This window comes from Sulfitobacter sp. GN1-4 (assembly GCF_055693825.1).
The window spans coordinates 3,805,567-3,863,237 of record NZ_JBVFUQ010000003.1 but is presented as its reverse complement, the minus strand read 5'-3'; the positions used below and the strand labels follow the sequence as shown (position 1 = coordinate 3,863,237).

42 protein-coding genes, 1 tRNA gene and 8 pseudogenes (2 of these 51 only partly in view) are annotated in these 57,671 nt (G+C 60.8%); 27 read left to right on the top strand and 24 right to left on the bottom strand.

Annotated features, from left to right (window positions below):
* From ACZ1HM_RS19860 to ACZ1HM_RS19850, 3 genes are all read right to left on the bottom strand, one after another.
* On the bottom strand, positions 1-349 hold the 5' portion of the coding sequence (locus ACZ1HM_RS19860) for a hypothetical protein (RefSeq protein ID WP_472744323.1). It extends 8 nt beyond the left edge of the window; only the first 349 of its 357 coding nucleotides appear in the window; the start codon lies at positions 347-349; its stop codon lies off the left edge, out of view.
* Positions 350-537: 188 nt separating this feature from the next.
* Positions 538-1,443 (bottom strand): LysR family transcriptional regulator, encoded by a 906-nt coding sequence (locus ACZ1HM_RS19855; RefSeq protein ID WP_472744322.1) that lies wholly within the window; start codon positions 1,441-1,443, stop codon positions 538-540.
* Between the two features lie 221 nt (positions 1,444-1,664).
* Positions 1,665-3,692 (bottom strand): 2,4-dienoyl-CoA reductase FMN-binding domain-containing protein, encoded by a 2,028-nt coding sequence (locus ACZ1HM_RS19850; protein WP_472744321.1) that lies wholly within the window; start codon positions 3,690-3,692, stop codon positions 1,665-1,667.
* A gap of 196 nt (positions 3,693-3,888) precedes the next feature.
* Between ACZ1HM_RS19850 and ACZ1HM_RS19845 the strand changes: the two genes are divergently transcribed.
* A complete protein-coding gene (locus tag ACZ1HM_RS19845) occupies positions 3,889-4,371 on the top strand; it encodes an RNA pyrophosphohydrolase (RefSeq protein ID WP_472744320.1) in 483 nt (160 codons plus the stop codon).
* A complete protein-coding gene (locus ACZ1HM_RS19840; RefSeq protein WP_472744319.1) occupies positions 4,371-4,847 on the top strand; it encodes a hypothetical protein in 477 nt (158 codons plus the stop codon). The genes ACZ1HM_RS19845 and ACZ1HM_RS19840 overlap by 1 nt, the downstream gene beginning before the upstream one ends.
* Here the strand turns inward: ACZ1HM_RS19840 and ACZ1HM_RS19835 are convergent.
* Genes ACZ1HM_RS19835 through nth form a run of 3 tightly spaced genes read right to left on the bottom strand, consistent with a single transcriptional unit; the run spans position 4,844 to position 7,096 of the window.
* Positions 4,844-5,434, bottom strand: coding sequence for a GNAT family N-acetyltransferase (locus ACZ1HM_RS19835; protein WP_472744318.1), 591 nt, complete (start codon positions 5,432-5,434; stop codon positions 4,844-4,846). The two genes, ACZ1HM_RS19840 and ACZ1HM_RS19835, sit on opposite strands and share 4 nt — an antisense overlap.
* Positions 5,435-5,437: 3 nt before the next feature.
* Positions 5,438-6,430 (bottom strand): adenosine kinase, encoded by a 993-nt coding sequence (locus ACZ1HM_RS19830; protein WP_472744317.1) that lies wholly within the window; start codon positions 6,428-6,430, stop codon positions 5,438-5,440.
* An 18-nt stretch (positions 6,431-6,448) separates the two neighbouring features.
* Complete coding sequence (gene nth / locus ACZ1HM_RS19825) at positions 6,449-7,096, bottom strand: endonuclease III (RefSeq protein WP_472744316.1); 648 nt, start codon at positions 7,094-7,096, stop codon at positions 6,449-6,451.
* 90 nt (positions 7,097-7,186) lie between these two features.
* Here nth and ACZ1HM_RS19820 point away from each other — a divergent pair, with 90 nt between their 5' ends.
* The 4 genes from ACZ1HM_RS19820 to ACZ1HM_RS19805 all read left to right on the top strand — a co-directional run bounded on the left by ACZ1HM_RS19820 (position 7,187) and on the right by ACZ1HM_RS19805 (position 10,414).
* Complete coding sequence (locus ACZ1HM_RS19820; protein WP_472744315.1) at positions 7,187-8,050, top strand: methylated-DNA--[protein]-cysteine S-methyltransferase; 864 nt, start codon at positions 7,187-7,189, stop codon at positions 8,048-8,050.
* 120 nt (positions 8,051-8,170) lie between these two features.
* Positions 8,171-8,842 carry a YiaD family glycine zipper/OmpA-like lipoprotein gene (locus ACZ1HM_RS19815; RefSeq protein ID WP_472744669.1) on the top strand — a complete coding sequence of 224 codons (672 nt, stop codon included), beginning with the start codon at positions 8,171-8,173 and terminating at the stop codon, positions 8,840-8,842.
* 115 nt (positions 8,843-8,957) lie between these two features.
* Entirely contained in the window at positions 8,958-9,494 is a 537-nt protein-coding gene (locus ACZ1HM_RS19810; protein ID WP_472744314.1) for an NADPH-dependent FMN reductase, read from the top strand.
* Positions 9,495-9,616: 122 nt separating this feature from the next.
* Positions 9,617-10,414 (top strand): HTD2 family dehydratase, encoded by a 798-nt coding sequence (locus tag ACZ1HM_RS19805; RefSeq protein ID WP_472744313.1) that lies wholly within the window; start codon positions 9,617-9,619, stop codon positions 10,412-10,414.
* Positions 10,415-10,420: 6 nt separating this feature from the next.
* Here ACZ1HM_RS19805 and ACZ1HM_RS19800 read toward each other — a convergent pair whose 3' ends face one another.
* Positions 10,421-11,455 (bottom strand): NAD(P)/FAD-dependent oxidoreductase, encoded by a 1,035-nt coding sequence (locus ACZ1HM_RS19800; RefSeq protein ID WP_472744312.1) that lies wholly within the window; start codon positions 11,453-11,455, stop codon positions 10,421-10,423.
* Between the two features lie 51 nt (positions 11,456-11,506).
* On the opposite strand from ACZ1HM_RS19800, the gene mnmC2 reads away from it, so the two are divergent.
* The gene (gene mnmC2, locus ACZ1HM_RS19795) at positions 11,507-12,181 is read left to right on the top strand and encodes a tRNA (5-methylaminomethyl-2-thiouridine)(34)-methyltransferase MnmC2 (RefSeq protein WP_472744311.1); all 675 of its coding nucleotides are present in this window, start codon (positions 11,507-11,509) and stop codon (positions 12,179-12,181) included.
* Positions 12,178-13,056 carry a DMT family transporter gene (locus tag ACZ1HM_RS19790; protein WP_472744310.1) on the top strand — a complete coding sequence of 293 codons (879 nt, stop codon included), beginning with the start codon at positions 12,178-12,180 and terminating at the stop codon, positions 13,054-13,056. The genes mnmC2 and ACZ1HM_RS19790 overlap by 4 nt, the downstream gene beginning before the upstream one ends.
* Here ACZ1HM_RS19790 and ACZ1HM_RS19785 read toward each other — a convergent pair.
* Complete coding sequence (locus ACZ1HM_RS19785) at positions 13,012-14,976, bottom strand: lytic transglycosylase domain-containing protein (RefSeq protein ID WP_472744309.1); 1,965 nt, start codon at positions 14,974-14,976, stop codon at positions 13,012-13,014. The genes ACZ1HM_RS19790 and ACZ1HM_RS19785 overlap by 45 nt on opposite strands.
* Before the next feature lie 135 nt (positions 14,977-15,111).
* Between ACZ1HM_RS19785 and dapA the strand changes: the two are divergent.
* Positions 15,112-15,986 (top strand): annotated as a pseudogene (gene dapA / locus ACZ1HM_RS19780) (4-hydroxy-tetrahydrodipicolinate synthase).
* Positions 15,987-16,061: 75 nt separating this feature from the next.
* Positions 16,062-17,231: a M20 aminoacylase family protein gene (locus tag ACZ1HM_RS19775; RefSeq protein ID WP_472744308.1), complete on the top strand. Its 1,170-nt coding sequence runs from the start codon at positions 16,062-16,064 to the stop codon at positions 17,229-17,231.
* On the opposite strand, the gene ACZ1HM_RS19770 is transcribed toward ACZ1HM_RS19775, so the two are convergent.
* From ACZ1HM_RS19770 to pdxR, 7 genes and pseudogenes are all read right to left on the bottom strand, one after another.
* Positions 17,232-17,696, bottom strand: coding sequence for a GNAT family N-acetyltransferase (locus tag ACZ1HM_RS19770; RefSeq protein ID WP_472744307.1), 465 nt, complete (start codon positions 17,694-17,696; stop codon positions 17,232-17,234).
* Complete coding sequence (locus ACZ1HM_RS19765) at positions 17,697-18,569, bottom strand: dimethyl sulfoxide reductase anchor subunit family protein (RefSeq protein WP_472744306.1); 873 nt, start codon at positions 18,567-18,569, stop codon at positions 17,697-17,699.
* Positions 18,569-19,313, bottom strand: a pseudogene (locus tag ACZ1HM_RS19760) (4Fe-4S dicluster domain-containing protein). Before ACZ1HM_RS19760 ends, ACZ1HM_RS19765 begins: the two are co-directional and overlap by 1 nt.
* A gap of 76 nt (positions 19,314-19,389) precedes the next feature.
* Positions 19,390-22,209, bottom strand: coding sequence for a molybdopterin oxidoreductase family protein (locus ACZ1HM_RS19755; RefSeq protein WP_472744305.1), 2,820 nt, complete (start codon positions 22,207-22,209; stop codon positions 19,390-19,392).
* A 215-nt stretch (positions 22,210-22,424) separates the two neighbouring features.
* Positions 22,425-23,423, bottom strand: a complete 999-nt coding sequence (gene pta, locus ACZ1HM_RS19750) for a phosphate acetyltransferase (RefSeq protein ID WP_472744304.1) — start codon at positions 23,421-23,423, stop codon at positions 22,425-22,427.
* A 31-nt stretch (positions 23,424-23,454) separates the two neighbouring features.
* Positions 23,455-25,236, bottom strand: a complete 1,782-nt coding sequence (xsc, locus tag ACZ1HM_RS19745; protein WP_472744303.1) for a sulfoacetaldehyde acetyltransferase — start codon at positions 25,234-25,236, stop codon at positions 23,455-23,457.
* A gap of 104 nt (positions 25,237-25,340) precedes the next feature.
* On the bottom strand, positions 25,341-26,804 hold the full coding sequence (gene pdxR, locus ACZ1HM_RS19740) for a MocR-like pyridoxine biosynthesis transcription factor PdxR (protein WP_472744302.1): 1,464 nt from the start codon (positions 26,802-26,804) through the stop codon (positions 25,341-25,343).
* 403 nt (positions 26,805-27,207) lie between these two features.
* Here pdxR and ACZ1HM_RS19735 point away from each other — a divergent pair, with 403 nt between their 5' ends.
* Entirely contained in the window at positions 27,208-27,534 is a 327-nt protein-coding gene (locus ACZ1HM_RS19735; RefSeq protein WP_472744301.1) for a hypothetical protein, read from the top strand.
* A 401-nt stretch (positions 27,535-27,935) separates the two neighbouring features.
* Here the strand turns inward: ACZ1HM_RS19735 and ACZ1HM_RS19730 are convergent, their stop codons facing one another.
* A complete protein-coding gene (locus ACZ1HM_RS19730; protein ID WP_472744300.1) occupies positions 27,936-29,327 on the bottom strand; it encodes an aminotransferase family protein in 1,392 nt (463 codons plus the stop codon).
* A gap of 286 nt (positions 29,328-29,613) precedes the next feature.
* Between ACZ1HM_RS19730 and ACZ1HM_RS19725 the strand changes: the two genes are divergently transcribed.
* From ACZ1HM_RS19725 to ACZ1HM_RS19700, 6 genes are all read left to right on the top strand, one after another.
* On the top strand, positions 29,614-31,371 hold the full coding sequence (locus ACZ1HM_RS19725) for a DUF4214 domain-containing protein (protein WP_472744299.1): 1,758 nt from the start codon (positions 29,614-29,616) through the stop codon (positions 31,369-31,371).
* Positions 31,372-31,474: 103 nt separating this feature from the next.
* Complete coding sequence (locus ACZ1HM_RS19720) at positions 31,475-32,455, top strand: NAD(P)/FAD-dependent oxidoreductase (RefSeq protein WP_472744298.1); 981 nt, start codon at positions 31,475-31,477, stop codon at positions 32,453-32,455.
* Positions 32,401-32,769 (top strand): FAD-dependent oxidoreductase, encoded by a 369-nt coding sequence (locus tag ACZ1HM_RS19715; RefSeq protein ID WP_472744297.1) that lies wholly within the window; start codon positions 32,401-32,403, stop codon positions 32,767-32,769. Before ACZ1HM_RS19720 ends, ACZ1HM_RS19715 begins: the two co-directional genes overlap by 55 nt.
* A gap of 301 nt (positions 32,770-33,070) precedes the next feature.
* Complete coding sequence (locus ACZ1HM_RS19710) at positions 33,071-34,072, top strand: taurine ABC transporter substrate-binding protein (protein ID WP_472744296.1); 1,002 nt, start codon at positions 33,071-33,073, stop codon at positions 34,070-34,072.
* A gap of 109 nt (positions 34,073-34,181) precedes the next feature.
* Positions 34,182-34,988 carry a taurine ABC transporter ATP-binding protein gene (locus tag ACZ1HM_RS19705; protein ID WP_472744295.1) on the top strand — a complete coding sequence of 269 codons (807 nt, stop codon included), beginning with the start codon at positions 34,182-34,184 and terminating at the stop codon, positions 34,986-34,988.
* Positions 34,985-36,256 carry an ABC transporter permease gene (locus ACZ1HM_RS19700; protein ID WP_472744294.1) on the top strand — a complete coding sequence of 424 codons (1,272 nt, stop codon included), beginning with the start codon at positions 34,985-34,987 and terminating at the stop codon, positions 36,254-36,256. Before ACZ1HM_RS19705 ends, ACZ1HM_RS19700 begins: the two co-directional genes overlap by 4 nt.
* Before the next feature lie 129 nt (positions 36,257-36,385).
* Here the strand turns inward: ACZ1HM_RS19700 and ACZ1HM_RS19695 are convergent.
* A pseudogene (locus ACZ1HM_RS19695) lies at positions 36,386-38,319 on the bottom strand (DEAD/DEAH box helicase).
* Between the two features lie 198 nt (positions 38,320-38,517).
* Here ACZ1HM_RS19695 and ACZ1HM_RS19690 point away from each other — a divergent pair.
* The 4 genes and pseudogenes from ACZ1HM_RS19690 to selD all read left to right on the top strand — a co-directional run bounded on the left by ACZ1HM_RS19690 (position 38,518) and on the right by selD (position 46,491).
* The gene (locus tag ACZ1HM_RS19690; protein WP_472744293.1) at positions 38,518-39,237 is read left to right on the top strand and encodes an ImuA family protein; all 720 of its coding nucleotides are present in this window, start codon (positions 38,518-38,520) and stop codon (positions 39,235-39,237) included.
* Entirely contained in the window at positions 39,131-40,675 is a 1,545-nt protein-coding gene (locus tag ACZ1HM_RS19685; RefSeq protein WP_472744292.1) for a Y-family DNA polymerase, read from the top strand. The genes ACZ1HM_RS19690 and ACZ1HM_RS19685 overlap by 107 nt, the downstream gene beginning before the upstream one ends.
* A gap of 178 nt (positions 40,676-40,853) precedes the next feature.
* Positions 40,854-44,164: pseudogene (locus ACZ1HM_RS19680) on the top strand (error-prone DNA polymerase).
* A gap of 165 nt (positions 44,165-44,329) precedes the next feature.
* Positions 44,330-46,491 (top strand): annotated as a pseudogene (gene selD / locus ACZ1HM_RS19675) (selenide, water dikinase SelD).
* Between the two features lie 25 nt (positions 46,492-46,516).
* Here the strand turns inward: selD and mnmH are convergent.
* The 3 genes and pseudogenes from mnmH to ACZ1HM_RS19660 form a co-directional block, all read right to left on the bottom strand.
* Positions 46,517-47,565 (bottom strand): annotated as a pseudogene (gene mnmH / locus ACZ1HM_RS19670) (tRNA 2-selenouridine(34) synthase MnmH).
* Positions 47,566-47,666: 101 nt separating this feature from the next.
* Positions 47,667-47,742: transfer RNA gene (locus ACZ1HM_RS19665), tRNA-Ala, on the bottom strand.
* A gap of 86 nt (positions 47,743-47,828) precedes the next feature.
* A complete protein-coding gene (locus ACZ1HM_RS19660) occupies positions 47,829-48,158 on the bottom strand; it encodes a TIGR02300 family protein (protein ID WP_472744291.1) in 330 nt (109 codons plus the stop codon).
* 123 nt (positions 48,159-48,281) lie between these two features.
* On the opposite strand from ACZ1HM_RS19660, the pseudogene ACZ1HM_RS19655 reads away from it, so the two are divergent.
* Positions 48,282-48,969: pseudogene (locus tag ACZ1HM_RS19655) on the top strand (M48 family metallopeptidase).
* 54 nt (positions 48,970-49,023) lie between these two features.
* Positions 49,024-49,676: pseudogene (locus tag ACZ1HM_RS19650) on the top strand (GntR family transcriptional regulator).
* Positions 49,677-49,697: 21 nt separating this feature from the next.
* On the opposite strand, the gene ACZ1HM_RS19645 reads toward ACZ1HM_RS19650, so the two are convergent.
* Positions 49,698-50,660, bottom strand: coding sequence for an acetyl-CoA carboxylase carboxyltransferase subunit alpha (locus ACZ1HM_RS19645; protein ID WP_472744290.1), 963 nt, complete (start codon positions 50,658-50,660; stop codon positions 49,698-49,700).
* 154 nt (positions 50,661-50,814) lie between these two features.
* Complete coding sequence (locus tag ACZ1HM_RS19640) at positions 50,815-51,771, bottom strand: L-malyl-CoA/beta-methylmalyl-CoA lyase (protein WP_472744289.1); 957 nt, start codon at positions 51,769-51,771, stop codon at positions 50,815-50,817.
* A 362-nt stretch (positions 51,772-52,133) separates the two neighbouring features.
* On the opposite strand from ACZ1HM_RS19640, the gene dgcN reads away from it, so the two are divergent.
* Genes dgcN through ACZ1HM_RS19625 form a run of 3 tightly spaced genes read left to right on the top strand, consistent with a single transcriptional unit; the run spans position 52,134 to position 55,044 of the window.
* Positions 52,134-53,135 carry an N-acetyltransferase DgcN gene (gene dgcN / locus ACZ1HM_RS19635; RefSeq protein ID WP_472744288.1) on the top strand — a complete coding sequence of 334 codons (1,002 nt, stop codon included), beginning with the start codon at positions 52,134-52,136 and terminating at the stop codon, positions 53,133-53,135.
* Positions 53,136-53,193: 58 nt separating this feature from the next.
* Positions 53,194-54,159, top strand: a complete 966-nt coding sequence (gene dgcA / locus ACZ1HM_RS19630; protein WP_472744287.1) for an N-acetyl-D-Glu racemase DgcA — start codon at positions 53,194-53,196, stop codon at positions 54,157-54,159.
* A gap of 24 nt (positions 54,160-54,183) precedes the next feature.
* Positions 54,184-55,044, top strand: a complete 861-nt coding sequence (locus ACZ1HM_RS19625) for a D-amino-acid transaminase (protein ID WP_472744286.1) — start codon at positions 54,184-54,186, stop codon at positions 55,042-55,044.
* A gap of 52 nt (positions 55,045-55,096) precedes the next feature.
* Here the strand turns inward: ACZ1HM_RS19625 and ACZ1HM_RS19620 are convergent, their stop codons facing one another.
* Both ACZ1HM_RS19620 and ACZ1HM_RS19615 read right to left on the bottom strand, forming a co-directional pair.
* Positions 55,097-55,969, bottom strand: a complete 873-nt coding sequence (locus ACZ1HM_RS19620; protein ID WP_472744285.1) for a calcium-binding protein — start codon at positions 55,967-55,969, stop codon at positions 55,097-55,099.
* A gap of 104 nt (positions 55,970-56,073) precedes the next feature.
* Positions 56,074-56,385, bottom strand: a complete 312-nt coding sequence (locus ACZ1HM_RS19615; protein WP_472744284.1) for a DUF1244 domain-containing protein — start codon at positions 56,383-56,385, stop codon at positions 56,074-56,076.
* Positions 56,386-56,607: 222 nt separating this feature from the next.
* On the opposite strand from ACZ1HM_RS19615, the gene pyk reads away from it, so the two are divergent.
* Positions 56,608-57,671 carry the 5' portion of a pyruvate kinase gene (gene pyk / locus ACZ1HM_RS19610; RefSeq protein ID WP_472744283.1) on the top strand. It continues 385 nt past the right edge of the window, so 1,064 of the gene's 1,449 nt are visible here — the first part of the coding sequence; it begins with the start codon at positions 56,608-56,610; its stop codon lies beyond the right edge, outside the window.

The window sequence follows — 57,671 nt, the reverse complement described above, 5'->3', positions numbered from 1 at the left end:
ACGAAACCGTCGATCTGGCGGAATGCGCGCCAGATGCCTGAAGCGGTTGCGGGGCCGGGTTTGGCATGACGCTTTCCAGGCCCGCCCGTTCCGCTTCAATGCCGGCCAGACGGGCGGCAAAGTCATCTTCGCTGATTTCGTTGGCGGCAAAGGCGGAAGAGAGGTGGAACACCTCATTGTCCAGCTGCGCCAATCGCATGTCGTGCAAATCCTGCTCAACATTCGGGGCGACAATCTGATACTGGCCCGTGTCCTGACGGGTCACATCATCTGCTAGAAAGGTTGAATGCGCACAGGCCGACAACGTCACCGCTGTCAGCGAAAGTGTGATGGTCCGTGGTTTAATCATTTTCTGCCTGCCTCTGCTCTGTTTGAGCGATTGTTTCCCAAAGAGATACACAGCGTTTGAGGCAAATTTTGGGCAAGAATGCGCATTTTCTTGTCTTATTTCACGGCCCCTTCGCCAGACAAAAAAATCCCCGATGTCTTTTGGGGACACCGGGGAAGCAAGTTTCACCGAGGGGAAGCGGTGTTTCGTTACCAGTCGCTGGGGCCTTTTTCGGCAAAGGCCTGGACCAGAAAATCAATGAATGCGCGCACCTTGGGCTGCGTGAAACGGCCCGGAGGGTAGACGGCATAGATGCCTTGGGTTTCGGTTGGCAGCTCTGGGATCGCGTCCTCAACCAGACCCTGCTCCATCGCTTCGGCGTAAAGGAAGCTGGGCAGATAGGCGATGCCAAGACCCGAGATCGCGGCGTTCAGCAGGCTTTGACCATCGTTCACTGACAGCCAACCCGCGGTGCGCACCTGGCGCTTTTCACCCGAGGGGGCGGTCAGTTTCCAGACGTTGCCGCTGGATTGGTTAGAATAGTGCAGCAGCTTGTGATCGTTCAGATCGTCGATCTTCATGGGCCGGCCATATTCCTGGAAATACTTCGGGCTGGCGATCATCCGCTTGGTTGTTTCCGTTAGTTTACGGGCACGTAGCGTGCTGTCTTCCAATTCGCCGATGCGGACGGCCATGTCGAAACCTTCGGAAATCAGCTCAACATAGCGGTTGTTAAGAACCATGTTCACCGTGATATCGGGAAAGTCTGACAGGAAATCAGACAGCACCGGGGACAGGTGGTTCACGCCAAAATCGGTCGCCACGGAAATCCGCAACATGCCGGATGGCGCGGATTGCATGGATGTCACCAACGCATCGGCTTCGCCTGCATCGTTCAACACGCGGCGGGCACGGTCGTAATAGGCCAGGCCGATCTCAGTGGGTGAAACACGGCGGGTGGTCCGGTTCAAAAGCCGCGCACCAAGGCGGGCTTCCAAAGAAGAGACATGTTTTGAGACAGCGGATTTTGAAATCCCCATCTTCTTTGCAGCGTCCGTGAAGCCCCCTTGGTCCACCACAGTGGCGAATGCTTCCATTTCTGTCAGGCGGTCCATAGCCGTTCCTTCACATGAGTTTGTCTGCTGAAGGGTATGCCTGGAAAATGGGGCAGGAACGGGGCGCGTCTGAGACCGCGCGAAGGTAATTGCGTGGTCGTTAACGATTTGGAAACAACTTAGATTACCAGGCTCTTAACCCGGTTGGCCGCAGGCTGGGCAGGGAATCGGGGTGCGGCAGCCGGTCTTTCGGCATGCCGCAATCCGGTGTTTTTGCGGTCTTACAGGGTCGCGGCCAGGCGTGTGCCCTGATCGATCGCGCGTTTGGCATCCAACTCGGCGGCCAGATCGGCGCCGCCGATCACGTGGCAGGATTTCCCCTTTGCCTCCAACGCATCCGCCAGTGAACGATCAGACAGCTGGCCTGCACACAGAACAATCGTGTCCGCCTCAACCACGGTCGGGTTTTCGCGCGCTTCGCCAAAGCTGATGTGCAGCCCGGCATCATCAATCTTTTCGTAATTCACACCGGCGACCATGGACACGTCCTTCATCTGCAGTGCGGCGCGGTGGATCCAGCCGGTGGTCTTGCCAAGACCTTTGCCAAGCTTGCTGGCCTTGCGTTGCAGCAGCGTGACCTGGCGGGCGGGCTTGTGTGGCTTGGGCCCCTCCGGTGCCAGGCCAGAGCGATGCTCAGACGTGTCGGCAACGCCCCATTCCTTCATCCATTCCGGCAGGTTCAGTGTGGGGCTTTCGCCCGCGTGCACAAGGAATTCGGATACATCAAAACCAATGCCACCCGCACCGATCACGGCAACGCGGTCCCCAACCTTTGCCGTCCCGTCGAGCACGTTGATATAGCTGACCACGTTGTCCCTGTCTTGACCGGGGATTTGCGGATCGCGGGGGATGACACCCGTGGCGATGATCACCTCGTCAAATCCATCAAGATCGTCTGCTGACACTTCGGTGTTCAACTTCACCGTTACACCCTGTTCGGCAACCATGGTGCGATACCAATCCACAAAGCCCCAGAATTCTTCTTTGCCCGCAACCTGCTTGGCGAGATTAAGCTGCCCGCCAATTTCAGACGCGCGGTCAAAGACGGTGACGTGATGCCCACGCTCAGCCGCCGCCAGCGCCGTGGACAGACCAGCGGGGCCTGCGCCCACCACCGCGATGGTCTTGGCCTGCGCTGCAGGTGCCAACACCAGCTCCGTTTCATAACAGGCGCGTGGGTTCACAAGGCAGCTGGAAATCTTGCCGCTAAAGGTGTGATCCAGGCAGGCTTGGTTGCAGCCAATGCAGGGCGCGATTGTCGCTGATTTGTCTGCCATCGCTTTGGCGACGAAATCAGGGTCCGCCAGCATGGGGCGTGCCAGGCTCACCATATCTGCGCAGCCATCTGCAAGCACTTCTTCTGCCACATCGGGCGTGTTGATCCGGTTGGACGTGATCAGCGGGATGGAAACTTGGCCCATCAGCTTTTTCGTCACCCAGGAAAACGCAGCGCGCGGCACAGAGGTGGCGATGGTTGGAATGCGGGCCTCATGCCAGCCGATGCCGGTGTTGATGATGGTGGCCCCGGCTTTTTCGATCTCTTTGGCCAGTTGAGCGACCTCATCATAGGTTGATCCATTGGGGACCAGATCAATCATCGACAAACGGTAGATGATGATAAAATTCGGCCCGACGCGTTCGCGTACCCGGCGGACAACCTCAATCGGCAGACGCATCCGGTTTTCATAGGACCCGCCCCATCTGTCTGTGCGTTTGTTGGTGTGCGTGACCAGGAACTGGTTCAGAAAATACCCTTCTGATCCCATCACCTCCACACCATCATAGCCTGCATCCTGTGCGCGTCCCGCGCAGGCGACAATGTCAGAGATTTGTTTTTCAATGCCGTCTTCATCCAGCTCAGTTGGCGGGAAAGGAGAGATGGGCGATTTGATCGCTGAGGGTGCGACACAGGCGGGGCCATACGCATAGCGGCCTGCGTGCAGGATCTGCATGGCAATCTTGCCGCCCGCCTCATGCACCCGCTGGGTGACGACCGAATGGTTTGCCACGTCTTCGTCACTAACCATCATCGCGGCCCCAGGCAGAACCGACCCTTCCAGGTTCGGGCCAATGCCGCCGGTGACCATCAGGCCAACCTGGCCCCGCGCTCGTGCGGCATAGAATTCGGCGACCCTATTCCAATCCTTGGTCTCTTCCAGACCGGTGTGCATGGAGCCCATGAGCACGCGGTTGTTCAATGTCGTAAAACCCAGATCAAGTGGGGCAAGCATGTGCGGATAGCTGGACACGGATAATTCCTTTCTGGCAGCGCTGCTGTGAAAGGTAGAACACCGGAAAATAGGGCAAGAGTCACGGCCAACGCGGCGTCAATGTGCAAACGAAGGGTTGTCGCCGCAGCTGGTGCGCAGCGGGGCAGGGTGCTTTTGCGCGGCACGTTTGCATGGTAGTCAGCCTGCGAAGGCGAAAAACAGAAAGCAGGCGCATATGACACCCGAAGAGATTGCAAAGCTCCCTTACCGGCCCTGTGCGGGCGTGATGCTGATCAATGCGCAAGGCGATGTTTTTGTGGGTCAACGCAAAGACCGCTACACAGAGGCCTGGCAGATGCCACAGGGTGGGATCGAAAAGGGCGAAGAACCACAGGCAGCAGCGCTGCGCGAGTTGGAAGAAGAAACCGGTGTCGCCCGCGCCTCTGTGACTGTGATCGCTGAGACCGAAGGCTGGGTGCCTTATGAGTTGCCGCACGAGCTGGTGCCGCAGCTTTGGAAAGGCAAATACCGCGGCCAGCAGCAAAAGTGGTTTCTGATGCGCTTTGAGGGGACCGATGATGAGGTCAACATTGAGACAGAGCATCAAGAATTTTCCGCCTGGAAATGGATGCCGGTGGCACATCTGATCGACAGCATCGTGCCGTTCAAACGATCCGTGTATGAGGCTGTGCTGGCCGAGTTTGCGGAGCATCTGTGATGCGGCTCCTGGCCATTGTCGCGGCTTTGGCTTTGCCGCTGCCCGCGTTGGCGTTGTCGTGTATCGCGGCAGATGTTGAAACAAGCTTTGCGCGCTATGATGCCGCAGATGAGACCTATGTCGTTGTGCACGGGCGGCTCACGTTTGAGCAAAGCGCGCTGCCAAAGGGCATGTTGCCTGACAAAAAACCACCCAAGATGACGCAGGTGCCCGCGCATCTGCGGGGATCATCGCTGGCCAAGGGTGGTTTTGTGCTGCCCTTTGATCAGGACGTGACGCTTGAGGTTGGCTGCCTTGGTCCCTGGTGCGGTGCTGCGGGCAATGGCCGGTCGGTGCTGGCGTTTGTGCGCAAAGACGCAGACGGCTTCGCAGTTGAGCTTTCGCCCTGCGGCGGTGCCCTTTTTGAAGAGCCAAAGCCCGCCATGCTCAAAGCCGTCAAAGGCTGTTTTACCGATCGGACCTGTCAGCCAAACTAGCGAAAGATAGGGATCTGCGGCGCTGCTGCCTCGGGCAGGGTGCCTTGCAGACGGGGATCATCGCCCACCTCAACCTCTTGGCGCAGGGGCGTAAAACCGCTGCGCTGGTAGAACCCCAACGCTTGGGGGCTGTCAAAGGTGCAGGTGTGCACGTGAAACCGTGTGATCGGTTTGGCCCAGGCTTTTGTGATGGCGTTCTGCATCAAATACCGCCCCGCGCCCGTGCCAATCAGGTTTGAGGTCAGCCCGAAAAACGCAAGCTCGCATGCGCCTGGGTGGCGAAAGTCCAGCTCAAGCAGAGCCTCGTCCACGCCGTCTTTGACCAGAGTAAAAATCTCAATGCCCGGATCGGTGATGATGCCTGCCAATGTTGCATCATCCATCGCGCGGCGTGAGGCCCAGAGCCAGGGCAAACCAACCCGTTCAAAGATATCCCTGTACCAGGCGACATCCCCCGCCCGCCTTTCCAGACGCAGGCCCTGCGGCGGCGCCATATCTGTGATCTCGGGCTTTGCTGTCATCTCCAGATAGGTCACCACCGTGGCAACCTTGCCCGGGGGCACCTTGTGAAACCCGTCCGCAATCATGGATCAGAGCAAGCCTTCGGATTTGAACACAGCCAGCATGTCTTGCTCAGGGCGTGGCCCGATATGGCTGATCACCTCGCCTGCGCAGAGGTTGCCCATGCGCCCGCAAGTTTCCAGATCAAGCCCCCGTGCCATGCCGAAAAGAAAACCCGCAGCGAATTGATCGCCCGCGCCGGTCGCATCCACCGGGGTCACAGAAGTGACAGGCACATCCACCCGTTCGCCGTCGCGGATGAGGGTCACACCGTCGCCTGAGCGTGTGCAGACGACAATGGGGCAAATCGCTGTGGTTTTGCCAAGCGCTGCTTCCAGATCATCGGTTTCAAACAGGGATTTGATCTCAGCCTCGTTGCCGATGACATAGTCCAGATCATGTTCGATCAGCGCTAGGAAATCGGCGCGGTGCCGTTCCACGCAGAAGGGATCAGAAATGGCGATACCGGCTATGCCGCCGCCGGCCTTTGTTGCACGTGCCGCTTCGCGAAAGGCGGTTTTGCCGGCGTCTTGGTCAAAAAGATACCCCTCAAGGAACATCATCTTGGCGTTGCCTGCCACATCCGGGGAGACGTCCGCTGACGACAGCCCGGTTGAAATGCCCAAATAGGTGTTCATCGACCGTTCGCCATCTGGCGTGACAAAGATCATGCTGCGTGAAGTTGGCACATCCTCACCGGTCACGGGGGCGTTCACAAAGTCGATCCCGTGATCGTTCATCGCGTCGGCGTAAAAATGGCCCAGGGCATCGTCCAGTACCCGGCCAATGAACCCGGTTTGCAAACCCAATGCGCCTGCCCCAGCAATTGTATTGGCAACTGAGCCGCCCGGCGTCTGCACCCGCGCGTTCATCGCGGCATAAAGAACCTCGGCCCGATCACGTTCGATCAGCTGCATGATGCCCTTTTCGATCCCCATGTGCCCCAGAAAGCTGTCATCGGTCTGGGAAATTACATCAACAACCGCGTTGCCAATCCCGACAAGGTCATAGGTCTTGCTCATCGTAGTTCCTTTGTGTGCTTAGTGCTGGGTTTTGTCCTCAAACGGACAAAGATCTTTGATAATGCAGGTTGGGCACATCGGTTTGCGCGCCTTGCAGTGATAGCGGCCATGCAGGATCAGCCAGTGATGCGCATGCAACTGGAAATCTGCTGGAATGTTGTCTTCTATCGCGCGCTCAACGGCATCCACCGTCTTGCCCGGGGCAATGCCGGTGCGGTTGCCGACGCGGAAAATATGGGTGTCGACGGCTTGGGCAGGCTGCTGCCACCACATGTTCAACACCACATTCGCGGTCTTGCGTCCAACCCCCGGCAGCGATTGCAACGCCGCACGTGAGTTTGGGACAACGCCGTCGTATTCATCTACCAAAATCTGGCTCAACTTCATGACGTTCTTCGCCTTTTGGCGAAACAATCCAATGGTCTTGATGTGCTCGGTTAGCCCTTCAAGCCCCAGATCCAGCATCTTTTGTGGCGTGTCGGCGATTTTGAAAAGCGCCCGTGTCGCTTTGTTCACCCCGGCATCCGTTGCTTGTGCCGACAGGGCCACTGCAACCACAAGGGTGTAGACATTGACATGCTCCAGCTCCCCTTTGGGTTCTGCGTCGGCGGCCTGAAACCTGTCAAAGATTGCGCGGATGGTATGATAATCGAGCTGTTTTGCCATGCACCGTCTATGCGCGATGCGGCCCTTGGGGGCAAGCAGATGCGCATGTTTCGGGTCGCGTGGCTGGCATTCCACGCCTAAATTGAGGGCATGAACCAAAACACACAAATCCCCGCCCAAGATGATGGCTATCACTACCAGGTGATGCGCCGCGCCATTGATCTGTTGGATGCCGCCGAAGAAACGCTGACGTTGGATGAGATTGCCAAGGCCATGGATATGTCGCCTGCGCATTTCCAGCGGGTGTTTTCCAGGTGGGTTGGTGTCTCTCCCAAACGGTATCAGCAGTATCTGATGCTGGGGCAGGCCAAGGCGATGCTGCGCGATCACGCCACCACGCTTCAAGCCGCGCATCAGGTGGGGCTGTCGGGCACGGGCCGCTTGCATGATCTTTTCCTGCGGTGGGAGGCCATGAGCCCCGGTGATTTTGCCCGCCAGGGCGCAGGACTGACCATCTACTGGGGCTGGTTTGACAGCCCCTTTGGTCTGGCGCTTGTGATGGGCACGGATAAGGGCATCTGCGGTTTGGCACTGGCCGCTGAAATGGGCGAAGAGGCGGCGATGGCCGATCTGACCACGCGCTGGCCAAAAGCGGAGTTCGTAGAAGATCCGATGATGCTGCGCGATTGGGTGCTGACCGCCTTTGGCGCAGAGGGCGCCGCCTTGGATAAGGCACCTCTCTATCTTATTGGGGCACCCTTTCAGATCAAGGTGTGGGAGGCGCTCTTGCAGGTGCCCACCGGGCAGGTGACCACCTATTCCGACATCGCCTCTGCCATCGGCAGCCCCAAAGCGGTGCGCGCGGTGGGCACTGCCGTGGGGCGCAACCCGGTGTCCTGGCTGATCCCCTGCCACCGGGCGTTGCGGAAATCGGGCGAACTGGGTGGGTATCACTGGGGCCTGCCCGTCAAACGCGCGATGCTGGCGTTTGAGGCAGCAAGGGCCGAGGCATAATCATGCGCAAGATGCCGCCGATGTGATTTTCCCCGTGATTCACTTGGGACGCATCCCCATATATACTGCACATAGCAAGACGCCCTGCCCGAACGGGGCCTGAACATGAAGGCAGTAGATATGATTTCTTCCAAATTGACCCTGGCCACCCTCGTTGCAGGGGCGCTGACACTCAGCGCCTGTACCGATCCCGGCAGTCTGGTGGCCCAGCCCGGGGATCCGAACCAGAAAACCAAAAACGGCGCACTGATTGGTGCGGCCTCCGGCGCGCTGATCGGGGCGCTGTCCAAAGGTGACGGCAACCGGGGTGATGGTGCTCTTGTTGGTGCCGTGGTGGGTGGCGCGATTGGTGCGGGCATCGGCTATTCGCTTGATAAACAAGAGGCCGAGCTGCGCCAGCAGATGGGCGGCGATGTTCAGATCACCAACACGGGCGACCGCCTGATCGTGACCCTGCCCAACAACCTGCTATTTGCGACAGACAGCACGGCGTTGACGCCGACGTTGCGCAATGACCTGCGCGCGCTGGCGCAAAACGTACAGCTTTATGCCAATTCCACCCTGCAAGTTGTGGGTCACACCGACAGCGATGGTGATGCCACTTACAACCAAACCCTGTCTGAGGGGCGTGCGCGCTCCGTGGCCAACACATTGATTGCCGAAGGTGTGCCGCCCCAGCGGATCCAGACCTTTGGCCGCGGCGAAAGCCAGCCTGTGGCCTCAAACCTGACGCCAGAAGGCAAGGCACAAAACCGCCGGGTGGAAATCGTCATTCTGCCGAACCCGGCCTAAGGCCTGGGCCACCCCGTACCGTTTCAGAAGCCCTCGCATTTTGCCGAGGGCTTCTTGCTTTTTGCACGCAAAGCACAAGGTATAGGTCAGACGACGGCACTGAAAGGAACATGCGATGGCCTCTCCGAAACTCCTTGGGATCTCTGGTTCACTGCGGCAAGCGGCCACCAACACCCTGCTGGTCAAAGAAGCCGCGCGGCTTTTTGGCGACCATGACTTTACTTTGGCGGATCTGAACCTGCCGCTTTATGATGGCGATGCGGAAGAGGCCTCTGGCGTGCCTGCGGCGGTGCAAACCCTGTCAGATCAGATCGCGGCGGCAGATGCGGTCATCATCTCAACCCCGGAATACAACAAAGGCCCATCCGGGGTTTTGAAAAACGCCCTCGATTGGGTCAGCCGCACCCAAGGCAGCCCTTGGAAAGGCAAACCCGTCGCCGTGATGTCCGCCGCTGCGGGCCGTGCGGGCGGGGAACGCGCGCAGATGATCCTGCGCAGTTTCATGGTGCCCTTCCGGCCCGTGATCCTGCAGGGGCCGGAAATTCATCTGGCGTCCAGCGCGCAAGAATTTGATGAAAACGGGCACCTCAAAAGCGAACGCTACGCCGCTGATCTGACCGATCTGATGGCACAGCTGCGTGCGCTGATCTGATCCTGCGCCAGCGCAGACATGCGTCAACCCGCCTCCAGTTATCCCGCCTGAAATCTACGATTTCAACGGGCGCGTCATAGGCTATGTTGCAGGGCAAACGCATTTCGCCTCAGGCCCGAGCCATGCCCTCAGACAACCGCACCACCGAACGCCAAACTGACGCGATGGACAGTGCGCGGGCCAATGCCTTTCTGGCCGCACTTGGCGATCCAGAGCGGTTGGGCCCCGGTGATCCCTTGCCCACGTTCTTTCACCAGCTCTATTTCTGGAACGCGAAACCCCCGGATGAGCTGGGGCGCGATGGCCACCCGAAGGTCGGCGGGCTGATCCCCGATATGGGTTTGCCGCGCCGGATGTGGGCCGGAGGACGTCTGGAATTTGCCAAGCCCCTGCTGGCGGACCTACCCGCTGAGCGCATCACGCAGGTTGAAAAAAGCGCGCGCAAGATTGGCCGTTCCGGCCCCTTGGGCTTTGTCACCTTGCGCCATGATATCGTCCAGAACGGCACCTGTTGTCTGTCGGAATGGCAAGACCTGGTTTACCGCGAAGACCCCGCACCAGATGCGGTAAAACCCACCGCACCAACTGCGCGCAGGGATGAAGACGTGGCGGTTGAGGTAGCGTTTGATGCCACGTTGCTCTTTCGGTACTCCGCGCTCACCTTCAATGGGCACCGCATTCACTATGACGTTGAATATGCCCGCCAGGTTGAGGGGTACGGCGGGCTTGTGGTCCATGGCCCGCTGCTGGCGCAGCTGTTGATGCGGTTGGGCGAAACCCATCTGGGGCCGCTCAGCACGTTTTCGTTTCGGGCCACATCACCGTTGATGGATTATGAAACCGCGACCCTGTGCCTGAAAGGCCGCGATCTTTGGGTGCGGGGGCCGGATGGGCGGCAGTGCATGCAGGCGCGGGCGTAGGCTGCGCTAAAGGTTGTCCTCTACGCGGAACCCTTCGGGGATCGTATCGGTGCCGTCCAGGATCAAATCCACCATGACCTCAGCCACCTTGGGGGCCATGCCAAAGCCGATCTTAAAGCCGCCGTTGGCCACATAATGCCCTGGCCTGTCCGGCCAGGCCCCCAACATCGGCGCGCGGCTGCGCGATCTGGGGCGGACGCCTGCCCAGCGGTCAATAACCTTGGCCTGCGCCAAGGCAGGCACCGCCGCGCGCGCGGCGGCGATCACGTCATCCAATTGCCCGTCGGTTGTTGTTGCGCTGTCAAACGCACGTTCTGAAGTTGAGCCCACCGCCACAGTCCCATCCAAATGCGGAATTATATGCACACCCCCGGCAAAGAGCTGTGGCAAGCCAGCGGCGTCATACTCTAACAGGGCTGCTTGCCCCTTCACACCGCCGCCCATGCTGCGGTGGTGCGCTTGGGTAAGCGTATTCAATCCGGCAACGCCGGTGGCCCACAGCTCTGGTGCTGTTGCTGTCGTCTCTGTTTGAACGGCGACCCCCTGCGCGGCCAGGGCCCGGACCAGCGCGTGGCAGGCTTTGCGCGGGTGAACCAAGGCGCTTAGCGTATCGTGGATCAACTGGCCGCTGGGGCTGTTCGGGGCCCAGCCTTTGTCGCCGTTGACCACCTCCCAAGTGGCATGCGCACCCCAAAGCGGTTGCGATGAAACCCTGCGCTGCTCAGCCAGCGCCAGCGCGTGGGCATCGGCAATGGGTTGCAGCCGCCCGGTGCGGGCATACCCCGGATCGCCGCCACCGGCCCCCGCCACCGCGCGCCAGAACCCCTCTGCCAGCAAAAGGCTCTCAAGTTGAAAGGCTTTCTTGGCGTTCCAGTTTTCTGGCACATGCGGGGCCAAGGCCCCCACCACACCGCCACTGCTGCCAGCGGCCGGGCCATACGGGTCCACCACCTGCACGTTCGCCCCCCGGCGTACCGCCACCCAGGCAATCGACAGTCCGAATATCCCGGCCCCCCGAACGATAAGATCGACGCTTGCCAAGGCGTGCTCCTTCCCGCATTGCTGATCTGGTCCTCCTTACGTGGTGTTGGCATGCAGAACCAGTCCGATCCGATCCACTGGCGCGCCGGTGATGTGCCGGTCTCTTCACGGTTCGATGATCCTTTCTTTAGCCTTGAGAACGGCGTGGCCGAAACCGCGCATGTGTTTTTGGACGGGAACGATTTGCCGCAGCGGTTTGTGCCGGGGTTTCATGTGGCTGAGCTGGGCTTTGGCACGGGGCTGAACCTGTTGATGGTCTGGGATGCCTGGGTGCGGTCAGGCCAGGACGGTCCACTGCGCTTCACCAGCTTTGAGGCTTTTCCAATGGCACCCACGGATATGAAACGCGCGCATCAGGCGTTTCCCGAGTTTGACGGGCGGCGCGATATGTTGGGCCAGGCCTGGACCGGGGCGGGCGGGCAGATCGGCTTGCCGCAGCTTGAGCTTAACGTCGTGGTGGGGGACGCACGCGCGCAGCTTCCGCGCTGGGACGGTGCGGCAGATGCCTGGTTTCTGGATGGGTTTTCCCCGGCCAAGAACCCTGAAATGTGGTCGCCTGACCTGATGGCCGCCGTGGGCCGTCATACCGCGCCCTTGGGCACTGCGGCCAGCTATACCGCTGCCGGTTTCGTGCGCCGCGGGCTTGAGGCGGCAGGCTTTGCCGTTGAACGCACCAAAGGCTTTGGCCGCAAACGTCACATGACCCGCGCAAGGATGCCCGCATGAGCCAGTCCAACAACATCCCGCTTGGCATTACATTGATGATCCTGACGACCTTCATCTTTGCGGTCCAAGACGGCATGTCCCGCCATCTGGCCGGAGAATACAACGTGCTGATGGTGGTCATGATCCGCTATTGGTTCTTTGCCGCCTTCGTGATCGCGCTGGCCAAGCGGCAGGCGGGCGGCGTCCGTGCGGCGGCGCGGACAGACCAACCGCTGCTGCAGATCTTTCGCGGGCTGCTTTTGGCGGCTGAGATCTGCGTGATGGTTGCGGCCTTCACGGTCTTGGGACTGGTAGAAAGCCTTGCGGTCTTTACCTGCTATCCCCTGCTGGTGGCGGCCCTGTCGGGCCCTGTTCTGGGCGAACAGGTGGGCTGGCGGCGGTGGGCGGCTATTGGGGCCGGCTTTGTCGGGGTGATCATCATCTTGCAGCCGGGTATGGGCGTTTTCGATCCCGCCGCGCTTATCCCGCTGTTGTCTGCGTCGATGTTTGCGCTTTATGGCTTGCTGACCCGCTACGCCGCGCGGCGCGATACGACGGCCACCAGCTTTTTCTGGACCGGCGTTGCGGGGGCTGTCGCGATGACCGCGATTGGCCTGTGGTTCTGGGAACCCATGACGCCACGGGATTGGGGGATGATGGGGCTGCTGTGCCTGACTGGTGCGGGCGGGCATTGGTTGTTGATCAAATGCTATGAGGTCGCAGAAGCCAGTGCCGTGCAACCCTTCGCCTATTTCCAACTGGTCTTTGGAGCGCTGATCGGGGTCAGCATCTTTGGCGAGGTGATCCGCACCAATGTGGCCATCGGTGCGGGCATCATCGTGGCTGCTGGCCTATTCACCTTTTGGCGCGAACGCCTTCAGCGTGCTGCCAATTAGCTCTTGGGTAAAGGGGATGGGCAACGGCTCTAATCCCAGCCGGGCACGGTAAACCGGCAGGCTTTCAGTGACCCGCATGATATAATTGCGGGTCTCGCGGAACGGCACCATCTCAACCCAATCGACGATGTCGATGCGCCCGCGCCTTGGATCTCCAAAGCTCTCCATCCAGCGGGTCGGGCGCGCAGGCCCTGCGTTATACGCCGCAGACATCATCACCACATTCCCGTCAAAACGCGCCGCCATCTGGGACAGATACGTGGCCCCCAGCCGCGCGTTATAGACCGGATCAGCGGTCAGCCGGTCGGTGGTGTGCAGTGCGCTCACACCCAAATCCGCGGCCACGTCCCGCGCCGTGCCGGGCATCAGCTGCATGAGACCGCGCGCCCCAACGGGGCTTTGGACCACGGGATCAAATTCACTTTCGCGCCGGGCAATCGCCAAGGACATCTCAGGGGCCATGGGCAAATCACGGCGCGCCAGCGGGTGCAGCGCGTAATAGGGGGCCGCAATGGTCAGCCCGCGCCGCGCCGCGCGTTTGCCGATCATCACCGCCAGATGCGGCTGTTCCATGTCGATGGCAGCCTGACCCAGCAAAGCGATATCCTCTGCCACAAGCTGCTCTGCCAGATGGGTCCAAAACCGCTCCGCTGTGCTCAGCTCCCCTGACGCCTGCAGCAGTACGCCCGCCTGAAAAAGCGGATCTTGCGCCAGTGCTGAGACACGCCAATCGGTGTCAGGGGCCTGTCCTGCCAAAGTGGCGTCAAAGGGCAATCCTGCGCGCTCCGCCGCCAAAAGCCCGTAAAACGACGTCTGATAGGCCGCCCCCGCGGCATAGGCTGCTTTCGCGCGGTCAGCCTGCCCCAACGCCTCCAGCGCACGCCCCTGCCAATAGCCAGCGCGCCCTTGTGAAATGGGCGATTGCACAGCGTTGTCGTGGTTGACGAAATGCTCATAGGCCGCCGCAGGCTCATTCAGGAACCGCAAGGCGATATAGCCTGAGAGCCACTCCAGATCCGCGTAATGCGACCCGGCTTTCAGAAAATGCTGCGAGGCCAACAGATACGCGTTGCGCGGATTGCCTGAGCGCATCTCCTCACGGGCCAGCGCGCGCCGTCTGTTGGCCCAGGCCTCTGGCCGCCCCAGCGCCTCCGCACTGGTGGAGGTTTGCAACAGATAGGCTTTGGCGCTGTCTCTTAGGCCCTTGCGGATGCGCCATTCAAACCGGTCATGTTTCAACCCCGGACTGGCCGCCTGTTTAGGGGGCAGCGCGTTGATCAACGCGTTCACGTCATCCTGGCGGCGTTGCAGGGCAATCCGTGTTTCAGCCAGCGCTACCTCGGCCTCACTGACCAGATCGAACATCTGGCGGGCCTCCGTATGTTCACGCGCCCACAGCATGGCGTCCAGACGGGCGCTGTGGTGGGGTTTTAACAAGGCCTCATATTCCGCCAGAAACAGCGCCTGCGACGTGGCATTCATCGGCATTGTGCGCCAGGCCAGCACCACATTTGCCTGTGCTTCGCCTGCCTGATCCGCCCGGCCAAGCGCTGCGGCATGGGCCAACACGCCGCGTGGGGTCTGTGGGGATTTGACGGCAAAGAACGCAAGGATGTCCGCATCCGGCTGCCCGATCACCGCCGCTTCGCTTTGACGGCGCAGATAGGCCTCTCCGGGCCAGTCGGTGCGGCGGTTCAAAAACGCCTGTACCTCAGCATAGCTGCCCAGGCCCGCGCGCAGGCGGTGCCATTCGATCACATCGGCGGCAACCTGCCCATCCCGGGCGGCCAGGGCTGCGGCTGCACCCCAGTTGCCTGTGCGCATCGCCTCCATCGCCCAACCCAGCGGCCTGGGGCGTTCGGCCAATGCAACCACCGCAGACATAAAAAACACTGCAAAAACAGCCAGAATCCGCGTCATCGCTTGCAATTCCCGTAACCTTGAGGCTAGAGCCTTGCAACATATCCCGATGGGCCGTGCAATCAAATCACGTTGCCGTCCCTTCCCTGTCCCCGTCCGGCATCCCGCCGGCCAGCACAACAAAGGAGCGTGCACATGTTCAAAGGCTCTCTGCCTGCCCTCGTCACGCCGTTTCGCAACGGCGAGCTGGATTTGGAGACATTGAAAAAACTCGTGGAATGGCACATTGGCGAAGGATCCAACGGTCTGGTGCCAGTGGGCACAACTGGGGAATCCCCACGTTGACACACCGCGAACATGAGATCGTGGTAGAAGAGGTCGTCAAAGCCGCCGCGGGCCGCATTCCGGTGATTGCTGGTGCGGGCTCCAACAACACGGTTGAAGCGATCCGCCTGGCGCGGCACGCCGAATCTGTGGGCGCGGATGCGATCCTGGTCGTCACGCCCTATTACAACAAGCCAACGCAGCGCGGCCTGATTGCGCATTTCACCGCCATTCACGATGCCTGCGCGCTGCCGATCATCATCTACAACATCCCGCCCCGCTCCGTCATTGACATGACGCCTGAGACGATGGGCGAGCTGGCGAAATTGCCGCGTATCGTGGGTGTGAAAGACGCAACCGCTGATCTGGCGCGCGTTTCCATGCAGCGGATGACCTGCGGCGCTGACTTCTGCCAGCTTTCCGGCGAAGACCCCACCGCGCACGGCTTTAACGCACAAGGCGGGGTTGGCTGTATCTCTGTGACAGCGAATGTCGCGCCTAAGATGCTAAGCGAAATGCAGGCGCATTGCGCCGCTGGTGACTATGCCGCCGCGCTGGAAATTCAGGACCGGCTGATGCCGCTGCACAAGGCCATCTTCACGGAGCCTGGCCTTGCGGGTGCAAAATACGCGATGTCTCAGCTTGATCTGTGCTCGGATGAGGTGCGTCTGCCCCTGACAGGGCTGATGGATGAGACCAAAGGCATGATCCAGGACGCTCTGCGTCACGCGGGTTTGATGAACTAAGCCGCTCCTTTTGGGGTTGCCGTAGGGTGGGCTTCGGCCCACCTTAGCGCCACGCCCGAACAAAGGAACGCTGCCATGAACATCCTGCCCATCATCGCGGAAAGCAAAGAAGAGCTTGAAGCGCTGTTTCGTGATTTCCACGCCCACCCCGAGATTGGCTTTACCGAGGTCCGCACCAGCGGGATCGTCGCGGAAAAGCTGCGCGAATACGGCGTCGATGAAATTCACGAAGGCCTGGGCAAAACCGGCGTTGTTGCGCTGATCCACGGGAAGGGGAAAGGCAACCGGCGCGTGGGGCTTCGCGCCGATATGGACGCCCTGCCAATCCACGAAGCGACGGGGCTGGAATACAGCTCAACCACCCCCGGCGTGATGCATGCCTGCGGCCATGACAGCCACACCACCATGTTGCTGGGGGCTGCAAAACATCTGGCCAGCACCCGTGATTTTGACGGCACAGCAGTTTTGATCTTTCAACCCGCCGAAGAGGGCCTGGGCGGCGCGCGGCAGATGCTGGCAGACGGGCTTTTTGATCAGTTCCCCTGCGATGAGATCTTTGGCATGCACAACATGCCAAATGGTGAGCCGGGCACCGTGGGCATTTGCAAAGGTCAGGCGATGGCGGGGGCCGCGTTTTTTGACATCAGCATCAAAGGCCGGGGCAGCCACGCGGCGCGGCCAAACGACAGCAAAGATGCGCTGATGATTGCGGCCTCATTGGCGACAGAGGCAAACACCATCCTCAGCCGCAACATCCCGGCGCAAGATGTCTTGGTGTTGTCCATCACCCAGCTTCACGCAGGTGCTGCCTATAACGTTGTGCCGGAAACAGCGCAGCTTGCGGGCACCATCCGGTATTTTGATGATGACACTTATGCGCTGGCCGCCAAGCGGCTGCAGGCGATTTGTGACGGTTTCGCGCTGGCCCATGATGTGGAAATTGCGCTGGATTTGCGCAACGTCTTTGACGTGCTGATCAATGACGATGAACTTTCAGATATCTACATGCAGGCTGCCGCAGATATCGTCGGCCCCGATAACATCGACCCCAACAAAGCACCGGCTACCGGGTCTGAGGATTTTGCTGATATGCTGCGGGTTGTGCCGGGCGCCTATTGCATTGTGGGCCATGCAGGCACGATGCCTTTGCACAACCCGGAATACACGCTCGATCCCTCCATCCTGCCCATCGGTGCGTCGATCATGGCGCGGGTTGTGGAAAAGCGTCTGCCGCTGTCGGCGTGATCAGTCGGTCAGCCTGATTTCCATCAACGGCAGAAACCGTCCTGGGATAGACCCGGAGGGCGATCTGCCCACGGTCACAAAGCCCATCGCGCGGTAGAACGCCTCCGCCTCTGGGTCTGCATCAAGGGTGAGGCGGGCAAGCCCCCGTTCTTTGGCGGCCTCACGCACCTGTGCCCACAAGGCGCGTCCAACACCCTGCCGCTTGCAGCTGGGATGGACAAAAAAGCGAGAGATGACGCCGCTCTCCGCCCCGTCCGCAGAAAGGGTCACGCAGCCCGCCAGACGGTCTGTCTCGGCCACCCAGATCAGTTCTTTTGTGATGTCCTTGGCCGTCACCGTCAGCTCATCCCGGCAGGCGGCCATGAACGCCTCGTCATAGCCGTTCGACTGTTTGGACAGCAGGATAAGGGTGCTCAGCGCGGCCGCCTCCGACGGGTCAGCCCGCCGGATCGTCACCGCGGACACTTAGCGTTTGCCGTAATAAAGGCCCACAACGTGCTCTGCCTCAGCAAAGAACAGCCAGCGTGATGTCAGCACCCCGGCGATATGCGCCAGAACCGCGATCAGCGCGAAGAAGTGATTGAAGGGCAAAAGCAGCAGCACGATCGGCAAAGCACACATCAGTCCCAGCGCAATCATCCGCAGCTTTTGTGCATGTTTGCGACCCACCTCATGCACGAATTCGCGCAGCAGATAGTTGGTGCCGGTATGGGGTGGCTCAAACGCGCGCACCGTTCCAATGCCGCCCAGCTGTGTGGCGCTTGCCATATCGGATCCCGCGCTGGCAAAAGCCTTATCGCCCATCATCCACGTGATGATTTGCGTGCTGCCAGCCACCAACAACAGGATGATCGCGGCCATCACCTCTCCTGCCATCAGCGCGCCCCCTGCGATGGAGATCGACAGGAAATAAGCGGGCGTCAACGGCAGGTTCCAGCGCGGCACGGTTTTAAGCTGGGCATAGATCATCGCCGTGGTGAACACGGTGGCCAAGGAAAAGAGCGCGCCGATCAGACCCAGAAAGCCCCAGCGCTGATCAAAGAAAACCAGCCCCGCACCATAAAGTGCCATGACCACCAATGCGATCACCGCACACCAGCCTTCCCGGCTTAGCCAGCTTGACCGCCACTGGGTAAAGGCCTTGAGCGCCCGTTCAGGGTGGCCCAGGTGAAAGGTTGAGGAAATCAGCCCGCCCACCGCCAAAAGATACGCGATGGCAAAGAAGATAAAGGCCGTCAGGCCCGTGACATCAGGATAGCCGATGCCCAGCCACACCAACAGGCCAAAGCCAAGGCCAGAGAAGCTGGAAAAGAAAATAACAGAAGGGGCCGGATGCATCAGATTTTCTCCAAAGCTTTGTCGAGCCAACCCAGAAAACCTTTGGGCTCTTCCACAACGGGGGCAAGGTAGGGGGCCAGGATATCGAACTCGGGCAGAGCGTCCTTGGGCCGGGGGGAGGTATTTGTTGACCGGTTTGGTGCCCTGTTCGGGCATCAGATCCACCCCGCCCCGTTCGGCCACCAGCTGGCTGACCTCACTGTGAGGATCGCCCAGATCGCCGAAATGCCGCGCCCCTGCGGGGCAGGTCCGCACGCAGGATGGCACACGGTCCACCTCTGGCAGGTTTTCGTTATAGATGCGGTCCACGCAGAGGGTGCATTTCTTCATCACCTTCTCTTCTTGGTCCATCTCCCGCGCGCCATAAGGGCAGGCCCAGGCGCACAGGCCGCACCCGATGCAGTCGCTTTCGTTGACCAGCACGATGCCGTCCTCAACCCGCTTATAGCTGGCCCCCGTGGGGCAGACGGTGACGCAAGGGGCGTCTTCGCAATGCAAACAGGATTTGGGGAAGTGGATAAGCTGCGCTTCGCCCTGGGTGGGCTGCACTTCGTAGGAATGGACGCGGTTGAGAAACGTGCCCGATGGCTCAGCCCCATAGGGATCCTGATCAGAGAGCGGCGCACCATAGTTTTCAGTGTTCCATCCTTTGCAAGAGATCACACAGGCATGGCATCCGACGCAGGTATCCAGGTCGATGACAAGGCCGAGTTTCTTTTCGGTCTGTTCTGGCAGGGTGGTCATTGCTGGCACTCCTTGCTGGTGTTGGACCGGGGCCAGCCCCGGACCCCGTAGTTATAGTGGAAAGATGAAGCCCGGATCATTCGCCCACCTTCCAGGCAAGCGTGTCTGGGCCCTGTCCTACAGGCGAATGCAGGGGCGGATATTCAGGTTTTGCTTCTTTGGGGGCATCAACCTTTTCGATGCGCACCTTCAGATCAAACCAGGCGGCCTGCCCTGTGATAGGGTCAGAGTTGGCCCAGCGCAGACCGTCGCCTTTGGGCGGCAGCAACTCGTGGATCAGGTGGTTGAGCAAAAAGCCTTTGGTGGCCTCGGGCGCGTCTTTGTCCAGCGCCCAGGCCCCTTTGCGTTTGCCAATGGCGTTCCAGGTCCAGACGGTGTTTTCGTTCAACGCCGCCATTTCCATGACCGGCACTGTGATCTCTCCATGCGGAGAGGAGACCCGCGCCCAATCGCCATCCTCTAACCCGTGTTGGCGCATCAGCTTGGTTGGCACATAAAGCGGGTTGCGGCCGTGAAGCTGGCGCAGCCAGGCGTTTTGCGATCCCCAGGAGTGGTACATCGCCATTGGCCGCTGTGTCAGCGCATTCACGGTAAAGCCGTCGTTGCCGTGCTGATCGGTTTCATACCAGATGGGCAGCGGGTTGAGCGTTTCTTTGATCCGGTCGCGCAGGTGATCGGGCGGTTGGCGGTCGCCGTGACCTTCTGCGGCCAGTTGGAATTTCCGCATTGGTTCGACGTAGAGCGAAAAGAGATAGGGTTGTGGGCTGTCATAGATGCCCATTTCAACCGCCCAGGCCTGATAGGCTGTGTTCCAGGGTTTGTAGTAATTTGCCCCATCGGGGATGTGTTCGACAAAAAAGCCGCCGTTTTCGATGTAATTGTCGATCTGGCTTTCGTTCACACCGCCGCGGCCTGATTGCAGACCCTTTTCGCCCATGCGCCAGCCTGCCAATGGCCCGATGCCGGGGCGGCGTTCGTGGTTGACGATGTAATCGGCGTAGTCGGCGTATTTCTGGCTGCCGTCCTCATTGGTGAAGCCGGGCAGGCCCAGCCGCGCGCCCAGATCGCAGAGCGCAGATTGGAAGCCTTTGACATTGCGGTCAGGTTCCACCACGGGCCAGCGGATGGCGTCAGCCGCGGCGTCCGCTTCGCAGATGGGACGGTCCAGAAGAGAGATACAGTCGTGACGCTCCAGGTAGGTGGTGTCAGGCAGGATCAGGTCGGAATAGGCAACCATCTCAGAGCTGTAGGCATCAGAATAGATGATATGGGGGATCACATAGTCGCCGTTTTCATCTTTGTCTGTCAGCATCTCCATCACGCCACTGGTGTTCATGGATGAATTCCAGGACATGTTCGCCATGTACATAAACAGCGTGTCGATCTTATAGGGATCGCCCGCATGTGCGTTTGAGATCACCATATGCATCAGCCCATGCGCCGACATGGGGTTTTCCCAGGTATAGGCTTTGTCGATGCGCGCAGGCGTGCCGTCTTCTTTGAGGGCAAGGTCATCTGGCCCGTGCACAAACCCCAGATGCGGCCCGTTCAGGGGCGCGTTGGGGTTCACACCCACATGGGGTTTGGGGTGTGCGGTGGCGGGTTTGGGATAGGGCGGTTTGAACCGGAAACCACCTGGCACCTCGACCGTGCCCAGCAAGATCTGCAAGGTGTGCAGCGCGCGGCAGGTCTGAAAACCATTGGCGTGGGCCGAAATTCCGCGCATCGCGTGGAATGACACGGGCCGTCCGATCATCTTGCTGTGTTTCTCACCGCGGAAATCTGTCCATTCGTGATCCAGCTCAATCGCCTCGTCAAAGGCGACGCGCGCGATTTCGGCGGCAATCGCGCGGATCCGGTTCGCGGAGATGCCGCAGCGGGCGGCAACCGCCTCGGGCGCGTATTCCTCAGACAGATACATCTCGGCCATCTTGTGAAAGACCGGCGTGTGCGTGATCCCGGCGGCGCGGTGGGACCCCATCAGATCCGGCTTGACGCCGGGCGTGTCGTAGGCGGTCAGCTTGCCGGTCACGCGGTCGATCACCTGTTGCTTGCCATCGGCATCGCGCAGGTAAAGCCCGTATTCGGGGGACTTTTCATCGCTGTTCAGCAAAACGGCAGCATCGGTGTATTGCGCCAGATAATGCAGGTCGATTTTGCCCGCTTTCAGCAAGCAGTGGATCATCGACAGGATAAACAGCCCGTCTGTCCCGGGCGTGATCCCCACCCAGTCATCTGCCACAGCGTTATAGCCGGTGCGGATGGGGTTCACCCCAATCACCCGCGCGCCGCGTTTCTTGATTTTGCCCAGACCCATCTTGATGGGATTGCTGTCGTGGTCTTCGGCCACGCCAAAAAGCATGAACAGCTTGGTGTGGTCCCAGTCAGGCTGGCCAAATTCCCAGAACGCGCCGCCCATCGTATAGATGCCCGCCGCCGCCATATTGACCGAACAGAACCCGCCGTGCGCGGCGTAGTTCGGGGTGCCAAAGTTCTGCGCCCAAAAGGAGGTAAAGCTTTGTGATTGGTCGCGCCCGGTAAAGAACGCCAGCTTTTCAGGATTGTCTTCGCGGATAGGCTTCAGCCAGCCCGTCGCAATGTCATAGGCTTCATCCCAGCTGATCTCTTCGAACTGGCCTGATCCGCGTGGGCCTACACGTTTCATCGGCGCGCGCAGGCGGGACGGTGCGTTATGCTGCATGATGCCCGCGCTGCCCTTGGCGCACAGAACACCCTGGTTGACCGGATGATCCCGGTTGCCTTCGATATAGGCAACCTTGCCGTCTTTCATGTGCACGTTGATCCCGCAGCGGCAGGCGCACATGTAGCAGGTTGTCTTGCGGACCTCGTCTGAGACTTTGGGGCTCAGATCGAGTTTGGGTTGCTGATAGGTCATATTGGCTTGTGGCCTCCCGTCCGACGCGCTGAAAAACTGGTGTCCTCTGAAAGGCAGGACATGGATGATATGGGCCTCTGGGGGCGGGCGACACCTGCCGCACCTGCACCATTGAGGGGGTGTTTGGGGGCGGGCATATCGCCGCCAGGTACAGGCGGCGCAGGCTCAGGTTTGCTCAAGCTCATTCTGACCCTTTCAGCGGCACCCATGGTCGATCACGTCTGGCACTGCAGAACGGTCACAGCAATCATATTTGTGACGTCTGGTGCGGTGCAGCCACGTGACAGGTCATTGGCCGGTTTTGCAAGCCCTTGCAGGATCGGACCAATCGCGTCGCAGCCGCCGATCCGTTGGGCGATCTTATAGCCGATGTTGCCGGCATCCAGGTTGGGAAAGATCATCACGTTGGCATGACCGGCCACAGCCGATCCCGGGGCCTTTGAGCTGCCGACAGAGGGGACAAAGGCCGCGTCAAACTGCAACTCTCCGTCTGCGTCCAGATCAGGGTGGGATGCGCGCAGCAAGCCAAGCGCCTCTGTTACCTTGGTGACTTTGGGGTGTTTTGCGCTGCCCATGGTGGAAAAGCTCAGCAGGCCCACCTTGGGTGTCTCTCCCAGCAATTGCGCATGAGAGGCGGCAGAGGCGGCGGCAATCGCGGCCAGCTCTTCTGCGGAGGGGTCAATGACAAGGCCGCAATCGCCAAATGTCATCGCGACCCGGCCAGAGGCGTGGCCCTCAGGCAGGACCATCAAAAAGAAACTCGACACCAATGGGGCATCACTGGCTTTGCCAATCACCTGCAATGCGGCGCGCACGGTGTCCGAGGTTGTCGCCACAGCGCCGCCCACGGTGCCATCTGCATGGCCGTTGCGCACCATTGCGGCGGCGAAAATCAAAGGGTTCAGCGCCTGCTTTGCGGCATCTTCGGGAGTTACACCACGGTGCTGGCGCAGGGTGTGAAAGGTCTCGGCAACCTCTTGCCTCAAATCAGAGGTCGCAGGATCCGCAATCGCGATGTGATCGCTGTCGGTGGCACCCGCCTCTTTCAACAGGGCAGATACGTCAGCCTCAGGGCCAACCAGGGTCACCTGGCCAATGCCCGCGCGGACAGCCTCAAGCGCGCCGGCCACGACCCGGGGGTCGTGGCCTTCGCTAAGAACGATATGGGCAGGCCGCGCCGCTGCGCGCTGTTGCAGCTGATGCAGGACGGTCATGGCCTACCCCTTGTTATGCCAGGTTCCGCGTTCAAGCGACTTCCTGGGGACGCATGTCATCCGCGCTGATGCCAGCCACAGAAACGGGCTTTTTCATCGCGTCGCGGCGGAAGGGCTCGCCCAGTTCCTGGTTGATCATGGCTTCGATCAGCGTGGTCTTGCCGTGGTTCATCTGATCATCGATCGCCTTGTTCAGGGCCGCTGTCAGCTCATCCATGGTGCGGGCAACAACGCCTTCCAGGCCACAGGCCTGCGCGATACCGGCATAGGACACTTCTTCATCCAGCTCGGTGCCGACAAAGTTGTCGTCGAACCAAAGTGTTGAATTCCGCTTTTCCGCGCCCCACTGGTAGTTGCGGAACACGATCTGCGTGATCGGAGGCCAATCGCCACGGCCAATCGCCGTCAGCTCGTTCACCGCGATGCCAAACGCACCGTCGCCTGCAAAGCCAACCACTGGCACGTCTGGGCAGCCAATCTTGGCACCTGCAATCGCAGGCAGACCGTAGCCGCAAGGACCAAAGAGGCCCGGTGCCAGATATTTCCGGCCTGCGTCAAAGTCAGGATAGGCGTTACCAATCGCACAGTTGTTGCCGATGTCTGAGGAAATGATCGCCTCACGGGGCAGCGCCTGCTGAATGGCGCGCCATGCCATGCGGGGGGACATCCAGTCTGGCTTGGCCGCGCGGGCCCGCTCGTTCCAGGTTGTGCCTGGGTCGTCCTGCTCTTCGTTCATCGAAGACAGTTCCTGCGCCCAGCGGGATTTCGTGTTTGCAATCAGGTTCTTGCGGTCATCACGGCCTTCGTCACCTGCGTCATCGCTCAGGTTGTTCAGGATGCCTTTAGCAACCTTTGCCGCGTCGCCCACGATGCCCACGCTGACTTTCTTGGTCAGACCAATGCGGTCAGGGTTGATGTCGACCTGAATGATCTTCGCGTCCGTTGGCCAATAGTCGATGCCATAGCCAGGCAGGGTGGAGAATGGGTTCAGGCGTGTGCCCAAAGCCAGGACCACATCCGCCTTGGAGATCAGCTCCATCCCGGCTTTGGACCCGTTATAGCCCAAGGGGCCTGCAAACAGCGGGTGCGACCCTGGGAAGGCGTCGTTGTGCTGATAGCCCACGCAAACCGGTGCGGTCAGCGCTTCGGCCAATGCTTTGGACGCTTCAATGCCGCCCTCGGCCAAAACAGCGCCCGCGCCGTTCAGGATGACAGGGAACTTTGCGCCAGACAGCAGCTTGGCCGCTTCGGCAACTGAGTTTTCGCCACCGGGGGACCGTTCGAATTCGATGGGGTCAGGGATTTCGATGTCCACGACCTGTGTCCAGAAATCACGTGGGATGTTCAGCTGTGCAGGGCCGGACAGACGCTTGGCCTGGCTGATCACGCGGGTCAGTACCTCTGCCACGCGGGATGGGTCACGGACTTCTTCCTGATAGGCAACCATGTCTTCGAACAGTTTCATCTGCTCAACTTCCTGGAAGCCACCTTGACCAATGGTTTTGTTGGCGGCCTGTGGGGTAACCAAAAGCAAAGGAGTGTGGTTCCAGTATGCAGTCTTAACAGCTGTCACAAAGTTTGTGATGCCGGGGCCGTTCTGCGCAATCATCATCGACATCTTGCCGGTGGCGCGTGTGTAGCCGTCTGACATCATGCCGGCGCTGCCTTCATGGGCGCAGTCCCAGAACTTGATGCCTGCTGTGGGGAACAGGTCGGAGATCGGCATCATGGCCGAACCGATGATCCCGAATGCGTTGTCGATGCCGTGGCGCTGGAGGACTTTTACAAAAGCCTCTTCGGTCGTCATTTTCATAACTGATGATCCTTGGTGATGTGTGGATAGGGCAGTGCTTGGGCGCAACCTAGTTTGCGCGGAGATTCGACGTTAGGTCCAAAGGTCGCGATGCGTAATGCCAGTTAGGCAAACCGCCTTAGTTCGTTTGCCACAATGTCCAACCCTTCCGCAATCCGATTTGCAGGGATGGAGGAATAGGCCAGACGGTAGTAATTCGCCGGCTGATGCGCCCCGGCGAAAAACGGGCGGCCCGGTTCGATCAGGACGTTGCGGCCATGCAGCCGTTGGACCAGCTCATCTGTGTTCACATGATCCGGGGCGCGCATCCAGAAAGACGATCCGCCAAAGTAACCCCGGCCTGAAATCTCCAGCCCATGTGCGGCAATCGCGGTTTCCATCACCTTGCGGCGGTCTTGCAAAGCGGCGCCCATGCGCCTGATCAGGGCATCATAATGCCCCAGCGACAGGAAATAGGCCGCCGTGCGCTGGATATGCCCCGGTGGGTGACGCAGCACGGATGCGCGCAGGGCGCGGGCCTCTCGGATAAAGGGTTCAGAGCCGACCAGATAGCCCAGACGCAGGCCCGGAAAGAGCGACTTTGAAAAGCTGCCCACATAGATCACGCGCCCATCGGTATCCAAGGATTTCAGCGCTGGAGAAGGGGATTTGAGAAAGGACATCTCAAACTCGTAATCGTCCTCCACAATCAATGCGCCGTTCTGTTGTGCGGTCTCCAACAGCTGATGTCTGCGGTGCAGGGGCATGGTTGCGTTGGTGGGGCATTGGTGGCTGGGCGTGGTGAAAATCACATCCGTATCGGGGGGGATGGCATCGGGCGGCAGGCCGTCCTGATCCACGCGCACAGGGGTTACATAGCAGCGGGACTGGGACAAAATGCCTCGCAGCGCGGGATAGCAGGGATCTTCCAGCGCGGCGCGGCGGCGTTGGGTCAGCAAGACTTGCGTGGTAAGCCACAGCGCGTTTTGGGCACCCAGTGTAATGAGGATCTGTTCAGGGCGCGCCGTGATGCCCCGGCGGGGCAGGGTGTGGCGGGCGATGAATTCGATAAGCTGCGGGTCGTCCTGATCGTAATAATCGGTGGTCAGCGATGTGAAGTCGCGCTGGCCCAAAGCCTGCAAGGCGCAAAGCCGCCAGTTTGCGTGATCAAAGAGCGTCGGATCGGCCTGACCATAGATGAAAGGATAGCGAAACTTGGCCCAGTCCTGCGGTTTGCTCATCGTGGCACCGCCGCTGAACTTCTGGCCTATGACGCGGCCCCAATCGACGGCATCCTGGCTTTCCGGGCTGGCTGCAAAGGCAGGTGGAGACGGCGCATTTGCGGATACGAAATAGCCCGAACGCCCGCGCGAGGTGAGGTAATCATTCGCCAAAAGCTCAGTATACGCGATCGTGACGGTGATCCGGCTGACCCCCAAATGGGCGGCGAGTTTTCGGGTGGAGGGCAGCTTTTCCCCCTTTTGAAACCGTCCTGACAGGATGCCTTGCGCAATCATCTGCTGGATCTGCTGTTGCAGCGTGCCTTGCCCGTCTGGGTGCAGAAAGAAGGTTTCAACAGGGAGTGCCATAGGCAGAGTATACGCTGGCCTTAGCGCGACATCAATCTGGCATTATCGTGGGGTGAAACCAAAAATGGCTAAGTAAACTGTACCACTGCAGGTCGCGAAAGTAAAGTGATTAATGAGACCTGAGGTTTCATTTATTGTGCGGTAGGCTGCGATTGGCCTTTTGGAGTGGCGGCAGAGGCCCCTTCGCGGCAGATCGAAAATATCAATATAAAACAAGGTTTTGGGTGGTCTCAGGGCGAGGTTGGGGCTGAGTATTAAGGCTTTCCTAATTTTCACACCCTGTGCACAGCGCGTGCACCACAGCGGCATACACTTGCCTTACCTCAGGGTAAAGCGGTGCGCTGAGCGGGCAGAGGTATCTGCGTTTCCCCTATGGTGGGGATGTGATAAAAGACCAGAAAATGTGCAGAGAATTGATTTGAAACACGCGATCCCCAAACGCCGCGATCCTTTTGACATGCTTGCGTCCGCAGTGGACGCCGGATGGGAAACGGTGGCGTCGATACCGTTGAAGGGCGAGGGGATGTTCTGGGTGCTGACGCTGTCTGGTCTTGTCAGACTTGCGCGCAACCGAAAGCCTTTTCGCCAAGCCCGGCCCAAAGATGGATACGGGCCGATGCGCACCACGGTGAGTTCGGTGGAAACCGGGAATTATCTGGCGGCGATTGCGTGGAAACGGATTGATGAGACCGGCACCGCGATGCCGCCAGCGATTACACCCAGCCGGTAAGCCAGCACTTTAACACCTTAGAATGCGCGGCCTTGCGCCAAGTCAGGGAATTCGGCGCATTTTGCGATGCCTTGTGCACCGGTGTCAGGACCCATCAGCTCGCTCCGCTGGGTTGAAGGGTTTTCCCCTTAGCCACCCCCCGACAGCGCATTGCACGGCGATGTCGCGGGAGGAGGGGTACATCTGCTTGAAGCTCAACAAGCGGTCCTGCCCAGATGCGCCTTGTCATGAGAAGAACTGCCAAACCAGTGGTGCCAGATGAATGGGATCTGAGACCCGACGCCTTTCGCACGCGCCCTTGTCCGCCTCCGAAACAAAAGGCCCCGCCTGAAACGGGGCCTTTGATATTGTCAGCCGTTATCGGGGCGCGTCTTTGATGCCGCCCCGTTGCACGCCAGGTCTTACCCGAAGACGCGGCCCAGAGCGCCGTCAACCGCTTCGACGATCTGGTTGATGTCGTCCTTGGTGGCGATCAGCGCGGGCGAGAAGCACAGCGTGTTGTTCCGACCAGGCAGGGAGCGGTTTGTGGCCCCGATGATGACGCCTTGTTGCATGCAGTCACCGACCACCGCCTGGACGTGCTTTTCATCTGCTGTCGCGCGGGTGTCGCGGTCTTGGACCAGCTCGCAGCCCAGGAACAGGCCTTTGCCGCGGACCTGGCCAATCACCGCGTGCTTGTCTGCAAGGGCGGACAGCTGATCGAACATGTAGTGGCCCATGTTGGTGGTGTTCTCCAACAGACCTTCTTCTTCGATGATGCGCATGTTCTCAATGCCCGCGGTTGGGCCAGCGGTGCAGCCGCCAAAGGTTGAGATATCGCGGAAGTAGTTCATCGGATCGCTGGCATCGTCTTTGAACATGTCAAAGACTTCTTCGGTGGTGACCAGGCAGGCAATCGCCGCATAGCCGGAGGCCACGCCTTTGGCCATTGTCACCATGTCCGGCTTGATGCCGTAGTGCTGATACCCGAACCACGTGCCGGTCCGGCCCACGCCGCAGACCACTTCATCGATGTGGAGCAGGATGTCGTACTTTTTGCAGATCTCCTGCACCCGCTCCCAATAGCCCTCAGGTGGGGTGATCACGCCGCCGCCTGCGGTCACAGGTTCAAGGCAGAGGGCACCGACGGTGTCGGGGCCTTCGCGCAGAATGACGGCTTCGATCTGGTCAGCAGCCCAGACGCCGTAGTTTTCCTGCGGCGCGCCGTCTTGTTCAAAGGAACGGTATTCCAGGCAGTGCGGCACGCGCACAAAGCCATCGGTGAACGGGCCGTATTGCGCGTTGCGCTCATCTTGCCCACCGGCGGACAGGCAAGAGATGGTTGTGCCGTGATAGTCGCGGTCGCGGTAGAGGATTTTGTTCTTCTTGCCGCCATAGCGCTTGTGCGCGATCTGACGGACCATTTTGAAGCCCTTCTCGTTCGCCTCGGACCCGGAGTTGCAATAATAGACGCGCGTCATGCCGGGCATCTTGTCGATCAGCATCTCAGCGAAGTTGGAGCCGGGAATGGAGCCTGCGGAGCCCGCAAAGTAGTTCAGCTTGACCAGTTGGTCGCGCACAGCATCTGCAATCCGTTCGCGGCCATAGCCGACATTCACGGTCCACACGCCGCCGGAGACGCCGTCGATGTGTTCTTTGCCCTTTTGATCCCAGACGCGCATGCCTTTGCCTTCGACAATGATGCGGGGGTCTGTGGTTTCATAGGGTTTGTGCTGACTCAGATGGTGCCAAATGTGCGCGCGGTCAGCTTCTACTACGCGGGAGAGATCGTTTTCGTTGAAATTGCCGTCCATGGTGGTCAACCTTTCTGTGCGCGAAAATAGCGAAATCGGGGCAGCAGTTGCCCCGTGATACCCCTTCTTTGCTGGTAGAACAGAGAATCGAGTAGGGCCAGAGGTTTCACTTTGATAGCGCCAGAACGGGCACCTGTCTAATGATGCCTTGCCAGATGCGACAGTTATGCCTGTCTGGCCTGTGGCACGCCAAAGATCGCCCATCTTTTGAGCGTCGCAATGAGGCGTTGACAGTGCACCGGGCGCAAGGCCCTACTGTTGCGACTGTTTCTAATGAGTGAGCGCCATGAACCCCGAAGACTCCGTCCTTGTTGCTGCCCTGTCGTCTTATGACAGTGATGATGTTCTGACCTCTTCTTCCGTGACCTTTGGGTTCTTGGATGCTGGAGAGACGATTTTCACGCAAGAATTCACCGGCTCCACCAGCCAGTCGCTCAGCTGGTCTGAGACGCAGAAGGATTTTGTCCGCGATACCTTTGCCTACATTTCCACGATCGTGAACGTGACCTTCACGGAATCGACGTCCAGCAACCTGGCCATTGAATTTGTTGAGGTGGAGAGCTTGGGCCCCGAGGTTGCCGGGTATTCGGAGCCGATGGGGGCGGGCATGAGCCAGATTGTCGTGCCCACGGAGTTCATCGGTTTCGATGACGTCACCCTGATCCATGAGATCGGGCATTCCATCGGGTTGAGCCATCCGTTTGACGGGCCAAGTAACCTGCCCGGTGTGACCACGGATGCAGACCCCGGCACCTTTGGGTTGAACAGTGAATTCACCACGCGGATGTCCTACACACCCGGCATCGACCCGATGCATCCCACGGTCGATATTGAGGGCGAGGCCTATGCCTTTGGCGCGCTGGATATTGCCGCGCTGCACCTTCTTTATGGGGCGAACACCAGCACCGGGCTTGGCGATACCTTTTATGGTGAGGGCGAAGGCTTTGTCACGATATGGGACAATGGCGGGACCGATTCCATTGATTTTTCCGGGGCCACGGAGAACGCGGTGATTGATCTGCGCGCTGCCACACTGGCGTTGGAGCCGGGCGGCGGTGGGTTCATGTCCTTTGTCGGGCGTGAGGGCGGGACGGTTGCGCGTGGCGGCTATACCATCGCCCATGGTGTTGAGGTTGAGAACGCGCTGGGCGGGCGCGGCGATGACACGCTGACGGGCAACGCGCTGGCCAATTTCATCACCGGCGGTGGCGGCAATGACACCATTGACGGTGGTGACGGGATGGATACGGGCATCTATTCGGGCGCGCAGGACAGCTATACCCTGACGCTGAGCGCGCAGGGCACGACCTTGGCCGATCGGCGCAGCGATGGGGACGGCACGGATGAGCTGTCAAATCTGGAGGCGCTGGTGTTTGGCGACAACACGGGCGGGCCATTTGATTTGACGACCTTTGCGGGCGCCCAGTCGCTGACGCAGGCGCAGATGGACAGCTTTATTGAGCTCTACATCGCGTATTTCAATCGTGCGCCGGATGCGATTGGTTTGAACTTCTGGGGCACCGCCTTTGCCGGGGGGACGAGCCTGCAGCAGATGGCGGCGGAGTTCATTGATCAGGATGAGACGCGGGCCACCTATGCGGAGGATCTGAGCAACGCGGATTTTGCCACGGCGGTCTATAGCAATGTGCTGGGCCGGGCGGCGGATCAAGAGGGCTTTGATTTCTGGGTGGGCGTATTGGACGCCGGCACGGTAGGCCGGGATCAGTTTATCCTGGAGGTGCTGGGCGGTGCCAAGGCGGACGCCCCGGCGGATGCGACGGATGCGTTTATCACCCAGCAGGCAGCGGACCGGCAGTATCTGGAAACCAAGACAGATATTGGTGCCTATTACGCCGTCATTCGCGGCATGTCTGATGTGAGCGATGCATCGGCTGCGATGGCGCTTTATACCGGCACGGCCGACAGCGTGACCGCGGCGCGGTCCGCGATTGACAGCCAGTATGCGGCGGCGCTGGATGCGGAGAACGGGGCGTTCTTGATGCAGCTGGTCGGGGTCATTGACGATCCCTTTGCGGCTGTTTGAGCCTGGCTAGGGTCAGGTGCCGAAGACATGGGGCGCTGGACCTATCCAAGCTCTGTGATTGGACCTTGTTCCAAGGGCCAGCGCGCTGTGGGATAGGCCTGAGATGGAACAAAAAGACGCCTTTTGGAATGCTACCGCCGCGCCGGGTATCGCGCCGCCTGCGCTGGCGGATGATCTAAGCTGTGATGTCGCCATTGTGGGCGGCGGGTTTACCGGCCTGAGGGCGGCCTTGCTGCTGGCCGAAGCGGGGGTGCGCGTGGCCGTGTTTGAGGCAGGCGACGTGGCCAACGGCGCCTCTGGGCGCAGCGGGGGGCAGGTGAACCCGATGCTGCCCGTCTCAAAACCAGATGATCTGCGCGCAGCAGTGGGAACCAAGTATTTTGAGCGGTTGGCCGAGGTCGCGCTGCGGTCTGCTGATGATCTTTTTGAGCTGGTTGAGACCTACCAGATCCGTTGTGAGGCGCGGCAGAAGGGATGGCTGCGGGCCGATCATTGTGCCGCGGCGCGGGACACCAGCCAGACCAACGCAAAGCTGTGGAACAACTTTGGGGCCACGTTTGAATTTGTAGGCGCCTCTGATGTGCAGCGGATGACTGGGGCGCATGGCTATGTCTCGGGCACGGTGAACACGCGGGGCGGGGCGGTGCAACCGCTGGCGTTGACGCGGGGCTTGGCCCAGGTGGCCCTACAGGCCGGGGCGCAGGTGTTCAGCCACTCCCCCGTCACCGATATCGCGCGCGCTGGTGCGGCATGGGTGCTGCGCGTCGCGGGCCACCAGGTGTGCGCAGAAAAGGTGATTGTCGCCACCAATGGATATACCGACGGGCTGGTAGCTGGGCTGAAACGGTCGGTCTTGCCGCTGACCAGTATTCAGATCGCAACAGAGCCGTTGGAGGAGGACCGGCTTGGTCCGCTTTGCCCCGAAGGCCATACGATTTCGGACACCCGCCGCCTGATCATGTATTGCCGCCGCGAACCGGGCGGGCAGTTCATTTATGGCGGGATCGGCTACCGCACACCAACGGGGGTGTGGGCGGTTTTCAGTGGCTTTATAAAGATGCGCCACAGATTTTCCCCGCCCTGAAAGGGGTGAAGTGGCACTATCGTTGGGGTGGCAGTATTGCGCTGACGCCTGACCGGGTGCCGCATCTACATGAGCCGCAACCGGGGTTGATCTGTGGTTTGGGCTATAATGGGCGCGGGGTTGCGATGAGCCTGGTGATGGGGCGCGAATTGGCCCGGCGCGCCTTGGGCACCGCGCTTGAGGATTTGCCGTTTCCGGTGGCCCCGATCACACCCTATGCTTTTCGAGAGCCACAGGTTTTGGGGGCGGGATTGGCGATGTCCTATCTGCGTCTGCGGGACCAGTGGGAGATGCAGAGCGCGCAGGCAGCATAGGCCGCAGGCGCAAACTGGACTCATAGCCGGGGCTGGATTGGTTGTTTATTCTTGGCCCCATAACACCCCCTATGTGCGCCAATTGCAGCGTAAAGCAGCAACTGTTCAACTTGTGCTAAATTCGCTGGGCGGGGGGCGGAAACTGTTTGCGCTTCTGAACAAGAAGCGACAGTGTGCCGCCTGATGTCTGCGTCTTTACCAGGAAAATGAGAGAAAAGGTTTCATTAAACGGGTGAAAACCGGAGGCTCATCACACACCTGGCCCAATAGGTCAGGAATAACGATCAAAGGGAGAACTTTAATGATCAAAAAATCTGCAACAGGTTTTGTGGCCGGCGTCGTCATGGCGATGACAGGTCAAGCTGCCATGGCCGATGGCCACGGCGAAATCACCGTCGCATACTTCTTGGAGTGGCCAATGCCATTCCTGGCCGCCAAAGCGGACGGCAAGTACGAAGAAGCGCTGGGCAAGAAAATCAACTGGGTGTCCTTCGAGACCGGCACGGCGATGTCCGCGGCGATGGCCTCTGGCGATGTTCAGATCTCTGTTTCTCAGGGTGTGCCACCTTTCGTGGTTGCGTCATCCGGCGGTCAGGACATTCAGGTTGTCGACGTTGCGGTCAGCTATTCTGACAACGACAACTGCGTTGTGCACGCAGACCTGGAAGTGGACAAAAGCAGCGCGGGCGAGCTGGCTGGCAAGAAAGTTGCTGTGCCACTGGGGACAGCTGCGCACTACGGCTTCCTGCGTCAGATGGATCACTTCGGCGTTGACCTGGCCTCCTTGCAGGTTGTTGACATGGCACCCCCAGAAGGTGCGGCTGCTCTGAGCCAGAAAGCGGTTGATTTCGCTTGTGGTTACGGCGGTGGTCTGACCCGCATGAAAGAGTACGGCAACGTGCTGTTGACCGGTGACGAAAAAGAAGAGCTGGGCATCCTGGTGTTCGACGTGACCTCCGCCCCTGCGGATTACATCGCTGAGAACGGTGACGAGATGGCGAAGTTCCTGAAGGTGACTGCGGATGCAAACGCCGAGTGGAACAGCGGCCAGAGCGACGAGATGCTGGCAAAGATCGCCAAGGAAGCTGGTATGGATATGGAAGCGGCCAAAGCGTCTATCTCCACCATGAAGTTCCCAAGCGTCGCGGATCAGCTGGGCCAGGGTTGGCTGGGCGGCAATGCGGCCACCTTCATGAAGGGTGTGGCAGACGTATTTGTCAGCGCGGGCTCCATTGATGCCGCTTTGGACAGCTATGAAGGGGCGGTTAACACTGCGCCTTTGACAGCCGCAAACGACATGTAATTGCGACCCGGTGCGGCCCTCAGCGGGGCCGCACCACACATTTGAAAGACCAATGAAAAGACGGGGTAAACCCGTTCTGCTTGGCCGTGGTGGCCAGAAAGCCAGGGACATGACCGGACTTAAAATCGACAATATATCCATGCGATTTGACCTGCCCGATGGGGGCTATGTGCAAGCGCTGAAAAACGTCTCGCTTGATCTGAAAGCGGGGGAACTGCTGAGCGTGCTGGGGCCATCGGGCTGTGGCAAGACCACGCTTTTGAACATCGTGGCAGGCTTTCTTGCGCCGACGGATGGGCAGATGGTGCTGAACGGTCACAAGATTACAGGCCCCGATGCCGAACGCGGCATGGTGTTCCAGCAAGGTGCTCTTTTTGAGTGGATGTCTGTGCGTGAGAACGTGGGCTTTGGCCCGTCCATGAAGGGCATGGCGCGCGCCGAGAAAGACGAGACAGTGAACCATCTGTTGGATGTGGTGGGCCTGCAGGACTTCAAAGAAAAGGCCGTTTATGAGCTTTCGGGTGGGATGCAGCAGCGTGTGGCCTTGGCCCGCTGTCTGGCCAATGACCCGGACGTGATTTTGATGGACGAACCGCTGGGCGCGCTGGATGCGTTGACCCGCGAAAAGATGCAGAGCCTTGTGCTGAAGCTTTGGAAAGAGACGGGTAAGACGATCATCCTGATCACGCACTCGGTTGAAGAGGCGTTGTTGTTGGGCGAACGTCTGATCGTGATGGCGCCCCGTCCGGGCCGCATTCACAAAGAATACAACCTGCCCTTTGCCGAGCTTGGGGTGAATTCCGATCTGCGTGAGGTGAAAAAGCATGCGGAGTTTGGTCCGCGTCGCGAAGAGATCCTGAACATGATCTGGGATATGGAAGAAGAGATTATGGGCACCAAGGAGGACGCAGCATGACCGGCGTATTCTTCTTTGCCGTTTATGTCGGCATCTTTGTTGTCTCAGCTTTCGTGGTGACCCGGTTAAGCCGGGGGATTGCGGATTATACCTCTTTGAAGACCGTAACCTTTGGCGATGAGAGCGCGGTGCGCCCGAACCGTTGGGCCGGGATCATCTCCATCATCACGATCTTTGTGATGTGGGGGATTTTCACGGGCTCCACCCTGTTGCCAAAGTTCCTGCATGCGCCGGGGCCGTTTGAGGGGCAGACCAGCTTTACCTATACCGCGCAGGCTGCTGATGGCAGCACGGATGACGCCACGGTGACCGTTGTGGTGCACCAGCGCGGCGAAGAGGTGGATGCGCCAGAGGTTGAGCCGGGCGACGGTTTTGCCAAGAACGACACCGCAACGCTGGCGGTGTGGCGGACCACGCTGATCCGTGTGGACAGCAATGATGAGATCACCAAGGCTGACGGTGCAAAGGTTGTGGCCATTGATGGCAAGCCCATCGCACCCGGCCAGAAGGTGAGCACTGCGGACGGGACTGTGACGCTGTCTGATAAGGGCACGCCGAACTTTGCGCCGACCTCAGGGTGGCAGATGGAGCCGTTGTATTTGCCGGCCCCTGAAGAGGTGTGGAAACGCTCTGTCGCGATTGCGCAGGAGGGGTTCCGTAACTTCACCTTGCTGGAGCATCTGGGCTATTCGCTGTTCCGCGTTGTTGTGGGCTTTTTGCTGGGGGCTGTTGTCGGCATCCCGCTGGGCTATGCTATGGGGTTGAGCAACTGGTTCCGCGGCTGGTTTGACCCCATCGTGGAATTCATGCGCCCAGTGCCGCCTTTGGCCTTGATCCCGCTGGTGATCATCTGGGCCGGCATTGGTGAGGCGGGCAAGATCATCCTGCTGTTCCTGGCGGCCTTGTGGATCATGGCGATTGCGGCGCGGGCCGGTGTGTCTGGCGTGAAAATCTCCAAGGTGCATGCGGCCTATTCGCTGGGGGCCAGCAAGTGGCAGATCATGCGCTATGTGATTGTGCCGAACTCTTTGCCCGAGATCTTTACCGGGGCCCGTGTGGCCATGGGGGTGTGCTGGGGCACTGTGGTTGCGGCCGAACTGGTGGCTGCTGAACAGGGGGCGGGGATGATGATCATGACCGCGTCCAAGTTCCAGAACACCGACATCGTGATCATGGGGATCATCCTGATTGGTGTGATCGGCTTTGGCATTGATATGCTGATGCGCTGGGCGGAACGGTTCCTGGTGCCCTGGAAGGGCAAGGGCTGATCAACGCCTGGAAGGTTATTCAGCCCCAAAGCTTTTGAAGGCTTTGGGGCTGTTTTTTTTAAACTCAGGTTTTTGGGGGGTGGCGTTTCCTTTGAAGGAAACGCGGCGGACCTTTTAAAAGGTCCGAGCCTAGCGTTTGTTTTTCTTGCCGATCTTATTGGGTGGGGTGAAACGCTTGGACGGGTCGCTGGCCCGCTTAAAGGTGGTCTTGCCCGGTTTCGCCCCGCGCCCTTTGGGCTTGGATTTGGGCGCGTCTTTCTTTTCAGGCTCGCGTTTCCAGACGGCTTTGGTCTTGGCCTTCTTGGGCCTGTCCTCAGACGACTTTGGCTTGTCTTCTACCTTGGCGCGCGGGGCGCTTTCTGGTGCGCGGCGCGGCTTTCGGGGTGCGCCGCTGGGGGCATCAGGATCGTAGGACGGTTTGTGCGGCCTTGGCTTGCCGCCCCCGCCTTTTCCCCCGCCGCCCTTACGCGGTCCGGGCTTTGGCCCGCGCGCCAGATCGGGGGCCCGGTCAAGCCGCGTGACGGCGACGTCTTCAACCTGCATGTCAGGCCCCAGGGCGTTGGTGAATTTCTGGGCTGAGCTTTCCAGAATTTCGACAAAGCTCTGATCTTGCTGTACCCGGATCGCGCCGATGTCGTCTTTGGTCAGGCCTGCGTTTTTGCACAGCATCGGCAGCAGTGTGCGCGGCTCTGCGCGCTGGTTGCGCCCCGTGGCCAGAGAGAACCAGACCGAGGGCCCAAAGCTGGGCCGGGGGCGGTCATCTTTTGCACCTGGGTCGCTGAGGTCTTCTGGGGCAGAGGCGCGGGCGCGGTAGAGGTTGACGAAAGCTGTGGCCAGAGCCTCAGCACCGTGGGTTTCTGCCAGTTTGGCGATCAGCTCTGCGCTCTCGTCCGTGGCAGGCTGTGACCAGACGGGATCCGACATCAGCCGGTCCCGGTCTGCGCCGTAGACCTCTTCGGCGGAGGGGGCGGGCGACCAATCGGCCTTGAGCTTGGCCCAGCCCAGCAGGCGGTTGGCCTTGGTGGTCATCTTGGGTGGCACGATAAGCGCCGAGACCCCTTTGCGCCCCGCGCGCCCGGTGCGCCCAGACCGGTGCAGCAGCGTATCTGCGTTGCTGGGCAGGTCGGCGTGAATGACAAGTTCCAGATGCGGCAGGTCAATGCCGCGGGCGGCCACATCCGTAGCGATGCACACGCGCGCGCGCCCGTCGCGCAGCGCTTGCAGGGCGTTGGTGCGTTCTGACTGGGTCAGCTCACCAGAGAGGGCCACAACGGAAAAGCCGCGGTTGGTGAATTTGGTGGTCAGCCGCGCCACCGTGGCGCGGGTGTTGCAGAACACGATGGCGTTCTTGGCCTCATAGAACCGCAGCACGTTGATGATGGCGTTTTCGGTATCACGCGGATGCACGTTGAGCGCGCGGTAAGTGATGTCGGCGTGCTGTTTGGTCTCGCTCTTGACGCTAATGCGTTGGGCGTCGTGCTGATAGGATTGCGCCAGCTTGGCGATGGCCTGGGGCACGGTGGCTGAGAACATCAGCGTGCGGCGGTCTTCGGGGGCTTCCGACAGGATGAATTCCAGCTCTTCGCGAAAGCCCATGTCGAGCATTTCATCGGCTTCATCCAGCACCACGGCGCGCAGGCTGCCCAGGTCGATGTTGCCGCGTTTGATGTGATCACAAAGCCGCCCAGGCGTGGCCACCACCACATGACAGCCGCGATCAAGCGCGCGGCGTTCGCTGCGCTGATCCATGCCGCCTACACAGGTGGTCACCACGGCCCCGGCGGGGCCGTAAAGCCAGCTGAGCTCGCGGCTGACCTGCATGGCCAGTTCGCGGGTGGGGGCGATGATCAGGGCCAGGGGGCAGAGGCGGGACCAAAGTGGGTGTCTTCGCCCAGCACGCTGGGGGCAATGGCCAGGCCAAAGCCCACGGTTTTGCCGGATCCGGTTTGGGCTGAGACCAATAGATCCTGGGTGGCCAGGGCCGGGTCGGTCACGGCCTCTTGCACGGCGGTGAGGGTGTCATAGCCTTGGGCGGCTAGCGCATCGGCAAGTGTTTGGATCACGGGGGAGGGGTGTCCTGTTGTGGGAGGGCTTGCCCCTGGGGGCAAGAGCCGGGCGGCCCGGCATGTCTGGCGGCGTCCGTAGGCGCTTTGGCTGCGAATGTACATGACTTTGTGAAATGCGGCGGCTTGACGCTGGCCATGTGGGGCGCGTTGCGCTATCTTCACAAAAAGAACAAAACATGAACAATGAGGGTATGTATGCCAACCGATTCCCTTGCCGGGCAGGTGATTTCCCTGTCCTCCAAACGTCTGGTGACGGATGTTCCTGCCCCTGCGGGCGGGGAGGCGGTGCTGCGCGATGTGATCGCGGGTGGGCCTTTCGATGGGGCGGTGACGGGGTTTGTTCTGTCCTGTCTGCCCGACAGTACCGCGCCGGTTTTATGGGTGTCCTGCCGAATGTCGCGGCGCGAAAATGGGCGGCTTTATGGGCCGGCGCTGCGGCAGTTTGGCTTTCGCGGCGATGTGCTGCGGGTGGAGGTCAGCCACCCGCGCGACGTGCTTTGGGCGATGGAAGAGGGCGCAGGCTGTGCCGGGCTGGCCGCCGTGGTGGGCGAAATCCACGGCGCGCCAGAGGTGCTCAGCTTTACCGCCACCAAACGGCTGGCCCTGCGGGCAGAGGCGTCAAAGGTGCCGATCTGGCTTATTCGGTCGGGCGATCATGGCGCGCTTTCAGCGGCGCGCGAACGGTGGCGGCTGTCGTCCTTGCCCTCGGCCCGTCACCGCTGGAACCCCGCCGCCCCTGGTGCACCTTTGTGGGAGGCGGAGCTTTTCCGCGCGCGTGGGCGTGCCCCCGGCACCTGGGAGGCGCGGTATGAGCCAACAGCCAGATGGGCCAAGGATCGCCTCCATCTTCTTTCCCGATCTGGCGATGGACCGGTGGCGCAGGATCGTGCGGCAACAGCGGACACTGCCGGATGAGGAGGTGCCCGTGGTTTTGGCTGTACAGGGCAGCCACGGGCCGATTGTCCACGCGATGAGTGCGGCCGCACAGGCGCGCGGGGTGCAGCCCGGCGCGCGGATTGTTGATGTGCAGGCCATCCACCCCGATCTGCATGTTGAGCAAGCGGATGTGGCCGGAGATGTGGCCCTGCTGGACCGTGCGGCGATGTGGGCGCGGCGCTGGTGCCCCTGGACGGTGCGCGACGGCGATGATGGCATCACGCTTGATATCACCGGGGCGGCGCATCTTTTTGGCGGAGAGGCGCGGATGCTGCGCGACATGGGGCAGCGCTTCAAGATGCAGGGGTTATCTGCACGGCTGGCCGTGGCCCCGACGCGTGGTGCGGCACAGATGTTGGCGCGCTATGGCGGGGGCGGGGTGATCTGCGGGCCGCAGGATGTGGCCGTGGCCGTGGCCCCCCTGCCGGTCGCTGCGTTGCGGCTGACCGAGGAGACTGTGCGGTTGCTGCAGCGGTTGGGGTTGAAAACCATCGGCGCGCTGATGGAGGTGCCGCGCGTGGCGTTGATGCGGCGCTTTGACCGGATGGCGGCAGAGGTGAACCCTCTGGTCTTGTTGGACCGCGCCTTGGGCCGCACCGCAGATCCGCTGAATGCGCCCGAGGATGCCCGGCATTGGATGGCCCGCGCGCGTCTGGCTGAACCGGTGATTGACCCGGTGCCGCATCTGGAAGGGTTGGCGCGGGATCTGTGCCGCCAGATGGCCCGCGCCGAACAGGGCGCGCGGCGGTTGCGGCTGACGATCTACCGGGTGGACGGCGAATGGCGGTCGCGGGATGTGGCGCTGGCCGCCGCCAGCCGGGAGGCTGCGCATCTGGTGCGGTTGCTGGAGGGTAAGCTGGACGGGATTGATCCGGGCTTTGGTTTTGATCTGCTCACGTTGGAGGCGTTGCGGGTGGAGCCTTTGGCGTTGCACCAGGATGATCTGTCTGGCCAGCGGGATGCCGGGCGCGATGTGGCTGCTTTGTTGGACCGGCTGACAGCAAAGCTGGGGCCGGACAAGATCACCTGGTCTGCTTGGTGCGAAAGCCATCTGCCGGAACGGGTGGAGGGCCGGGTTGCGGCCTTGGCTGGCGGGGCAGAGGGGCAGGCGGGTGTGCTGCGCGAGCGGCCTTTGCGCCTGTTGGAGCCGCCTGAGGAAATCGCGGTGCTCTATGCGGTGCCCGAAGGGCCGCCGGCGCGGTTTCGCTGGCGGCGCGTGTCCTATCTGACGGTGCGGTATGAGGGGCCAGAGCGGGTGGCCCCGGAGTGGTGGCGCGACCGCCCCGGCACGCGGTTGCGGGATTATTACAAGGTGGAGGTCGGCGATGGCCGGAGGTTTTGGATGTACCGGGAGGGCATGTTGGGCGATGGTCGGGGCCAAGAGCCACGGTGGTTTTTGCAGGGGATTTTCGGGTGAGGGTGGCGTGGCGCGCGTGCGGTGCACGACGCCCCACCCACTCTCCCGTAGGGTGCGCATTTATGCGCACCGATGTGCGGGTGGTGGCCTTGGGACGGTGCGCAGTGAATGCGCACCCTACCGAAGGTGTCCAGCCCGTGGGTACCACGGGGCGCACCCCGTAGCGCTTTGACGTCCCATGCCGCAACAAGACGGACATAAACGCCGCACGCTGGAGGAGGAGGACCCGTTCCAGCCCAATCCCCCTCCCCCTTTGTGGAGCTGGGGCTGGCGAGCTGCTTTTCCTTCCTGCGCGCGGCCTCTGACGCGGTGGACCTGAGCGCCACCGCCAACAGGCTGGGCTATGATGCCATCGGCATTGCCGATCACAACACGCTGGCCGGTGTCGTGCGCCTGCATGTTGAGGCGCAGAAAGCCAAAGTGCGCCCGATCATTGGGGCGCGGCTGGTGTTGATGTGTGGTGCCGAGCTTTTGGCCTATCCCACAGATCGCGCCGCCTATGCCCGGCTTTCTACCCTGCTGAGCAAGGGCAAGATGGCGGATGTGGACGGCGGTTGGCAGCAAAAGGGCGAGACGCATCTGACGCTTGAGATGGTGGCGGCCCATGCCGAGGGGATACAGCTGATTGTGATGCCGCCTGCCGGTCTGGATGTGTTTGAGGCCGGGTTGCCGCGTCTCATTCAGGCGCTGCCCACGCTGCGTCACATCGGGGCGGCCTATTTGTATCACGGCGATGACGTGGCGCGGATTGCGCGGCTGGACACGATGGCGCGGGCCCATGGCCTGTGCATTCTGGCCACCAATGATGTGCTTTATCATGCCCCCCACCGCCGTCCTTTGCAGGATGTGATGACCTGTATCCGCGCCGGTGTGACGATTGACACCGCAGGTTTCCGGCTGGAGCCCAACGCGGAGCGGCATCTGAAATCGCCCGCTGAGATGTGCCGCCTTTTCGCCGATTGGCCCCATGCGCTGCGGGCCACACGGCAGGTGGCGGAGGCCTGCCGCTTTGCGCTGACGGACCTGCGCTATGAATACCCCCATGAGATTGAGCCCAATGGCCGCAGCGCGCAGGAAGAGCTGGAGCGGCTGACCTGGGAGGGCGCGGCCTGGCGTTATCCGGGCGGGGTATCGGAGCGGATCCGGGCGATCATCGACAAGGAGTTCGCGTTGATCCGCTCCAAGGGGATCGCGCGGTATTTTCTGACCATCAACGACATCGTGCGCTTTGCCCGCCAAGAGGCGCAGCCGCCGATCCTGTGCCAGGGGCGCGGGTCTGCGGCCAATTCGGCGGTGTGTTTCTGTCTGGGCATCACGGCGGTGGATCCCGAAGAACATGACGTCTTGTTTGAACGGTTCCTCAGCGAAGAGCGGGATGAGCCGCCCGACATCGACGTGGATTTTGAACATGAGCGCCGCGAGGAAGTGATCCAGTACATGTACGCCAAATACGGGCGGGCGCGGGCGGGGCTGTGTGCCACGGTGATCCATTACCGCCCCCGGTCGGCCATCCGGGAGGTGGGCAAGGCGATGGGGCTGAGTGAGGATGTGACCTCAAAGCTGGCCAGCACGGTTTGGGGCAGTTTTGAGGGGCAATACGGTGATCAGCGGGTCAAGGACGCGGGCATGGATCTGAACGATCCCTATTTGCGCAAAGTCATCTTGTTGGCGCGCCAGATGACCGGGATGCCCCGGCACCTGAGCCAGCATGTGGGCGGGTTCATCCTGACTGAGCGGCCCCTGACCGAGATGGTGCCGATTGGCAATGGTGCGATGCCTGAGCGGTCCTTTATTGAGTGGGACAAGGACGACATTGACGCGCTGGGGATCTTCAAGGTGGATGTGCTGGCCTTGGGGATGCTGACCTGCATTGCCAAATGCTTTGATCTGCTGCGCGCCCATGAAGGCGTGGATCTGGATTTGGCGACGGTGCCGGTCGAAGACCCTGAGACCTATGACATGCTCTGTGCGGGCGATTCCTTGGGCGTGTTTCAGGTGGAAAGCCGCGCGCAGATGGCGATGCTGCCCAAGCTGCGCCCGCGCACCTTTTATGATCTGGTGATTGAGGTGGCGATTGTCCGACCTGGCCCCATTCAGGGCGATATGGTGCATCCGTTTTTGCGCCGCCGTCAGGGAATTGAAGGCGTAAGCTATCCCGCACCTGGGCCGGAGCATCCGCAGGATGAGCTGTTGAAAATCCTCGGGCGCACGCTGGGCGTGCCGATCTTTCAGGAACAGGCCATGAAGATCGCCATTGATGCGGCAAAGTTTTCCCCCAAAGAGGCTAATGAGCTGCGCAAGGCGATGGCGACCTTTCGGTCGCGCGGCACGATTGAGACCTTGCAGAACAAGATGGTCAGCCGGATGACCGAACGCGGCTATGACGCGGACTTTGCGCAGCGCTGTTTTGATCAGATCAAGGGGTTTGGGGACTATGGCTTTCCTGAAAGCCATGCGGCGAGCTTTGCCAAGCTGGTTTATGTGTCGTCCTGGATGAAGTGCCACTATCCGGCGGCTTTTGCCTGTGCGCTGCTGAACTCTCAGCCGATGGGATTTTACGCCCCTGCCCAGATCGTGCGCGATGCGCGTGAGCATGGGGTCAAGGTGTTGGATGTGGATGTGAACCTGTCGGATTGGGACTGCACGTTGGAGCCTTGCGGGGCGGGTTTTGCCCTGCGCTTGGGGATGCGGCAGGTGGACGGGATGCGCCAGGAGGCCGGGCTGCGCATCATGGCCGCGCGCGACGTGCCGTTTGAGGATGTGGCGGATTTGAAAGCGCGCGCGCAGCTGGATCGGGGCATGCTGCGCAGGCTGGCGGCGGCGGATGCGATGCGGTCGATGGGGATCGACCGGCGCCAAGCGCTGTGGCAGGCGCAGGGGCTGAAGGATGCACCCGCCTTGCCGATATTCGAGGCCGCCGCGGCGCGCGATGAGGGGGCGGAGCCGCAGGTGCCGCTGCCGGCGATGCCAGTGGCCGAACATGTGGTGGCCGATTACCAGACGCTGCGGCTGTCCCTGAAAGCGCATCCGTTAACGTTTTTCCGTGCCAGCCTGCGCAAGCAAGGGTTTTCCTGCACCGACGCGCTGCCGGGGATGCGGCACGGGCAGCGGGTGTCTTTGGCCGGGTTGGTTCTGGTCCGGCAAAAGCCGGGATCGGCCAAGGGGGTGTGTTTCATCACGCTGGAGGATGAGGGCGGGGTGGCGAACCTGGTGATCTGGCCAAAGCTGTTTGAGACCTGGCGCGCGATCATCATGTCGGCGCGGCTGTTGGTGGTGCATGGCCGGGTGCAAAGCGACGGCAGGGTGATCCATGTGGTGGCGGAGCGGTTGGAGAACCGCACCGGGCGGCTGGATGCGTTATCCCAGGAGCGGGTGCCTGCGACCTATGCGCGGGGCGATGAGGTGGTGCGGCCGGTGCCAGATCAGGTGGGCGGGCGCAAACATCCGCGTGATGTACGTGTGATCCCCAAGTCGCGGGATTTTCATTAGCCTTGTGGCCGTGGCCCTTGTAGGACAGGCGCGCGCGATGCGCGCATATGATTTATGGATTTGCCTGCGTCAAATCGGTGCGAGGCGCTGCCTCGCGCTCCGGAGGGGTAGAGGAAAGATGAAGCGGGATTGGCGAATGTGGTGTGACATCATGCGCGGTGTTCTATGAGGGATGTGGTGCCTTTGACGCGCGATCTGGTTTTGATCGGGGGCGGGCATGCCCATGCGCTGGTGTTGCGGGCCTGGGGGATGGATCCGCTGGCGGGGGCGCGGGTGACGGTGATCAACCCCGGGCCGACCGCGCCTTATACGGGCATGTTGCCGGGGCATGTGGCGGGCCATTATGGGCGCGATGATCTGGAGATTGATCTGGTGCGGCTGTGCCGTCATGCCGGTGCGCGTCTGATCCTGGACAAGGCGGTGGGGATTGACCGGGGCGCGCGTCAGGTGCTTTTGCAGGGGCGCGGACCGGTGGGGTATGACGTGGCCTCAGTTGATGTGGGGATCACGGCGGAGATGGATTTGCCGGGCTTTGCGACCCATGGCATCGGGGCCAAGCCCTTGGACGTTTTTGCAGACCGGTGGCGGGGGTTTCTGGCGCAGGTGGATGCCGGTCAGGCCGCCCCGCAGGTGGCGGTGATAGGCGGGGGCGTTGCGGGGTGTGAGCTGGCCATGGCGATGGCGCATCGCTTGGCCGCGGCGGGCCATATCCCGCAGGTGAGTGTGATTGAAGCGGGCCCCGACATCACCGGCATGGGCGCGCGCGCCAAGGTGCAGGTGAAAGCCGCGATGGCGGCGCTGGGCATTGTGCTGCGCACGGGTGTGCGGGTGGTGTCGGTGGGGCCTGCGGAGGTGAGCCTGGCCGAAGGTGCGCCGGTGCCTGCGGCACTCTGTGTCGGCGCGGCGGGGGCCTTTCCACATGGTTGGATCGCGCAGACGGATGTGCCGCAGCAGGATGGGTTTATCACGGTGGGGCGCGACCTTGGCGTGCTGGGGTGTGACGATCTTTTTGCGGTGGGCGATTGTGCGGTGATGCCTGCAGATCCCCGCCCCAAAGCGGGGGTTTTTGCGGTGCGGGCCGCGCCGATTTTGCACGACAACCTGCGCGCGGCCTTGAGCGGTGGGACGCGCCGTTTGTGGCATCCGCAGAAAGACTACCTCAAGCTGGTGTCCCTGGGGGGCAAAGCGGCCCTGGCAGAAAAGTTCGGTTTGGTCCTCAAAGGCCCTGCGATGTGGCGCTGGAAGGACCGGATTGACCGGGCGTTCATGGACCGGCTCAATGATTTGCCTGCGATGAAGGTGCCCGCCCTGCCTGCGGATATGGCCCAAGGGGTGCAACAGATGGTGCAGGCCAAGCCGCTTTGCGGGGGATGCGGTGCCAAGGTGGGTTTGGGCGTGCTACGTGCGGCGGTGCCCGCCGTGGGGACCGAGGGAGGCGATATCCTTTCTGGTCCGGGGGATGATGCTGCGATTTTGCGGCAACCGGGGGGCGGGTATCAGGTGATCAGCACCGACCATCTGCGCGCCTTTACGTCGGACCCGGCGGTGATGGCGCGGATTGCGGCGGTGCATGCTTTGGGCGATGTCTGGGCGATGGGGGCCAAGCCGCAGGCGGCGTTGGCCACGCTGATTTTGCCGCAGATGTCTGCCGCTTTGCAGCGCAGGACGTTGGATGAGATCATGGCGGCAGCGGGGGCTGTGATCCGGGATGCCGGTGCTGAGATCATTGGCGGGCACACGACCATGGGGGCTGAGCTGACCATTGGCTTTACCGTTACGGGCACGCGGGACCGGATGCCTATCACGGTGTCGGGTGCGCGGGGGGAGATGTTCTGGTGCTGACCCGGCCCATTGGGGCGGGGGTCTTGCTGGCGGCGGAAATGGCGGGTCAGGCCGATGGCCGGGATGTGGCGGCCGCCCTGGCGCAGATGGCTGCGCCGCAAGGTGCGGCGGCGGCGGTCTTGGCTGAGGTGGCGCATGCGATGACGGATGTGACGGGCTTTGGCCTGGCAGGCCATATTCGGGCGATGTTGGGCAGCGACCTTGATGCCGCCCTGCAGGGCGCCGCGATCCCGGTCTATGCCGGGGCTGAGGCGCTGTCGGCGGCGGGCGTGTCTTCGGTGCTGATGGCCAGCAATCAGGCGGATGCGCCGGTTGTTGGGGCTGAGATGCCGTTGCTGCATGATCCGCAGACGGCAGGCGGGCTGTTGGCCGCTGTGCCGCAAAAGGCGGTGGCGGAGGTTCTCGTGGCGCTGGAGGCGGCGGGCGGGCAGGGGCATGTCATCGGGCAGCTCAGCGCAGGATCGGGGCAGATCGTCGTGACGTGATGCGTGGGGCTGGCGCGGATTGGCCTTAGGGCGCGAAGTGCCGGATCAGGGTTTCGGCTGACCGCGCCAATGTGGCGTCCGACAAATCGGCCAGATGCACTTTGTGGACCGGCGCGGATTTGTCTGCTGCGGATTTGGCATAGCGCGGATCGTAGTGCGCGGCCACCAAGCCTGCGGCCAGCGCCTGCCAATCGCCGTTGTGCGCGTCATCCAGCCAGGCGGTGATCTGATCAGCGGGATGATAGGGCCGCAACTGGTCAATCTGGGCGCAGAGGCGTGCGATGTCTTGCGTCAGATCGCGGTAGGCGGACGCCAGATAGGCCGCGCGCGCGGGCAAGGGCGCAGTGATTTGCATGCGGTCCGCAGCATTCATCGCCTTCCAAAGGGAGGGCGGAATGAGGCGTTCGCCGATCTTGCTGCTTTCGGCCTCAATAAATGTCGGCTGATCTGGTGCCAGCGGAGTGAGGGCGGCAGCCAGTCCGCTTTCAAAGCCTTTTTGGCTGGGCTGGTCTGATCCGATGTCACCAAAAAGCGAACCACGGTGGCCTGCAAGCCCTTCCAGATCAAGGGTTTGCGCCCCGGCTTGGGCCAGGTGATGCAGCAGCGCTGTTTTGGCGGTGCCTGTGCCGCCTTCGATCACGATCAGCCGGTGCGGCAGCGGGTTGTCATAAAGCGTGCCCACGATGGCGCGGCGATAGCTTTGATAGCCGCCCTTCAGCAGCTGCACCCGCCACCCCACCTGAGACAGGATCGTGGCAAAAGCGCCCGAGCGTTGGCCGCCGCGCCAGCAATAGACCAGCGGTTGCCACCCCCTGGTTTGTCGGCAAGCGGCCCCTGCAGATGCCGCGCGGTGTTTTGGGCCACAAGCGCACCGCCGATTTTGCGGGCATCAAAGGGGCTGGCTTGGGTATACAGCGTGCCCACTTCTGCGCGCTGGGCATCACTGAGGACGGGCAGGTTGATGGCCCCTGGCAGATGGTCCTCGGCAAATTCAGCAGGCGCGCGCACGTCAATGACGGTGTCCACGTCCAGCGCGGTCAGGTCAGAGAGCGTGGAGAGCGTAAACGGGGTCATCGCAAGCCTGTCCAGAAGAGCCATCTGTGAAAGCTGGCTTGTGGCGCCATTGGCACCTGGCAGAGTGCCTGCGCCGTGGTGCCATCGTTGCTTGGGAAGTTTGGTGGAGCATAGCGGGATCGAACCGCTGACCTCCTGCATGCCATGCAGGCGCTCTCCCAGCTGAGCTAATGCCCCATTGAGGTGAACCCTCGGGTTGGTGGCGCGTGATTAAGACAGGCGCCGGGCGGGATCAAGTCAAAAACGTCCCCGCCCATGCGGAATCAACTGTCGTCGTCTTCTGAGGCGACGTCAGCGATGTCTTCCAGCGGTACAGTGCTGTCATCATCATCGTCGTCATCCAGAATATCGTCATCCAGATCCACATCGACATCATCGTCATCATCGAGCAGCGCATCCTCTTCAACCTCGGCCTCTTTGGCTTTGGTTGTCGCGGCATCCTCTGCATCGGCGGCGATCATCCGGGATTTGGACGCGTCAACCTCAAGCACCTCACCGGTGTAGGGGCTGACAATCGGATCTTTGTTCAAGTCGTAGAACCGCTTGCCTGTTGTCGGACACAGGCGTTTGGTTCCCCATTCTTCTTTGGGCATGAAATACCCCTTCTTGCATTGACGTTTAAACGTAGATGGTATGGTGCTGAGTCTGGGCAAGTGCCATATGCAGGGGAGACTGTCAAAGGCTTTAGCCTTTCGCGTTGAGCCAGAGGTGAACACATGGCTGAAACCTTCCTGCCCGGCGATCCTCCGATCCCGCTGATCTTGCGCCGTTCGGCCCGCGCGCGGCGGATTTCGCTGCGCATCTCGCAGTTGGATGGACGGGTGACGCTGACCTTGCCCAAACGCCTCGCCGAACGCGAGGCGTTGGCCTTTGCCGCCAGCAAGCAAGACTGGATTCTGCAAGCATCTCGCCGCGCGCGGAGAGGACGTGACCGTGGGTCTTGGCACCCAGCTGCCTTTGGGCGGGCGCATGGTGCGTGTGGTTGCGGGGCAGGGGCGGTCGGTGCAGTTGGGGCAGGATGAGATTGCTGTGCCAGGCGCGCCAGAGCGGGCGGGCAAACGGCTGGCGGCCTATCTCAAAGAGGTAGCGCGCGACAGGCTGGCGGGGGCCTGCGATGATTACGCGGCGCTTCTGGGCAGGCGTTACTGCCGGATCACGATGCGCGATACCCGCTCACGCTGGGGGTCTTGCACCAGCGACGGGGCGCTGAATTTCTCCTGGCGGCTGATCATGGCCCCGCCTGAGGTGTTGGATTATGTCGCCGCCCATGAGGTGGCGCATCTGGCAGAGATGAATCATTCACCCGCCTTCTGGGCGGGGGTGGAGCGTATTTACGGCCCCTATAAAGAGGCACGCGGCTGGTTGCGCCAGCATGGCAACGACCTGCATCGTTACCGTTTTTAAGGCGCGCGGCCCTCGCGGCTTGACCTGATTCCATTTTGTGATCACAAACGGCCTATGGCCCTTACAGCACGTCAAAGCGAAGCCACCGTGGTGGCGCATGACAAACTCTACCGTGATCTGCGCAGCCGGATCATGCATGGTGATCTGCCCCCCGGTCAGGCACTGACACTGCGGGGGTTGGGCAAGGAATACGGCGTGTCCATGACGCCCGCGCGCGAAGCGGTGCGGCGGTTGGTGGCCGAGGGCGCGCTGACGATGTCGAATTCGGGCCGCATCTCAACCCCGGAGCTGAGCAACGAACGGATTGAAGAGCTTGCCGCCCTGCGGGCTTTGATTGAGGTGGAGCTGGCCAGCCGGGCCTTGCCACGCGCGCATATGGCGTTGATTGAGCGGATGCAGACGATCAATGCTGCCATCGCCGATGCGGTACACCACCGCGACGCGGTCAGTTACATCCGCACAAATCTTGAGTTTCACCGCACGCTCTATCTGCGTGCCCAGTGCCCCGGCCATGCTGGCGATGGCCGAAACGGTCTGGCTGCAGATGGGGCCAACGATGCGTGCGCTATACGGTCGCTTGCGGCGCACAGAGCCGCCACAGTTCCACCGCCTGATCATTGCCGCCCTCAAAGCAGGCGATGAACCAGCGGCTGCGCCTGGCCGTGCGTTCGGACGTCACCCAAGGGCTGCGCATGTTGGTCAGCTGACCCGACGTGCCGCCCGTGGCCTTAGGCCGCCAGGCCGCTGCTGCCCATCTCCAGATACTTGCGCCGCCGGTCCTGTACCAAGGCATCCGCATCCTTGCCGTCCAGCTCTTTGAGCATTTCGCTGATCGCTGTCCGCACGGACGCAATCGCAGCCTCAGGATCGCGGTGTGCGCCGCCTTTGGGTTCGGGGATGATACGGTCTGTCACGCCCAGCTTGCGCAGATCATCCGCCGTCAGGCGCATGGCCTCCGCCGCTTCGCGCATTTTTTCGGCGTCTTTCCACAGAATTGAGGCGCATCCCTCAGGTGTGATCACGGAATACACCGAATGCTCCATCATCGCCACGCGGTTGGCCGTGGCAAAGGCCACAGCCCCGCCTGATCCCCCCTCGCCAATGATGACAGAGACCAAAGGCACGCCAATTTGCAGACATTTCTCAGTGGAGCGCGCAATCGCCTCAGACTGGCCGCGTTCTTCGGCCCCTTTGCCGGGATAGGCGCCCGGCGTGTCCACCAGGGTGATCACCGGCAGGCCAAACTTGCCCGCCAGTTCCATCAGGCGCACGGCTTTGCGGTAGCCTTCGGGCCGGGCCATGCCAAAGTTCCGCTCAATCCGCGATGTCGTGTCGTTGCCCTTTTCATGGCCAATCACCATCACCGGCTGGTCGTTAAACCGCGCCAGCCCGCCCATGACCGCCAGGTCATCGGCAAAGTTCCGGTCACCTGCCAGGGGCATGTATTCAGTGAACAGCGCGTTGATGTAATCCTGACAATGCGGCCTGTCAGGATGCCGCGCCACCTGGCATTTGCGCCAGGGCGTCAGCGCGCCATAAAGCTCATCCAGAAGCTTGGCCGCCTTTTCATCCAGCGCCTTGGCTTCATCGGTGATGTCCATTTCCTCGTTCGCCCGCGCCAGCGCGCGCAATTCCTCTGCCTTGCCTTCAATCTCGGCCAGGGGTTTCTCGAAATCGAGGTATTGGGTCATATCGGGCTCCGCAGTTGGCTGGAACCCTATATGGCGTGACCCTGCGTCCATTGCAATCAGGGGAGCCACCTGGACCCCCTTTGCGCTTCATCTTTCCAAATACACCTCCGGGGGGTCGATCTTTGATCGACGGGGCAGAGCCCCCGCCCCCGTATCAGCCCGCGATCATCTCAGACTGACGCACAATCACCTCAGCCTGCTTGATGCTGGCAATATCGACCAACCGGCCCTTATAGACGGTGGCCCCTTCGCCGTTGGCTTTGGCGGTTTCCATCGCGGCGAGGATTTCGCGCGCTTCGGTCACGGCCTCTTCTGAGGGGGTGAAGACATCGTTGGACAGCGCGACCTGCTTGGGATGGATCGCCCATTTGCCGACCATGCCCAAGGTGGCAGAGCGGCGCGCCTGGGCCAGAAAGCCCTCATCATCAGAGAAATCACCAAACGGGCCGTCCACCGGCAACACACCGTGGGTCCGGCAGGCCGCAACGATCGCGGATTGCGCCCAGTGCCACGGGTCTGACCAGTAATTCGCCCCGTCATGGTGCATGTAGTAATTGGCCTGTGTGCCGCCGATGCCTGTGGTTTGCATGCCCATGGAGGCCGCGAAATCAGCCGCACCCAGGCTCATCGCCTCCAACCGGGGAGAGGCGGCTGCGATTTCTTCTACATGCGCGATGCCCGCGGCGGATTCGATGATCACCTCAAAGGCGATTTTCTTGCGGCGGCCTTTGGCGGCTTCAATCGATGTCACCAGCGCATCCACCGCGTAGATGTCAGAGGCGTTGCCGACCTTGGGGATCATGATCTGGTCAAGCCGTTCGCTGGCCTGTTCCAGCAGGTCCACCACATCGCGGTACCAATAGGGGCTGTCCAAGCCGTTGATGCGTACGGAAAGCGTTTTGCTGCCCCAATCCACGTTGCTGATGGCATCAATGACATTGGCGCGGGCGCTGTCTTTGTCAGAAGGGGCCACGGAATCTTCGAGATCAAGGTTGATGACGTCCGCCGCTGACCCGGCCATCTTTTCAAAGATCGCAGGGCGCGAGCCTGGGCCAAAGAGCTGGCAGCGGTTGGGGCGGGCAGGGGGCGTGGGCTGGAGACGGAAAGACATGTGGTGCGGTCCTCTAAGCGAAAGAAAATTGCGTGTTCCTTGTGCTGAGCGAGTATTAAATTGCGCAACCTGCTGCAAGCGTCATTTTGCACCTGCAGCAATTCCGTGCGGGTTCGGGGCTTGATGAGGCTGGCGGCCTTGGGCGGCTGGGTTTGGGTTTGAACGGCCTGGGCGGTGCAGGTTCATTTGCGCCGTGCGCCCATCTGCGGCGGAGCGGCGATGCTTGCTGCAAGATTTTTGCGACAGATGTCATATATGCGCAAAAATCTCCTGCAGATGGATGCCTTGGGGCGCATCTCGCAATCCTCTTGCACGCAGGATCGCCGACAGTGACGCGAATCTATTGATGCTGGAGAGATGCGATGATCGAGACCCCATATCTGCTGTTTCTGGGCGATGCGCCTGACCAACTGGCCGCCAAAGTGGCCCAGGGCATTAAGGACTGGCGCCCCGACAACGCCGTGGGCCAGTTCCGCATGGACGGCTGCAAGGCCGATGTGGGCCTGAAGGACATGACATTGGCCGAGGCCAAAGAGGCCGGTGCCAAGACGCTGGTGATTGGTGTGGCCAACCGGGGCGGCGTGATTTCACAAGCCTGGAAAGATGTGCTGCTGGAAGCGCTTGAGCTGGGCTATGACCTGGCCTCTGGTCTGCACAACCTGTTGGCAGAGGAAGGCGATCTGGTGGCATCGTCTCAGGTGAATGGCCGCACGCTGCATGATGTGCGGGTGCCAAACGTGCAATATCCGATTGCGGATGGCAAAAAACGCTCCGGCAAGCGTGTGCTGGCCGTTGGCACAGATTGTTCCGTGGGCAAGATGTACACCGCTTTGGCCCTGGATGAAGCGATGCGCAAGCAGGGCATGAAAAGCACTTTCCGCGCCACAGGTCAGACAGGTATTCTGATCACCGGCTCTGGCGTGCCGCTGGATGCGGTCATTGCCGATTTCATGGCTGGTGCAGTGGAATATCTGACGCCTGACAATGATGACGATCACTGGGACATCATCGAAGGGCAGGGCAGCCTGTTCCACGTGTCTTATTCCGGTGTGACCATGGCGCTGATCCACGGGGGTCAGCCTGATGCGCTGATCATCTGCCATGAGCCGACGCGGACGCATATGCGCGGTTTGCCCGAATACACCCCACCTTCCATGCAGGCGGTTTCTGACATGGCGCTGGCCCTGGCCAAAGTGGCCAATCCAGGCTGTAAGGTGATTGGTGTGTCTGTGAACACGCAGCACATGACCGAGGAAGAAGCCAACGCCTATCTGGCTGAGGTGGAAGCCGAGATGGGCTTGCCTGCAGTGGATCCGTTCCGCCACGGTGCCGATCGTTTGGCCAGCGCCATCGCGGCCCTTTAAGGGTCGCGCCGGTTGCGGCGTTGGATTGAAGTTATATTGGAAAGATGAAGGAGCGGACATGCGCATTGAGGTGACGTCGGACACATTCAAGCTGGCGCAGGTGTTCACCATTTCGCGCGGATCGCGCACGGAGGCCAAGGTGCTGACCGTGCGCATCACGCAGGATGGTGTGACCGGTTGGGGCGAATGTGTGCCTTATGCGCGCTATGATGAGACGCTGGCATCGGTGACGGCCGAGATTGAGGGATTGAGCGGGGCGCTGACCCGCGAAGGTCTTTATGATCTGTTGCCTGCGGGCGCTGCGCGCAACGCGGTTGATTGTGCGTTGTGGGATCTGGAGGCCAAGACCGCTGGCAAGCGGATGTGGGAATTGGCGGGCCTGGCGGCCCCCAAGCCCGAGATCACGGCCTATACCTTGTCCTTGGCGTCGCCTGAGGAGATGCAGGCGCAAGCGGCCAAGAACGCGCATCGTCCGCTGTTGAAGATCAAGCTGGGCACGCCCGATGACATGCCCCGGCTGGAAGCGGTGCGGGCGGGCGCGCCCAAGTCCACTATCATTGTGGATGCCAATGAGGGGTGGTCTGCGGACGTATATGCCGATCTGGCCCCGCATTTGGTGCGTCTGGGTGTGGCCCTGGTAGAGCAACCTTTGCCTGCGGGCGAGGATGACGCGCTTTTGGGGATGGAGCGGCCTGTGCCGGTTTGTGCTGATGAAAGCGCCCATGACTGTGACAGTCTGCCCAAGCTGAAGGGCAAATATGATGTGGTAAACATCAAGATCGACAAGACAGGCGGGTTGACCGAGGCGCTGAAGCTGCGCGCGGCGGCCTTGGCTCAAGGCTATGACGTGATGGTGGGGTGCATGGTGGGATCGTCCCTGGCGATGGCCCCTGCGACCGTTGTGGCCCAGGGCGTGAAGGTGGTTGATCTTGATGGGCCGCTATTGCTAGGCGAAGACCGGACGCACGCGTTGCAATATGATGCGGATGGGGTGCACCCGCCCGCGAAAGAGCTTTGGGGCTGAGCCCCGTCGGAAAGGACTGAGAACATGCGGACAGTATATGTGAACGGTGAGTATTTGCCTGAGAATGAGGCCAATATCTCAATCTTTGACCGGGGCTTTTTGATGGCGGATGGCGTCTATGAGGTGACGTCTGTGCTGGATGGTAAGCTGATCGATTTTGACGGTCATGCTGTGCGCCTGCAGCGGTCTTTGACCGAGCTTGATATGAAGAACCCGATCTCCAAGGAGGATCTGCTGGAGGTTCACCGCGAATTGGTGCGGGTCAATGAGATTGACGAGGGGCTGGTGTATTTGCAGATCACCCGCGGCTCTGACGGGGACCGTGATTTTGCCTTCCCTGATCCTGAGACGACCGCGCCGACCGTGGTGCTGTTTACCCAGAACAAGCCAGGCCTGGCGGATAGTCCTGCGGCCAAGAAAGGCGCCAAGATCATCTCCATCGAAGATATTCGCTGGGGTCGTCGGGACATCAAGACGGTGCAGCTGCTTTATCCGTCCATGGGCAAGATGATGGCCAAGAAGGCTGGCTGTGATGATGCCTGGATGATCCAGGATGGATTTGTCACCGAAGGGACATCAAACAACGCCTATATCGTGAAGGGTAACAAGATCATCACCCGCGCGCTGAGCAATGAGATTTTGCACGGCATCACGCGGGCGGCTGTGTTGCGCTTTGCGCAAGAGGCGCAGATGGAAGTGGAAGAGCGCAACTTTACCATCGACGAGGCCAAAGAAGCGGATGAAGCGTTTACCACCTCTGCCTCTGCCTTTGTGATGCCGGTGGTTGAGATTGACGGCGTGGCGTTGGGCGATGGTGCGCCGGGCAAAGTGGCCCCGCGTCTGCGCGAAATCTATCTGGATGAGATGCGCAAGGTCGCCATCTGAGGCCATGGGGTGGGCCGGATCATCTGTCCGGCCTTCCCCCGCTTAAGCGTCGTTAGGCTGTGCCCATGAGCTCTGGCAGGGTGGTAACGAAGGTCTGGATAAAGGGCACATCTGCGGCCTCAATATCATGCAGCACCGCGACTTTTTCACCGTTGACGGTGGCCATGATCTGATCTGTTTCGGGATCATGGGCAAAGGCCACCACGGGCGGCGTCTCCGTCTCTTCCAGCAGAACCACGCTAAAGAGGTCCTCGCGGATGTCAAAATCCAAGAGCATCGCTGGCGTGCCGTTGTCTTCTGATTTTGCCGCCACCACAAAGCTGTCGGCACCGTGGCCACCTGTCACCTGATCGCCGCTGTCTGCGACAAGCACATCGGCGCCATAGCCGCCGTGGAGCGTATCAGGGGTTGTGGTGTCTTCGGCATCGACGCCAATCAGCACATCGCGCCCAATATCACCGAAAAGCTGGTTGTTGCCCTGGCTGTCGATGATCACGTCGCGGCCTGCGCCGCCGCGGATAAAGTCATCACCGGCATCGGCGGACCCGTCCGCGCTGGGCAGGGTTTGGTCATGGCCGTCTGACAGAAAGATGCGGTCGTCGCCCGCACCGCCTTGGGCCAGATCATCGCCCGCGCCGGCATAGATTTCATCATTGCCGCCGCCACCGATGAGGGTGTCAGCACCATCATAGCCAAATAGGTTGTCCTGGTCTTCGGCGCCATGCAGGAGGTTGTCGTGGGCGTTGCCATGCACGCGGTCTTTCAGGTCGGACCCGTCATATTGCGTTTGGGTTGCATCCAAGGTCACCCGGACGGTGTCCTGGTTGTTTTCGTCTTCTTCATGCGCCTCTTTGTATTCGTCGGCGAAGTGGTCTGCGGCCAATCCCAGACCCAAAAGGGAAGCAATCGAAACCCAAGCAATCATGCGCGGCCTGCCTTTCTGCAGTGAACACCGCGTTCATGCGTGTTGATTGTGGCAGCACCTGTCGGAGAGTTGGGCCTTTGTGGGGATTTTGCGCGGCGCGCGCCCTATTTTTCGCCCACGTTTTGGGCAAAGGCGTCTTTGAACGTTTCATTTTGCGCGGCGGTGGCCTCAGTCTGATAATTCGCTTTCCACTCGGCCATTGTCATGCCGTAGAAAAGCTCACGTGCTTCGTCCTTGCCCATCTCAATGCCACGCTCATTTGCGGCCTCTTGATACCAGCGGGACAGGCAATTGCGGCAAAACCCCGTGAGGTTCATCATGTCGATGTTTTGCACGTCTGTGCGGTCTTGCATCAGATGTTGCTGGAGGCGACGAAAAGCTGCGGCTTGTAGTTCAATTTCGGTCTGTGTGGGCATTGTAAACTCCTTTAGACTTAGCTGGGATGACAGGCCCATGGTGTCAAGTTGATTGGGATGTGATATGCAGCATTGGGAATATTTGTTTCCTAAGGGTGATCGCTTTGACAGGATCAGCGATGGCAGATAGGAAATGCACAAGCTGTGTTACCGCTAACATGCCATATGCGCGATAGTCGTATACGCCGTAGATGAAATTGCACAAAGATTGGATCAGATAAGATGAGACGCACCCGCAACGTGAAAGTTGTCGCCACCTTGGGCCCCGCCTCAGAAACCTATGAGATGATTGAGGCACTGCATAAAACGGGTGCGGATGTGTTCCGGCTGAACATGAGCCACGGCAGCCATGATGAGATCCGCGAAAAGCATCGGATCATCCGTGAGGTTGAGGCCAATCTGGGCAGCACCATCGGTATTCTGGCGGATCTGCAGGGGCCAAAACTGCGGGTGGGCACCTTTGCGGCCCCTGATGGTGAGCTGTTGGAAGAGGGCAAGATGTTCCGGCTGGACCTTGATCCGGCGGAGGGCGATGCGTTGCGCGTGTGTCTGCCGCATCCTGAGATTTTTGCGGCCCTTGAGCCGGGCGCGCGGTTGTTGGTCAACGACGGCAAGATCCGTTTGAAAGTCCTGGAATGTGGCGCAGACTTTGCCAATTGCGAAGTTGTGACGGGCGGCGTGATTTCAAACCGCAAGGGGGTGAATGTCCCTGATGTGGTGCTGCCGCTGGCCGCTTTGTCAGACAAGGACCGTGCGGATTTGGAGTTTGTCTGTGAGCTTGGCGTTGACTGGCTTGCGCTAAGCTTTGTGCAGCGCCCCGAGGATGTGACAGAGGCGCGGACCTTGGCCGCTGGCCGGGCGTCGCTGTTGTCTAAGATCGAAAAGCCTGCGGCGGTTGACCGGTTTGATGACATCCTTGAGGTCAGCGATGGCATCATGGTCGCGCGCGGTGATTTGGGCGTTGAGCTGCCCGTTCAGAACGTGCCGCCGATCCAGAAACGTCTGGTACGGAAATGTCGGGCAGCGGCAAAGCCTGTGATCGTGGCCACGCAGATGCTGGAATCCATGATTGAAAGCCCGATGCCCACGCGGGCTGAGGTGTCTGACGTGGCGACGGCCATTTACGAAGGGGCGGATGCGGTGATGCTGAGTGCGGAATCCGCAGCCGGTGACTATCCGATTGAAGCGGTTCAAACCATGGACAACGTCGCCACCGAAGTGGAGCAGGATCCGACCTATACCCAGATCATCGAAAGTTCGCGCAAAGCGGACCGTATGACCGTGGC

Excerpts from the sequence above, each read along its gene's own strand:
- ACZ1HM_RS19855 (WP_472744322.1), bottom strand. The coding sequence starts at position 1,443 with ATGGACCGCCTGACAGAAATGGAAGCATTCGCCACTGTGGTGGACCAA.
- ACZ1HM_RS19845 (WP_472744320.1), top strand. The coding sequence starts at position 3,889 with ATGACACCCGAAGAGATTGCAAAGCTCCCTTACCGGCCCTGTGCGGGC.
- ACZ1HM_RS19840 (WP_472744319.1), top strand. The coding sequence starts at position 4,371 with ATGCGGCTCCTGGCCATTGTCGCGGCTTTGGCTTTGCCGCTGCCCGCG.
- ACZ1HM_RS19835 (WP_472744318.1), bottom strand. The coding sequence starts at position 5,434 with ATGATTGCGGACGGGTTTCACAAGGTGCCCCCGGGCAAGGTTGCCACG.
- ACZ1HM_RS19830 (WP_472744317.1), bottom strand. The coding sequence starts at position 6,430 with ATGAGCAAGACCTATGACCTTGTCGGGATTGGCAACGCGGTTGTTGAT.
- nth (WP_472744316.1), bottom strand. The coding sequence starts at position 7,096 with ATGGCAAAACAGCTCGATTATCATACCATCCGCGCAATCTTTGACAGG.
- ACZ1HM_RS19820 (WP_472744315.1), top strand. The coding sequence starts at position 7,187 with ATGAACCAAAACACACAAATCCCCGCCCAAGATGATGGCTATCACTAC.
- ACZ1HM_RS19815 (WP_472744669.1), top strand. The coding sequence starts at position 8,171 with ATGATTTCTTCCAAATTGACCCTGGCCACCCTCGTTGCAGGGGCGCTG.
- ACZ1HM_RS19810 (WP_472744314.1), top strand. The coding sequence starts at position 8,958 with ATGGCCTCTCCGAAACTCCTTGGGATCTCTGGTTCACTGCGGCAAGCG.
- ACZ1HM_RS19805 (WP_472744313.1), top strand. The coding sequence starts at position 9,617 with ATGCCCTCAGACAACCGCACCACCGAACGCCAAACTGACGCGATGGAC.
- mnmC2 (WP_472744311.1), top strand. The coding sequence starts at position 11,507 with ATGCAGAACCAGTCCGATCCGATCCACTGGCGCGCCGGTGATGTGCCG.
- ACZ1HM_RS19790 (WP_472744310.1), top strand. The coding sequence starts at position 12,178 with ATGAGCCAGTCCAACAACATCCCGCTTGGCATTACATTGATGATCCTG.
- ACZ1HM_RS19785 (WP_472744309.1), bottom strand. The coding sequence starts at position 14,976 with ATGACGCGGATTCTGGCTGTTTTTGCAGTGTTTTTTATGTCTGCGGTG.
- ACZ1HM_RS19775 (WP_472744308.1), top strand. The coding sequence starts at position 16,062 with ATGAACATCCTGCCCATCATCGCGGAAAGCAAAGAAGAGCTTGAAGCG.
- ACZ1HM_RS19765 (WP_472744306.1), bottom strand. The coding sequence starts at position 18,569 with ATGCATCCGGCCCCTTCTGTTATTTTCTTTTCCAGCTTCTCTGGCCTT.
- ACZ1HM_RS19755 (WP_472744305.1), bottom strand. The coding sequence starts at position 22,209 with ATGACCTATCAGCAACCCAAACTCGATCTGAGCCCCAAAGTCTCAGAC.
- pta (WP_472744304.1), bottom strand. The coding sequence starts at position 23,423 with ATGACCGTCCTGCATCAGCTGCAACAGCGCGCAGCGGCGCGGCCTGCC.
- xsc (WP_472744303.1), bottom strand. The coding sequence starts at position 25,236 with ATGAAAATGACGACCGAAGAGGCTTTTGTAAAAGTCCTCCAGCGCCAC.
- pdxR (WP_472744302.1), bottom strand. The coding sequence starts at position 26,804 with ATGGCACTCCCTGTTGAAACCTTCTTTCTGCACCCAGACGGGCAAGGC.
- ACZ1HM_RS19730 (WP_472744300.1), bottom strand. The coding sequence starts at position 29,327 with ATGGACGGCAATTTCAACGAAAACGATCTCTCCCGCGTAGTAGAAGCT.
- ACZ1HM_RS19725 (WP_472744299.1), top strand. The coding sequence starts at position 29,614 with ATGAACCCCGAAGACTCCGTCCTTGTTGCTGCCCTGTCGTCTTATGAC.
- ACZ1HM_RS19720 (WP_472744298.1), top strand. The coding sequence starts at position 31,475 with ATGGAACAAAAAGACGCCTTTTGGAATGCTACCGCCGCGCCGGGTATC.
- ACZ1HM_RS19710 (WP_472744296.1), top strand. The coding sequence starts at position 33,071 with ATGATCAAAAAATCTGCAACAGGTTTTGTGGCCGGCGTCGTCATGGCG.
- ACZ1HM_RS19705 (WP_472744295.1), top strand. The coding sequence starts at position 34,182 with ATGACCGGACTTAAAATCGACAATATATCCATGCGATTTGACCTGCCC.
- ACZ1HM_RS19700 (WP_472744294.1), top strand. The coding sequence starts at position 34,985 with ATGACCGGCGTATTCTTCTTTGCCGTTTATGTCGGCATCTTTGTTGTC.
- ACZ1HM_RS19690 (WP_472744293.1), top strand. The coding sequence starts at position 38,518 with ATGCCAACCGATTCCCTTGCCGGGCAGGTGATTTCCCTGTCCTCCAAA.
- ACZ1HM_RS19685 (WP_472744292.1), top strand. The coding sequence starts at position 39,131 with ATGAGCCAACAGCCAGATGGGCCAAGGATCGCCTCCATCTTCTTTCCC.
- ACZ1HM_RS19660 (WP_472744291.1), bottom strand. The coding sequence starts at position 48,158 with ATGCCCAAAGAAGAATGGGGAACCAAACGCCTGTGTCCGACAACAGGC.
- ACZ1HM_RS19645 (WP_472744290.1), bottom strand. The coding sequence starts at position 50,660 with ATGACCCAATACCTCGATTTCGAGAAACCCCTGGCCGAGATTGAAGGC.
- ACZ1HM_RS19640 (WP_472744289.1), bottom strand. The coding sequence starts at position 51,771 with ATGTCTTTCCGTCTCCAGCCCACGCCCCCTGCCCGCCCCAACCGCTGC.
- dgcN (WP_472744288.1), top strand. The coding sequence starts at position 52,134 with ATGATCGAGACCCCATATCTGCTGTTTCTGGGCGATGCGCCTGACCAA.
- dgcA (WP_472744287.1), top strand. The coding sequence starts at position 53,194 with ATGCGCATTGAGGTGACGTCGGACACATTCAAGCTGGCGCAGGTGTTC.
- ACZ1HM_RS19625 (WP_472744286.1), top strand. The coding sequence starts at position 54,184 with ATGCGGACAGTATATGTGAACGGTGAGTATTTGCCTGAGAATGAGGCC.
- ACZ1HM_RS19620 (WP_472744285.1), bottom strand. The coding sequence starts at position 55,969 with ATGATTGCTTGGGTTTCGATTGCTTCCCTTTTGGGTCTGGGATTGGCC.
- ACZ1HM_RS19615 (WP_472744284.1), bottom strand. The coding sequence starts at position 56,385 with ATGCCCACACAGACCGAAATTGAACTACAAGCCGCAGCTTTTCGTCGC.